The 56,017-nt window shown below is 35.3% G+C and carries 73 protein-coding genes, 1 other RNA gene and 1 riboswitch (1 of these 75 cut by a window edge); of the genes, 14 read left to right on the forward strand and 60 right to left on the reverse strand.

What is annotated here, in order from left to right:
- Positions 1-287: 287 nt before the first annotated feature.
- From BJ095_RS07155 to BJ095_RS07220, 14 genes are all read right to left on the reverse strand, one after another.
- Positions 288-656, reverse strand: a complete 369-nt coding sequence (locus tag BJ095_RS07155) for a VOC family protein (RefSeq protein WP_107934528.1) — start codon at positions 654-656, stop codon at positions 288-290.
- A gap of 166 nt (positions 657-822) precedes the next feature.
- Positions 823-1,449 carry a PH domain-containing protein gene (locus BJ095_RS07160; RefSeq protein ID WP_107934527.1) on the reverse strand — a complete coding sequence of 209 codons (627 nt, stop codon included), beginning with the start codon at positions 1,447-1,449 and terminating at the stop codon, positions 823-825.
- Between the two features lie 95 nt (positions 1,450-1,544).
- The gene (locus BJ095_RS07165; protein WP_107934526.1) at positions 1,545-2,744 is read right to left on the reverse strand and encodes an MFS transporter; all 1,200 of its coding nucleotides are present in this window, start codon (positions 2,742-2,744) and stop codon (positions 1,545-1,547) included.
- Between the two features lie 121 nt (positions 2,745-2,865).
- Entirely contained in the window at positions 2,866-3,393 is a 528-nt protein-coding gene (locus BJ095_RS07170; protein ID WP_107934525.1) for a carbon monoxide dehydrogenase, read from the reverse strand.
- 67 nt (positions 3,394-3,460) lie between these two features.
- Positions 3,461-3,673: a hypothetical protein gene (locus tag BJ095_RS07175; protein WP_107934524.1), complete on the reverse strand. Its 213-nt coding sequence runs from the start codon at positions 3,671-3,673 to the stop codon at positions 3,461-3,463.
- 39 nt (positions 3,674-3,712) lie between these two features.
- Entirely contained in the window at positions 3,713-4,300 is a 588-nt protein-coding gene (locus tag BJ095_RS07180; RefSeq protein ID WP_215534987.1) for a group-specific protein, read from the reverse strand.
- A gap of 197 nt (positions 4,301-4,497) precedes the next feature.
- Positions 4,498-5,037 (reverse strand): VUT family protein, encoded by a 540-nt coding sequence (locus BJ095_RS07185; RefSeq protein ID WP_107934523.1) that lies wholly within the window; start codon positions 5,035-5,037, stop codon positions 4,498-4,500.
- A 35-nt stretch (positions 5,038-5,072) separates the two neighbouring features.
- Positions 5,073-5,801, reverse strand: a complete 729-nt coding sequence (queE, locus tag BJ095_RS07190) for a 7-carboxy-7-deazaguanine synthase QueE (protein ID WP_107934522.1) — start codon at positions 5,799-5,801, stop codon at positions 5,073-5,075.
- Entirely contained in the window at positions 5,794-6,267 is a 474-nt protein-coding gene (queD, locus tag BJ095_RS07195; protein WP_107934521.1) for a 6-carboxytetrahydropterin synthase QueD, read from the reverse strand. Before queD ends, queE begins: the two co-directional genes overlap by 8 nt.
- Positions 6,264-6,929: a 7-cyano-7-deazaguanine synthase QueC gene (gene queC, locus BJ095_RS07200; RefSeq protein ID WP_107934520.1), complete on the reverse strand. Its 666-nt coding sequence runs from the start codon at positions 6,927-6,929 to the stop codon at positions 6,264-6,266. Before queC ends, queD begins: the two co-directional genes overlap by 4 nt.
- 113 nt (positions 6,930-7,042) lie before the next feature.
- Positions 7,043-7,543 carry a preQ(1) synthase gene (gene queF / locus BJ095_RS07205; protein WP_107934519.1) on the reverse strand — a complete coding sequence of 167 codons (501 nt, stop codon included), beginning with the start codon at positions 7,541-7,543 and terminating at the stop codon, positions 7,043-7,045.
- A gap of 126 nt (positions 7,544-7,669) precedes the next feature.
- Positions 7,670-7,716, reverse strand: a riboswitch (PreQ1 riboswitch).
- Positions 7,717-7,789: 73 nt separating this feature from the next.
- Complete coding sequence (locus BJ095_RS07210; RefSeq protein ID WP_107934518.1) at positions 7,790-8,170, reverse strand: hypothetical protein; 381 nt, start codon at positions 8,168-8,170, stop codon at positions 7,790-7,792.
- A 73-nt stretch (positions 8,171-8,243) separates the two neighbouring features.
- The gene (locus BJ095_RS07215; protein WP_107934517.1) at positions 8,244-8,798 is read right to left on the reverse strand and encodes a DUF5412 family protein; all 555 of its coding nucleotides are present in this window, start codon (positions 8,796-8,798) and stop codon (positions 8,244-8,246) included.
- 314 nt (positions 8,799-9,112) lie between these two features.
- Positions 9,113-9,601: a hypothetical protein gene (locus BJ095_RS07220; RefSeq protein ID WP_107934516.1), complete on the reverse strand. Its 489-nt coding sequence runs from the start codon at positions 9,599-9,601 to the stop codon at positions 9,113-9,115.
- A gap of 233 nt (positions 9,602-9,834) precedes the next feature.
- Here BJ095_RS07220 and BJ095_RS07225 point away from each other — a divergent pair, with 233 nt between their 5' ends.
- A complete protein-coding gene (locus BJ095_RS07225) occupies positions 9,835-10,026 on the forward strand; it encodes a hypothetical protein (RefSeq protein ID WP_107934515.1) in 192 nt (63 codons plus the stop codon).
- Complete coding sequence (locus BJ095_RS07230; protein ID WP_107934514.1) at positions 10,026-10,223, forward strand: YwbE family protein; 198 nt, start codon at positions 10,026-10,028, stop codon at positions 10,221-10,223. The genes BJ095_RS07225 and BJ095_RS07230 overlap by 1 nt, the downstream gene beginning before the upstream one ends.
- A gap of 124 nt (positions 10,224-10,347) precedes the next feature.
- Here BJ095_RS07230 and BJ095_RS07235 read toward each other — a convergent pair whose 3' ends face one another.
- The 4 genes from BJ095_RS07235 to BJ095_RS07250 all read right to left on the reverse strand — a co-directional run bounded on the left by BJ095_RS07235 (position 10,348) and on the right by BJ095_RS07250 (position 13,854).
- Positions 10,348-11,055 carry a DNA alkylation repair protein gene (locus BJ095_RS07235; RefSeq protein ID WP_107934513.1) on the reverse strand — a complete coding sequence of 236 codons (708 nt, stop codon included), beginning with the start codon at positions 11,053-11,055 and terminating at the stop codon, positions 10,348-10,350.
- Positions 11,056-11,170: 115 nt separating this feature from the next.
- A complete protein-coding gene (locus BJ095_RS07240; protein WP_107934512.1) occupies positions 11,171-11,593 on the reverse strand; it encodes a VOC family protein in 423 nt (140 codons plus the stop codon).
- 381 nt (positions 11,594-11,974) lie between these two features.
- The gene (locus BJ095_RS07245) at positions 11,975-13,333 is read right to left on the reverse strand and encodes an NAD(P)-binding domain-containing protein (protein ID WP_107934511.1); all 1,359 of its coding nucleotides are present in this window, start codon (positions 13,331-13,333) and stop codon (positions 11,975-11,977) included.
- A gap of 74 nt (positions 13,334-13,407) precedes the next feature.
- Entirely contained in the window at positions 13,408-13,854 is a 447-nt protein-coding gene (locus BJ095_RS07250; protein ID WP_107934510.1) for a MarR family winged helix-turn-helix transcriptional regulator, read from the reverse strand.
- 95 nt (positions 13,855-13,949) lie between these two features.
- Here BJ095_RS07250 and BJ095_RS07255 point away from each other — a divergent pair, with 95 nt between their 5' ends.
- The gene (locus tag BJ095_RS07255) at positions 13,950-14,450 is read left to right on the forward strand and encodes a GNAT family N-acetyltransferase (RefSeq protein ID WP_107934509.1); all 501 of its coding nucleotides are present in this window, start codon (positions 13,950-13,952) and stop codon (positions 14,448-14,450) included.
- 46 nt (positions 14,451-14,496) lie between these two features.
- Here the strand turns inward: BJ095_RS07255 and BJ095_RS07260 are convergent, their stop codons facing one another.
- Positions 14,497-15,081 carry a GNAT family N-acetyltransferase gene (locus BJ095_RS07260; RefSeq protein WP_235867602.1) on the reverse strand — a complete coding sequence of 195 codons (585 nt, stop codon included), beginning with the start codon at positions 15,079-15,081 and terminating at the stop codon, positions 14,497-14,499.
- 93 nt (positions 15,082-15,174) lie between these two features.
- Between BJ095_RS07260 and pdxR the strand changes: the two genes are divergently transcribed.
- Complete coding sequence (gene pdxR, locus BJ095_RS07265; protein WP_181417985.1) at positions 15,175-16,545, forward strand: MocR-like pyridoxine biosynthesis transcription factor PdxR; 1,371 nt, start codon at positions 15,175-15,177, stop codon at positions 16,543-16,545.
- 55 nt (positions 16,546-16,600) lie between these two features.
- Here the strand turns inward: pdxR and BJ095_RS07270 are convergent, their stop codons facing one another.
- Positions 16,601-16,948 carry a DUF3147 family protein gene (locus tag BJ095_RS07270; RefSeq protein ID WP_107934508.1) on the reverse strand — a complete coding sequence of 116 codons (348 nt, stop codon included), beginning with the start codon at positions 16,946-16,948 and terminating at the stop codon, positions 16,601-16,603.
- Positions 16,945-17,337, reverse strand: a complete 393-nt coding sequence (locus BJ095_RS07275; RefSeq protein WP_107934507.1) for a MarR family winged helix-turn-helix transcriptional regulator — start codon at positions 17,335-17,337, stop codon at positions 16,945-16,947. The genes BJ095_RS07270 and BJ095_RS07275 overlap by 4 nt, the downstream gene beginning before the upstream one ends.
- A 153-nt stretch (positions 17,338-17,490) precedes the next feature.
- On the opposite strand from BJ095_RS07275, the gene BJ095_RS07280 reads away from it, so the two are divergent.
- A complete protein-coding gene (locus BJ095_RS07280; protein ID WP_107934506.1) occupies positions 17,491-17,682 on the forward strand; it encodes a hypothetical protein in 192 nt (63 codons plus the stop codon).
- Between the two features lie 62 nt (positions 17,683-17,744).
- On the opposite strand, the gene epsC is transcribed toward BJ095_RS07280, so the two are convergent.
- The 8 genes from epsC to BJ095_RS07320 form a co-directional block, all read right to left on the reverse strand.
- Positions 17,745-18,641 (reverse strand): serine O-acetyltransferase EpsC, encoded by an 897-nt coding sequence (epsC, locus tag BJ095_RS07285; protein ID WP_107934505.1) that lies wholly within the window; start codon positions 18,639-18,641, stop codon positions 17,745-17,747.
- 202 nt (positions 18,642-18,843) lie between these two features.
- Positions 18,844-19,815, reverse strand: coding sequence for a 2-hydroxyacid dehydrogenase (locus BJ095_RS07290; protein WP_107934504.1), 972 nt, complete (start codon positions 19,813-19,815; stop codon positions 18,844-18,846).
- A gap of 343 nt (positions 19,816-20,158) precedes the next feature.
- Complete coding sequence (locus BJ095_RS07295) at positions 20,159-20,386, reverse strand: hypothetical protein (RefSeq protein WP_107934503.1); 228 nt, start codon at positions 20,384-20,386, stop codon at positions 20,159-20,161.
- A gap of 56 nt (positions 20,387-20,442) precedes the next feature.
- Positions 20,443-20,670, reverse strand: coding sequence for a thymidylate synthase (locus tag BJ095_RS07300; RefSeq protein ID WP_107934502.1), 228 nt, complete (start codon positions 20,668-20,670; stop codon positions 20,443-20,445).
- A 16-nt stretch (positions 20,671-20,686) separates the two neighbouring features.
- Positions 20,687-21,217, reverse strand: coding sequence for a tubby C-terminal domain-like protein (locus tag BJ095_RS07305; protein WP_107934501.1), 531 nt, complete (start codon positions 21,215-21,217; stop codon positions 20,687-20,689).
- A 138-nt stretch (positions 21,218-21,355) separates the two neighbouring features.
- Positions 21,356-22,717, reverse strand: a complete 1,362-nt coding sequence (locus BJ095_RS07310) for an aspartate kinase (protein ID WP_107934500.1) — start codon at positions 22,715-22,717, stop codon at positions 21,356-21,358.
- Positions 22,718-23,166: 449 nt separating this feature from the next.
- Positions 23,167-24,198, reverse strand: a complete 1,032-nt coding sequence (locus BJ095_RS07315; RefSeq protein ID WP_107934499.1) for a hypothetical protein — start codon at positions 24,196-24,198, stop codon at positions 23,167-23,169.
- 213 nt (positions 24,199-24,411) lie between these two features.
- Positions 24,412-26,487 (reverse strand): DNA topoisomerase, encoded by a 2,076-nt coding sequence (locus BJ095_RS07320; RefSeq protein WP_181417986.1) that lies wholly within the window; start codon positions 26,485-26,487, stop codon positions 24,412-24,414.
- A gap of 212 nt (positions 26,488-26,699) precedes the next feature.
- On the opposite strand from BJ095_RS07320, the gene BJ095_RS07325 reads away from it, so the two are divergent.
- A complete protein-coding gene (locus tag BJ095_RS07325) occupies positions 26,700-27,242 on the forward strand; it encodes a hypothetical protein (protein WP_235867603.1) in 543 nt (180 codons plus the stop codon).
- A gap of 57 nt (positions 27,243-27,299) precedes the next feature.
- Here the strand turns inward: BJ095_RS07325 and BJ095_RS07330 are convergent, their stop codons facing one another.
- Together BJ095_RS07330 and BJ095_RS07335 are read right to left on the reverse strand one after the other, a co-directional pair.
- Positions 27,300-27,806 (reverse strand): GNAT family N-acetyltransferase, encoded by a 507-nt coding sequence (locus tag BJ095_RS07330; RefSeq protein ID WP_107934531.1) that lies wholly within the window; start codon positions 27,804-27,806, stop codon positions 27,300-27,302.
- Between the two features lie 154 nt (positions 27,807-27,960).
- Positions 27,961-28,356: a hypothetical protein gene (locus BJ095_RS07335; RefSeq protein WP_107934497.1), complete on the reverse strand. Its 396-nt coding sequence runs from the start codon at positions 28,354-28,356 to the stop codon at positions 27,961-27,963.
- Positions 28,357-28,533: 177 nt separating this feature from the next.
- Between BJ095_RS07335 and BJ095_RS07340 the strand changes: the two genes are divergently transcribed.
- Positions 28,534-28,755, forward strand: a complete 222-nt coding sequence (locus BJ095_RS07340) for a hypothetical protein (protein WP_107934496.1) — start codon at positions 28,534-28,536, stop codon at positions 28,753-28,755.
- Between the two features lie 48 nt (positions 28,756-28,803).
- On the opposite strand, the gene BJ095_RS07345 is transcribed toward BJ095_RS07340, so the two are convergent.
- The 4 genes from BJ095_RS07345 to BJ095_RS07360 form a co-directional block, all read right to left on the reverse strand.
- Positions 28,804-29,808, reverse strand: coding sequence for a transglutaminase domain-containing protein (locus tag BJ095_RS07345; protein WP_107934495.1), 1,005 nt, complete (start codon positions 29,806-29,808; stop codon positions 28,804-28,806).
- A 167-nt stretch (positions 29,809-29,975) separates the two neighbouring features.
- Complete coding sequence (locus BJ095_RS07350; RefSeq protein WP_107934494.1) at positions 29,976-30,743, reverse strand: YibE/F family protein; 768 nt, start codon at positions 30,741-30,743, stop codon at positions 29,976-29,978.
- Positions 30,740-31,879 (reverse strand): YibE/F family protein, encoded by a 1,140-nt coding sequence (locus BJ095_RS07355; protein WP_107934493.1) that lies wholly within the window; start codon positions 31,877-31,879, stop codon positions 30,740-30,742. Before BJ095_RS07355 ends, BJ095_RS07350 begins: the two co-directional genes overlap by 4 nt.
- A 153-nt stretch (positions 31,880-32,032) precedes the next feature.
- Positions 32,033-32,599 carry a hypothetical protein gene (locus BJ095_RS07360; protein ID WP_107934492.1) on the reverse strand — a complete coding sequence of 189 codons (567 nt, stop codon included), beginning with the start codon at positions 32,597-32,599 and terminating at the stop codon, positions 32,033-32,035.
- A 134-nt stretch (positions 32,600-32,733) separates the two neighbouring features.
- Between BJ095_RS07360 and BJ095_RS07365 the strand changes: the two genes are divergently transcribed.
- Together BJ095_RS07365 and BJ095_RS07370 are read left to right on the forward strand one after the other, a co-directional pair.
- Positions 32,734-33,123, forward strand: a complete 390-nt coding sequence (locus BJ095_RS07365) for a hypothetical protein (protein ID WP_107934491.1) — start codon at positions 32,734-32,736, stop codon at positions 33,121-33,123.
- 116 nt (positions 33,124-33,239) lie between these two features.
- Positions 33,240-34,166 (forward strand): polysaccharide deacetylase family protein, encoded by a 927-nt coding sequence (locus BJ095_RS07370; RefSeq protein WP_107934490.1) that lies wholly within the window; start codon positions 33,240-33,242, stop codon positions 34,164-34,166.
- A gap of 113 nt (positions 34,167-34,279) precedes the next feature.
- Here the strand turns inward: BJ095_RS07370 and BJ095_RS07375 are convergent, their stop codons facing one another.
- The 3 genes from BJ095_RS07375 to BJ095_RS18990 all read right to left on the reverse strand — a co-directional run bounded on the left by BJ095_RS07375 (position 34,280) and on the right by BJ095_RS18990 (position 35,377).
- Positions 34,280-34,579: an RNA polymerase alpha subunit C-terminal domain-containing protein gene (locus tag BJ095_RS07375; protein ID WP_107934489.1), complete on the reverse strand. Its 300-nt coding sequence runs from the start codon at positions 34,577-34,579 to the stop codon at positions 34,280-34,282.
- 104 nt (positions 34,580-34,683) lie between these two features.
- Entirely contained in the window at positions 34,684-35,118 is a 435-nt protein-coding gene (locus tag BJ095_RS07380; protein ID WP_107934488.1) for an NUDIX domain-containing protein, read from the reverse strand.
- Between the two features lie 103 nt (positions 35,119-35,221).
- Entirely contained in the window at positions 35,222-35,377 is a 156-nt protein-coding gene (locus tag BJ095_RS18990; protein ID WP_181417987.1) for a hypothetical protein, read from the reverse strand.
- 100 nt (positions 35,378-35,477) lie between these two features.
- Between BJ095_RS18990 and BJ095_RS07385 the strand changes: the two genes are divergently transcribed.
- The gene (locus tag BJ095_RS07385) at positions 35,478-35,816 is read left to right on the forward strand and encodes an NIPSNAP family protein (RefSeq protein WP_107934487.1); all 339 of its coding nucleotides are present in this window, start codon (positions 35,478-35,480) and stop codon (positions 35,814-35,816) included.
- Between the two features lie 71 nt (positions 35,817-35,887).
- On the opposite strand, the gene BJ095_RS07390 is transcribed toward BJ095_RS07385, so the two are convergent.
- From BJ095_RS07390 to BJ095_RS07400, 3 genes are all read right to left on the reverse strand, one after another.
- The gene (locus BJ095_RS07390; RefSeq protein ID WP_107934530.1) at positions 35,888-36,517 is read right to left on the reverse strand and encodes a zinc dependent phospholipase C family protein; all 630 of its coding nucleotides are present in this window, start codon (positions 36,515-36,517) and stop codon (positions 35,888-35,890) included.
- 52 nt (positions 36,518-36,569) lie between these two features.
- Positions 36,570-36,986, reverse strand: a complete 417-nt coding sequence (locus BJ095_RS07395; protein WP_107934486.1) for a DUF5412 domain-containing protein — start codon at positions 36,984-36,986, stop codon at positions 36,570-36,572.
- A 76-nt stretch (positions 36,987-37,062) separates the two neighbouring features.
- On the reverse strand, positions 37,063-37,497 hold the full coding sequence (locus tag BJ095_RS07400; RefSeq protein ID WP_107934485.1) for a hypothetical protein: 435 nt from the start codon (positions 37,495-37,497) through the stop codon (positions 37,063-37,065).
- Positions 37,498-37,686: 189 nt separating this feature from the next.
- Between BJ095_RS07400 and BJ095_RS07405 the strand changes: the two genes are divergently transcribed.
- On the forward strand, positions 37,687-38,127 hold the full coding sequence (locus tag BJ095_RS07405; RefSeq protein WP_107934484.1) for a hypothetical protein: 441 nt from the start codon (positions 37,687-37,689) through the stop codon (positions 38,125-38,127).
- Positions 38,128-38,274: 147 nt separating this feature from the next.
- Positions 38,275-38,619 (forward strand): hypothetical protein, encoded by a 345-nt coding sequence (locus tag BJ095_RS07410; protein WP_107934483.1) that lies wholly within the window; start codon positions 38,275-38,277, stop codon positions 38,617-38,619.
- 22 nt (positions 38,620-38,641) lie between these two features.
- Here the strand turns inward: BJ095_RS07410 and BJ095_RS07415 are convergent, their stop codons facing one another.
- The 10 genes from BJ095_RS07415 to BJ095_RS07460 all read right to left on the reverse strand — a co-directional run bounded on the left by BJ095_RS07415 (position 38,642) and on the right by BJ095_RS07460 (position 44,824).
- Entirely contained in the window at positions 38,642-39,214 is a 573-nt protein-coding gene (locus BJ095_RS07415; RefSeq protein WP_181417988.1) for a tetratricopeptide repeat protein, read from the reverse strand.
- A 60-nt stretch (positions 39,215-39,274) separates the two neighbouring features.
- On the reverse strand, positions 39,275-39,733 hold the full coding sequence (locus BJ095_RS07420; RefSeq protein ID WP_107934481.1) for a DMT family transporter: 459 nt from the start codon (positions 39,731-39,733) through the stop codon (positions 39,275-39,277).
- Positions 39,730-40,395, reverse strand: a complete 666-nt coding sequence (locus BJ095_RS07425) for a Crp/Fnr family transcriptional regulator (RefSeq protein ID WP_181417989.1) — start codon at positions 40,393-40,395, stop codon at positions 39,730-39,732. Before BJ095_RS07425 ends, BJ095_RS07420 begins: the two co-directional genes overlap by 4 nt.
- Positions 40,396-40,408: 13 nt before the next feature.
- Positions 40,409-40,831 (reverse strand): DMT family transporter, encoded by a 423-nt coding sequence (locus BJ095_RS07430; protein ID WP_107934479.1) that lies wholly within the window; start codon positions 40,829-40,831, stop codon positions 40,409-40,411.
- Between the two features lie 140 nt (positions 40,832-40,971).
- Positions 40,972-41,445 (reverse strand): 8-oxo-dGTP diphosphatase, encoded by a 474-nt coding sequence (locus BJ095_RS07435; RefSeq protein WP_107934478.1) that lies wholly within the window; start codon positions 41,443-41,445, stop codon positions 40,972-40,974.
- Positions 41,446-41,471: 26 nt separating this feature from the next.
- Positions 41,472-42,149, reverse strand: coding sequence for a GNAT family N-acetyltransferase (locus BJ095_RS07440; RefSeq protein WP_107934477.1), 678 nt, complete (start codon positions 42,147-42,149; stop codon positions 41,472-41,474).
- A gap of 123 nt (positions 42,150-42,272) precedes the next feature.
- A complete protein-coding gene (locus BJ095_RS07445) occupies positions 42,273-43,577 on the reverse strand; it encodes a diguanylate cyclase (RefSeq protein WP_107934475.1) in 1,305 nt (434 codons plus the stop codon).
- Between the two features lie 313 nt (positions 43,578-43,890).
- Positions 43,891-44,081, reverse strand: a non-coding RNA gene (ssrS, locus tag BJ095_RS07450) — 6S RNA.
- 101 nt (positions 44,082-44,182) lie between these two features.
- Complete coding sequence (locus BJ095_RS07455) at positions 44,183-44,365, reverse strand: hypothetical protein (protein ID WP_107934473.1); 183 nt, start codon at positions 44,363-44,365, stop codon at positions 44,183-44,185.
- A gap of 3 nt (positions 44,366-44,368) precedes the next feature.
- Complete coding sequence (locus BJ095_RS07460) at positions 44,369-44,824, reverse strand: GNAT family N-acetyltransferase (protein WP_107934471.1); 456 nt, start codon at positions 44,822-44,824, stop codon at positions 44,369-44,371.
- Between the two features lie 123 nt (positions 44,825-44,947).
- Here BJ095_RS07460 and BJ095_RS07465 point away from each other — a divergent pair, with 123 nt between their 5' ends.
- On the forward strand, positions 44,948-45,346 hold the full coding sequence (locus tag BJ095_RS07465) for a glucosamine 6-phosphate synthetase (RefSeq protein WP_107934469.1): 399 nt from the start codon (positions 44,948-44,950) through the stop codon (positions 45,344-45,346).
- 114 nt (positions 45,347-45,460) lie between these two features.
- Positions 45,461-46,333, forward strand: coding sequence for a DMT family transporter (locus BJ095_RS07470; RefSeq protein WP_107934467.1), 873 nt, complete (start codon positions 45,461-45,463; stop codon positions 46,331-46,333).
- Positions 46,334-46,385: 52 nt separating this feature from the next.
- Here the strand turns inward: BJ095_RS07470 and BJ095_RS07475 are convergent, their stop codons facing one another.
- From BJ095_RS07475 to BJ095_RS07515, 9 genes are all read right to left on the reverse strand, one after another.
- Positions 46,386-47,210: an SAM-dependent methyltransferase gene (locus BJ095_RS07475; protein WP_107934465.1), complete on the reverse strand. Its 825-nt coding sequence runs from the start codon at positions 47,208-47,210 to the stop codon at positions 46,386-46,388.
- A gap of 139 nt (positions 47,211-47,349) precedes the next feature.
- A complete protein-coding gene (locus tag BJ095_RS07480) occupies positions 47,350-47,667 on the reverse strand; it encodes a spore coat protein (RefSeq protein WP_235867604.1) in 318 nt (105 codons plus the stop codon).
- A gap of 21 nt (positions 47,668-47,688) precedes the next feature.
- Positions 47,689-47,892 carry a spore coat protein gene (locus BJ095_RS07485; protein WP_107934464.1) on the reverse strand — a complete coding sequence of 68 codons (204 nt, stop codon included), beginning with the start codon at positions 47,890-47,892 and terminating at the stop codon, positions 47,689-47,691.
- Positions 47,893-48,024: 132 nt separating this feature from the next.
- Entirely contained in the window at positions 48,025-49,140 is a 1,116-nt protein-coding gene (locus BJ095_RS07490) for a conserved virulence factor C family protein (protein ID WP_107934462.1), read from the reverse strand.
- Between the two features lie 10 nt (positions 49,141-49,150).
- On the reverse strand, positions 49,151-51,037 hold the full coding sequence (locus tag BJ095_RS07495; RefSeq protein WP_107934459.1) for an ABC-F family ATP-binding cassette domain-containing protein: 1,887 nt from the start codon (positions 51,035-51,037) through the stop codon (positions 49,151-49,153).
- A 221-nt stretch (positions 51,038-51,258) separates the two neighbouring features.
- Positions 51,259-52,827 carry an S-layer homology domain-containing protein gene (locus tag BJ095_RS07500; RefSeq protein WP_107934457.1) on the reverse strand — a complete coding sequence of 523 codons (1,569 nt, stop codon included), beginning with the start codon at positions 52,825-52,827 and terminating at the stop codon, positions 51,259-51,261.
- Positions 52,828-53,001: 174 nt separating this feature from the next.
- Positions 53,002-54,441 (reverse strand): M20 family metallopeptidase, encoded by a 1,440-nt coding sequence (locus tag BJ095_RS07505; RefSeq protein ID WP_107934455.1) that lies wholly within the window; start codon positions 54,439-54,441, stop codon positions 53,002-53,004.
- On the reverse strand, positions 54,434-55,744 hold the full coding sequence (locus BJ095_RS07510) for an amidohydrolase (protein ID WP_107934453.1): 1,311 nt from the start codon (positions 55,742-55,744) through the stop codon (positions 54,434-54,436). The genes BJ095_RS07505 and BJ095_RS07510 overlap by 8 nt, the downstream gene beginning before the upstream one ends.
- A gap of 12 nt (positions 55,745-55,756) precedes the next feature.
- Positions 55,757-56,017, reverse strand: partial view of an AbgT family transporter gene (locus BJ095_RS07515; RefSeq protein WP_107934451.1) — the end only. Its footprint extends 1,272 nt past the window's final position; only the last 261 of its 1,533 coding nucleotides appear in the window; the start codon falls outside the window, past its right edge — the gene reads right to left on this strand; the stop codon is at positions 55,757-55,759.

Here is a 56,017-nt window from a genome sequence, read left to right on the forward strand (position 1 = left end):
ACTGTAAAATACTAAAATATAAATCTATAAAAAATAATTTTATGAATTGATAAAAACGGGTTAAACCGTTGATATATCAACATTTATAGAGGGAGGGACGAAAAGAGAAAAATAAAATGAAGGCAAGGACTGAAATAATCGTCACTGTAAGAGCTATTTTTTTCTTTTTTCGAAAGATAAACCAAATAATAGCGAGGACAATAATGAGTATAGCGCCGAAAAATAGCATTCCTATAATCTCTACAGGTCTCATCCCTCATCCCCCTACTTTTACATAATAAAAAAATTTAAACCCACTCTAAAATCTCGATTCTATTTCCAAATGGATCAGATACATAGAAACGTTTAGCCCCTGGAAGGTTATCATCCTTGGTGATTGTGATATTGTTTTTTGTTAAGTGCTGTTCGAGTGCCTCGATATTATCTACTTCAAAGGCTGGGTGTGCTTTTTTTGCAGGTGCGAAGGGTTCTTCGATACCAATATGAATTTGCTGATTGCCAAATGCAAACCAAACTCCACCGCGCTTTTTCAGTTGTTCAGGCTTTTCAATTTCAGTAAAGCCTAGTATCTCACTGAAGAATTTTCGAGCCTCCATCTCACTCCCCATTGGTGCCGCTAGTTGAATATGGTCAATTGCTTTAAAATGAAAAGTCATTTAGTTTTCCTCCATTCATTTGTTTTACATCACCTTCTCTTCCAATTTTAAACAAATCCACAACATAAAGAAATGTTATTAAATTTATAATTTTCCATAAATTATAATTATGACCCGAAATTACAAGAAAAGCGTCAATCTCTTTGATCAACGCTTTTTCGCTTATTTAGTTTTGGATATACTTTTGGAAAACATCAGAGAAATCCTTTTTCTCGTTTTGATCGTAGGTTTGCTTCAACCAAGAATTTGTGAGATTAACAATTTTGTTAAATTCGATATTCGTTGGTGTGTCTGTATTTCTTTGACCGTAATTTACATCACGAGCGATTAACACTGCTTCTTTGGCAAACTCATTTAGACGAGCATTCTTTTCTTGAATTTTTGAAATTGCTAGTAAGGATTTGTAAAGATCTGCAATTTCCACACCAAATTTCTTAGCAATATCAATTGAGAATGAATTGTGACCAATTTGGAATTTAATTTCAAGATCAAGGTCAATCGTACCAGCAGTTTCCAGCATTACATTTTCAATATGATGTTTATAAAAATCATAACGCTTTAACACGCGCTTTTTGCTTAAAGCCGAATCTCCATCTAAATGTAATAATGCCATGTTAGTGAAGCAATACTCATCTGATTTAGATTTAATAAGGAAGAAAATCTGTTCTCCATCTTCTGTTAGGATGAAATCGTCTGATTCCGTTTTATTATAGTCCTCAGGCTTAATCACCTGCCCGATATCGCTTAATCCTAAAGCATCTCCAACTGCATTTCCTACTAGGTTTTTAAACATTCCTTTAACCCCTTTCCATACTTACCTCTATTTTAAGAATAAATTGAAAAGTCCAAACTAGCAAGAAGGTATTTCCAACTAATTTACAATTCCCGTCATTCTAAGCCAAGCGCTTTTTTATTAACCAAAATATGAGCATAAAGAATACAAGCCAATAATAGTCCTACAGCTGCAAAACACACTGTTGTAATCTGTAATGAATACCACTCTGCAAGCACACCTATTACAAATGTTAGTGTTACCTGTAGAGCACTTTGCAAAAGATTGATGGCACTACCGAAGCGCCCCATAATTTCTGTTGGAATGGTTTTCTGGTACAGCGTAGCATAGCCTGTATTGCAAAATGCCATGAACAGCCCTAATGTAACGAAACTGACAATAGCCAACCAAAGTGTATTGGAGGCGTAGAAAACTGTATAGCTTAGTAAAGTAAGTGAAAACCCTAGTCCTATATAGGTTTTTAAGGATAGCTTGTTTACTAAAGTAGTCGCAAATATGCCTCCGATAATTGCTCCCACTCCTGCAACGCTAACAATTATTCCATAAACACTATCAGATGCATCCAACACATCCTTTATAAATGTCATTTCCTGAGAATCTAGGGCAAACGCGATGATTAATGCAAAATTGAAAAGTAATAAAAAGTATAATAGGGCTGGTAGCTGCCGAATAAACGACCAAACGACTTTAAAGTCTTCGATAATCGTATGTAACCTAACAATTTCCCGTTTATCAGACGTTACATCATCAAATTTAGGCAATAAATAAATGGCAAGAGCACAAACAAAAAATGTTAAACTATTAATCCACATTGCGACACTTGTATTACTTAGAACAATAATCCCCCCTGCTAAGGCAGGTCCTATCATAAATGAACCGGAATTTATTGTACTAAGAAGCGCATTAAAACGTTGCTTATCATCATCATTTACTAATTTTGTAATTACATATGTACTACTCGGACCAAAAAAACTGCTCGCGATATTCGCTATAAATATAAGACTATAAATCAACCAAATAGAAGTTGAAAACGGCATTATAAATACAAGGATTCCACGGATGATATCTGACCAAATCATTAGCCTTCTTTTATTATTACGGTCAATAATTGAACCAGCTACTAAATTACTTAATATTCGCGCTATGGGACCAACCATATAGATACCAGCAACAGCTGCCGGCGAATGGGTAAGATGCCATACAGATAGGTTTAATGCGATTAGATAAATCCAGTTCCCTAAATTCGAAAAGCCTAGTCCTCCTAATAACAGCCAATATTTCCTCACTACGTTCATTGTCACATCACTCCCTATATAAAAAGCATATGGAAAATATTAGACTTATATAATAATTCGACAAAAAAGAGCATCATCCTTCTTTGGATAAATGCCCTTTTTAAAACCAATATTAATTTAACTAATTAACCGAATTTGCAACATCCATCAGAGCTTTTGAGGGATCTATATCGCTAGCGTTTTTATCAATTCTTACAATGTACTGTAAATTGTTTTTTTCAAAGACAAAAACGTGAAAGATATGGTGTTCCACATAAATACCTTTACTGCCATCCTGAAGCGTATATTCTTTCCCTTCATAGCTCACTTTACTAGGACGAACATCAATCTTAAAAATATTATTTTTCTGTTCTCTATTTACAAAGCGAATTTGCAGCAAATCTTTTTGTCTATCCTTGTGATCCTTATAATATGCTCCAAATTCATGGGTAAACTTAAGGTCAGGAATCATTGCAGGAAGTTTTACTACACAATCACAATTCTTTTCAAACTCACTAACTGCTTCATCTACCGTTTTATACCCAACCCTTACTGAATGGTCTTCATAATAAGGCGTAGTTTCTTTAGAATTTGCAAAAACTTTTTCGTCACCTGTCTCTATAGTAAAACCCATTACGAACAATAATAATAAAGGAAATATTTTTTTCAAGTTATCATACCTCTAGTATTTTTATTACTAAGTTTGTCCAACTTCATATAAATTATCCTCATATAGTTCAATTATTACTATTTCTGATTTTCTCTTTCACAACATAAAACTCGCGAATGAAGGCTCCCAAAACAGCAGCACTACTTATCACAAGAAAAAGATTAATGCCTCTCACAAAAAGGAATGGTGAAGACATTATTTGAATGCTTCCTCCAATAATAAATAGTACAAAAAATAAAGAGCTAATTATCAATTGTTTTTTAGTCTCTTTTACATTCAATTGACTTCCCTCCTCAATCTACTATCATGTTATATATGTTTACTTAAAGGATCCTAAGATTTCCCAATACATTTTCAGCTCATTTTTCCGGTGAAATACTCCAATTACCCTCTCTACATCCTTCACATTGATGCTTCCTAAACTCAAGATGTGGGGAATATAAACAAACATCCCCATCTGGCTGCCATTTTTATGACCTTCTTTAAAGTATTCGTAAGTATCTACCGGTAAGGAAGAACACTCCTCATACGAAATAATATCGATGAGTTCCACTTCATCTTCTGGAATTTCAGAAGCTGGACCGTTATCCTTTTCCTTGCTATACAAAAATACTGCATTTTTATTTTCAAGCAAGCGTTCTGTAGGAATCTTGTAGAACATTAAGTCCTTTTTCACACTGCTTCCGATTGAATTCAACGCTTCGTAGATATAGTACGGATGCAGGGGCAATAAAAAAATGACGTCATTCCACAAACAATTTAGCTTAGGAACGCTTTTAGCTAATAGCTTCGGTCTGTCAGGATGATCAAAATACTTTTTCGCATAGTTTTCATAAAGTGTTGGTTCACTTAATTTCATTTCATTTAAAGAAATAAGATTTTCTCCCACCATGCTTTTAGGTACCATATGATAAACGTATTTCATCTCTCCACCCCGTCCATAATATTATTGGAAATGAATCCCACTTATTTACTTATCATAACCACCAAAAAGGAGAAAATATAGACTGAAATTCTTTGGGAAATTATGCTATAATTGAATTAACTTAAAGCTAGAAAAAAAGCAGCCACCTTCATATTAGAAAGGTGGCTGCTTCTTTAGTTTTATCCTGCCATTACTTCTTTTTCTTTAGTTCCATGAATTTGGCTTAAAATTAATGCACCAAACATTTGGATCACTGTTTTTACAATTACTTGACCTAAAATAGCTGCTGGTACCGCCTCCCATGGCAGGAACCCTGCACCGAGTGGACTTAAACCGACAATTACAAATACAACTGAATCAAAGAAGCCGCCAACAATCCCACTGTAAAATACTCGCCAAGCCATTGGAAGCTTTAGACGTGTATAGATTTCAGTATCTGCTGTTTCAGCGATTAAAAATGAAAGAGCTGAAGCAGCTACTATCATAAGAGTATCTCCTAGAGAATAGGAAACTATCGCAGATAAAAATAAAGCTGTAAAAATAAATAGGTATGTTTTCTTACGACCATATTTATTTTGAACAAGATCTCGGAAAATGAAGGTTGCTCCAACAAAAAGCGTCCCCATTGGAACGATAAACATCCCAAATTCTAATGGAGCAAATCGCGCTGTGACTACATTAGCAATCACAATTGATAATAAATAAAATAATATTCTCATGTCTATCTCCTTAAATTTAAATTTGCACATCAAAGCTAGACGCCTCTTTTATTACCCCAGATCAGCGTATGTAGCTGCGGCAAAACTCTAACATTCCGTAGTTCCTCATCTGCAACAACCTTATCAACTAATACCTCGTATTTTTCAAGTAAACGACTAACCAGCTTCTCATTGTCACTCTCTGAAATATCGTCGTTACCAACTTGAAGGTAAAAAGGGATTTCTGGGTATCTAAGGTGAATATCCTTTGCATATGCATAATCAACTTCGCTAAAGATGACGATTTTTAATGAAATATTTTGATTGCTATTTTTACTATTTAGCTTTTCAATTATTTCAGTTAGCATCGAATAGTTCGTTACCATCCCCGAACTAGGAGGCTTAGGTGAAATAGTTAATTCATCTACCTCATATAACCACTCTTGCCATTTACTCCCCTGTGTCTCGACACCAATTTTAATGTTATTTTCTTTCAATCTATTAACCAGACCCTCTAAATTTCGGAGAAGTACTGGATTGCCTCCTGAAATCGTTACAAAAGAAAAACCGTTTCCGCCAAGTCGTTTTAACTCAGCCCAAATTTCTTCAGCTGTTAGTTGAGAAATCAAATGCTTTCCACTACCATCCCATGTAAAGGCTGAATCACACCAGGAGCAGGAATAGTCACAGCCAGCCGTTCTTACAAACATCGTTTTCTGTCCAACAACCATCCCTTCACCTTGAATGGTCGGACCGAAAATCTCCATAACAGGAATTTTACTCAAGCTCCATCCACTCCCGTCTTGCCTCTGCATAGCTAGTTGGCGTTTCATATAAACGAACGAATTCCACACGAAGCCCGTTATAATCTTGAGTATTCAATAATGCCTCTGCCAGCTTCCCATATATCCAAACCACAATATTTTCTGCCGTTGTATTCATTAATGGGAGTGTTTCATTTAAGTAACGATGGTCTAAATCAATTTCAATTTGCTGCTTCCAGATTTCTTTGATATCACCGAAATCTATTACTAACCCACGTTCATCTGTATAGCCACTTATTCCTAAAACTGCACGATACGTATGGCCATGTAGGTTTTTACATTTACCTTCATAATTATGTAAGTGATGTGCTGCATCAAAGGTAAATTCTTTACTTACGAGAACTCGCTTTGAATGATACTTTAATTGATTTTTTTTGATATCCACATCAAGCTTCTGCAGCTGGTCGACAATTCGAAACTCTCTCATGCCTTAAGACCCTTTTTCAAGGTTAAATATTCATCTAATCCATTTTGACGCAATTTACAAGATGGACATTCACCACACCCATCTGCAATTACACCGTTGTAGCAAGTAAGGGTTCTTTCACGTACAAAATCAAGTGCTCCTAATTTATCAGCTAGCTCCCAGGTTTGTGCTTTGTTCAGCCACATAAGCGGTGTTTCAATCACGAAGGTGTCATCCATAGATAGATTCAGTGTTACGTTTAATGATTTTATAAAAATATCGCGACAATCAGGATAACCGCTGAAATCTGTTTCACAAACACCTGTAACGATATGCTTTGCTCCCACTTGACTTGCTAAAACTCCTGCGAAGGACATGAAAAGTAGATTTCTTCCAGGTACAAATGTAGATGGCAGCTCCCCATCCTCTCCATCTGCTACTTCAATGTCAGTTCTCGTTAATGCATTCGGTGCCAGCTGATTTAAAAGGGACATATCCAAAATATGATGCTTTACGTCAAGCTCCTTTGCAATCTCTTTTGCACATTCAATTTCAAGACAATGCCTTTGACCATAATCAAAAGTCACCGCTTCCACTTCAGCATAACGCTCCTTCGCCCAGAACAGACAAGTGGTACTATCCTGCCCACCACTAAATACTACAATTGCTTTACCTTGTTTCATCCTTAAAACTCCTTTAAACGAAAAAACAGCACTCTAAGAGAAATGCTGTTTCTTCTTAGTTTTTTTAAGAGGGTAGCTAAAACCTCTTCCTTCCAATATGAAGGATTATTTAGTTATCGATTATCGACTTTTTCTGGATTTAAATCATGATTCATTAAACGGTAATTCGCCATTTCTTCATACTTCGTGCCTGGCTTACCATAATTGCACCATGGATCAATCGAGATTCCTCCACGTGGCGTAAATTTACCCCAAACCTCAATATATCTTGGGTCTAGTAAGCTGATAAGATCATTCATAATAATGTTTACACAGTCTTCATGAAAATCACCATGGTTTCTAAAGCTAAATAAATACAGCTTTAATGATTTACTTTCTACAATTTTCTGATCCGGAATATATGAAATGTACATTGTCGCAAAATCAGGCTGACCCGTAATTGGACAAAGACTTGTAAACTCTGGGCAGTTAAATTTTACAAAATAATCACGGTTTGAATGCAGACTATCTACAGCCTCCAGAACCTCAGGAGCATAATCAGATGGATATTGCGTATTTTGGTTTCCTAATAATTTCAAATCATTTAAGCCTTCTTCATTTTTACGGCCAGACATAAAAAAACCTCCTAGAAAATGTATCCCAACACTTTCAAGAGAGGCTGTAGCAATGGCAATATAAAAAAATATGAAACAAGCAAATAAAAAAAGCCACGTCCTGTTATGGACATGGCGAATCGTCATGTTTCCATAGTTTTTTATAGAGGGTATCAGCTATGAACCTCTCCCGACTCGCTCGGGTAATTTATTCTTCATCATATTAAAGAAAATTTTGGAGGAAGTCAATACATTTTTCCAAATTTACTATTTTACAAGTGATCGAGAATTCCTTTTTTCACTCTCAATTAAATATTCAGCATTCATTTTAATCATTTCGATGTATTCTGCATCATTCAATTTGAGCTTATTTATGATCAAGGGGTTGAGTTTAATGGTTTCTACACTTCCGTTTACTTTGATTTCGTGAGTTTTCACATTGTATTGAACTCTCATATATAATTTTTCATTGTATGTAATATAAGCTGTCACTTCATTCTTCTCTATATCAATAACAGGGTATTCAATTTCGATTCCACTAGAAACAAAGAGTGTTTGACCTTGTTTCGATTTTCGTTTTTTGAAAAGCAAAATACACGCGATGACAAATCCCGATAGAGTTATTAAATTACAAGTTTTGCGCTTCATATTTCCTCCTTTTATTTTCTTTATTTGACACTTTAATAGTACCATAAATTTCCAATTCGCAAGTAATCTTTATTCAATTTTGATAGCAATTTTCATATTCATCTTTCATTAAAAGGCTTGTACAAGCGATGCCGGTTTCATCGTAAATATCAGTACTTACATCTAATTCAATACTATCTTCAGCATCTATATGATTTGATGATTCATGAGAAATCGAAATTGTCTCCTCATCAATCCAATACATAAAAAAGTTACTGCTAGCTTCACCATAATAGACAGTTTTAATTTGATCATTATCTTCATGATTAGTGATATTCACCCAGATTTTAACGCCACCAACAGCGCCTCCATAGTTTTGCAGATAAGCATTTGCAGTATATTTTTTTGTTGGCGAGCTCACAGGTTCTTTAAAAGTTTCCCCTATAAGCTGATCGAAGGTAAAAAAATAATTGAGATAAACGAAAATGCAAAAAAACATACCTATTCCTACTAATGAAGCAATTAAAAGCTTTTTAGGAAATCTATTTTTCTTAAAGAAGAAGATAATTAATCTAATAAAAAATATTAGTAACAACAACCCAGTGATGAAAAATATAAAAGATCCTAGTACATTTAGTTGTATAATCATAGCATTACCTCCTTATGAACTCCATTGAATTTCCTGAATAAATAATGCAAATAAGAAGCTACCAAAAATGACAAATAAAATTATTGAAATAATTAACAGCAGCCAGCAAAATGCTAAAAAAGCTTCATCAAAAATTTTCAAATTTTTCATAAAATCTCCTTAATTTCAGCTATATTTTATAAACGAATAAAATGGGATAAAGTTACAGATTGTGTAGTTTTTTGTTAAAACACTTGGCTAAGCTTAGTTGAACTTATACGTTTTAGCGAGTTTTATACCTTCTAATCCATAAAAAAGAAACCTATATAAGGTTTCTACTGTTTTGTGATATTAAGTGCAGCTACATAAGTTGCTCTGCTTTCTTCCCAGTTTCCTACTACTTCAACAATATAGTTTCCTCTTTCCTTGATCTCTTCAAATGAATTATAGGTTGCAATCACTTCTTCACTGTTCCACAACCTCAATTCGTAACTAGATGGTTCAATAGAAAATCGTACATCTATATGTTCGGTTAGGTTCACAGTGGTACCTTCTTCGATATTGACCATTTCGTATGGAGGTGCATGATCTGTTTGAACTTGAATCACCTCCCCTGTACTCTTCTTTATATAATGCCAAGAATAAGCTCCAGTATAAGTTTTTATAACCTCTTCCCCAATCATTATTATTAACGTTGGTGGTTTTTCTTCGTGTATATCAGATATGGCAGGAATTTTTGTCGATGCTATCTGAGCTGATTCGTCCATATTACATCCTATCAAGAAACATATCATTAACAGGCACACTATGATTTGGATTTTCATCAAAACCCTCCTTTTAAGATTAGATTGTTTTTTTTTAAAAATATTACAAAAGAAAGGACAAATTTACCGATTATTATCTCCAATTGTCCAAAACACCATTTTTTATAGCAAAAACTTTAACTATAAAATGTTCCCTAAATTTAACTTTAAATTGAACCAACCTCCTTTCTTTCCAAAGCCGCGAAAATAGATTATACTTGATTCAACATGTATTCCATAAGGAGGAATTTCCTATGACAGAGAACAACCAAAACGAAGCACCAAAAAAGAAAAGCCTGCAAGAGCTAGTAAAGCAGCAGCTTGAGAACAAAAAAAACAATGCGAACAATGGTAACGGGAAGAAGAAAACTGATCTTTCTGGCCAAAAAATGAAGAGCCAGCAGACTAAGAAGGCTAGCAATACTCGTAGAAAAATGGGTGTTTAATGAACGGGCAAAATCGTAAGGATGTAATACCTGGTATTACGGTAGATATTGTTTTAAAGAAGGATCAAAGAACTGGTACGCTTACACGAGGTATTATAAAAGATATTTTAACTAAATCGCCTAACCATCCTCACGGGATTAAAGTAAGGCTAACTGATGGGCAAATTGGACGGGTACAGCAAATTCATTCAACATAAAGATAAACAAAAGCATTCAAGAGCTACATCACTCTTGAATGCTTTTGTTTAATTACTGATCATATATAGAAGAGACTCATATAATCTAAATTCAGTTTACATAATAATATTATATATATATATTTTAACATCTTACATATTTTCGTTTAAAACCTAGGCGTCCTTTATCAAGATCCTTTTGAATTGATTCAGCTGAATTCACAATCGAACTTTTCTTGTTAGGACGTTTGATTTCAACTGAACCAATAGCATGAGCAATTTCAAGAGCCTTCTCGTGTTTTGGAATATATGAAATGCCTGCGGTATATACAAAATTATTCATTGAGGCTTTCGTTCTTTCTGGAGCATCATGAATTGTTTTTTCAATTTGGTCTAACATAATTGAGACTTTTTCTGGATCAAATTCATGATCTGGTCGATTCCCAAATAGCCAGCAATAACAGCTCCAGCCAGCCGACATTTTAAGCTCTTCCCCACTTGCAATCCATTTGTCAGCAACCTGCTGTGCAATACTTGCTTCTGCTAAAGTTACTGCAACTACATAATCCGATAGCATATAAAAATACGCACCATCAATCCAGCGCTCAAAATCTTCTTCAGTCATATACATTGGATCCGCTATAACCCCTGCAAAGTACATCGCATCGTAGTTTCCAGTAGCATATAATTGTTCTGCTAATGCTTGATCTATTTTTATTTTCTTAGCAATAGGCTTCATAGCTCCTGTTGCCACTCCAAAAATTGGTTCATGTGCTCCATTACTTATATACATCTTTTTCATGCGTTCTTTTCCAAGAGCCTCTAGCTCCTGCATAACCGTTTCGAAATTCATTTAGCTACACTCCCTCTCAATTTAAATAACAATTCACTTTAAACCCATTTAAAAAAGAGCTGCAAGGAGATACAACTCTTCGTTTTCAAGTACTTATTATAAGGATAGACTGGCACTAATCTAAATTGGTCGAAAGCTGCCAAATCACTCCGAATTTATCTTTAACTTGTCCATATGAAGGACTCCAAGGTGTTTCTTGTAAAGGCATAAGCACTTCTCCACCGACTAGTAACTTTCCATAGACCTCTCTCGACTTTTCTACGTCATCAAAAAGGATCGCTATATCTACCTGTGAGCCAGTTTGATATGGTTGGCCCGGGAATATATCAGAAAGCATAAGAAATGTATTATTAATTCTCAATTGTGCGTGGATTACACGGTCTTTTGCTTCTTCAGGAAGTGGAAATTCCGGATTTTCAGGTAATTCTCCGTAGGTTTGAACCCCTAAATTCTCAGCCTGTAACGCATCTTCATAAAATTTTACCGCTTCTTTACCGTTGCCATTCATTCTTATATAAGCATGTATACCTAAAGTCATCAAATACACCTCTTTTGTAGTTTGTGGTTTAAAACATTTATTTCAAATATTGCTACTTCTTACATGTAGATTACCATAAATATCATGCCCACTTTCAATTTATTTAACGATTTTTATAAAAAAATGTATAACAATTGATGTGTGAGCTATACTATTAAAGATTTCACTTCGACTCCAACGAATTGGGAGGGTTAACCCGATGGATGGGATTCATTGTTTTCATTGAAGAACATTTTCTGAACAGCTAAAGCGGTTTTCTTAGGTTAAAATCTTAAGAATCAATGCGAAAAGCGAGGCAGCGTATCGTGGATAACTTAATGCAAGTGTAATCAAAACCCGGAATTTATTCCGGGTTTTTAATTATGCCAATTTTTGGACTCTCTAATTACAGCAGCTTTCTTGGCTAACTATATTCACACTACAAACTCCAGTTTCAGGAAGCTCAAGTTCCACTTTTTTTGATGCTTCAATATCACCTCTTAAATAGGAAACAATTGAACGAACTTGTTCATAGCCTGTTGCCATTAAAAATGTTGGTGCTCGGCCATAGCTTTTCATACCTACAATATAAAAGTTCTTTTCCGGTTGTCTTAAGATTGCTTCACCATGTGGTCTTACTGTACCGCAGCTATGAAGATTTGGATCGATTAAAGGAGACAGCGCCTCAACACTTTCAGTTGATGAGTCAACACTTAATCTGATTTCACTCAAAAATGAGAAGTCAGGTCGGCTACCCGTGTTCGTTATAATTTCATCAATTTCTGAAATAGCAAATTCTTCACCGAAATATTCCCCTCTTAGCTCAATCCCGTTACTTTTCCGAGCTAGCTGATTTATCATGAATGGTGTATAGACCTTCACTTTACCACTCTCAACTAACTGATGAATTCGAATTCCAAGCTCACCCCTTGCTTTAAGGGCATCTTTTTCCTTCCCACCATACACATTTTCGACATTCAGCTTTCTCATCACCCAATAAATTTCCACGTTTTCGCCTAAAGTAGAAAGTTCAAGAATTGTATTAATCGCGGAATGACCGCCTCCAATCACTGCAACTTTTTTCCCAATATAACGCTTACGTTGTTTCCCAGATACATCTGGTATGCCATAGAAAATTCGATCTTCAAGCTCTCTTTCTTCAGTAGTCCAAATATTATCAGCATTTACTGGATTAGGCTGTGCCCATGTACCTGTTGCATCAATAACAGCTTTTGCCTCTATTCTTTCTGTAACACCCTGCTGCTCAACATAAATAACAAAAGAACTTTGCTCTCTCCCCGAATTTTTCATCTTATCTAGACTCTTTTTGCTTACAGATAAAACTTTTGCATTCAGCTGAAGATTCTTTTTAATTTGAGGTAAGCTTGCTAATGGCTCTAAATAGTTTTCTACAAGCTCTTTTCCCGTTGGAAGCTCTTCAGCTTGTGGCTCCATCCAACCACTTTCTTTCAGTAATTTTCTCGCTATCTTATCAATATTATACTGCCAAGGAGAAAACAGTCGAACATGAGCCCACTCAAGAATATTGTGGCCTACTCTACTGCCTGATTCTAAAACAATGAAATTTTGTTGCTTATCAGCTAAATGAGCAGCAGCTGCTAAACCTACCGGACCGGCGCCGATAATTGCTATTGGTAAGTGGTTATTTTTATTTAATTCAGAGTTCATCATATTTTTCTTTTCATTCACTGCCCCACAAAAGCTATTTTCAACTCCACTACCTTTTACACAATTACTCATTACATAACCTCCCAATTTAAAATTAGTTGCATAATACAAGTATTTTTTATAAATAAAAGCAAGATTTCTCTTGCCTAATACAAAGGTTTACAACATACAGAGGATTTTGACATAGCTTCGTTTAATAAATTAAGTGAACGAATAACTGTTTCCCGTTCAAATTCATTCATATGAGAAAAGACCTCTTCTAAATAGGTATTCATAGAGTGATCAATATTGGCTGCTACAAATTTACCTTGCACTGTTAAACTTAAAATCGAAACACGTTTATCATGTGGTGAAGGTGTTTTCTTTACTAGATCCATTTGGACTAAGGTTTGTATTTGTCTGCTAAATGTAGTTATATCCATTGCTAAGGATTCAGCTATTTGCTGCATGGAGGGCTCATTTCGCTTATCGATTTCATAAATAATATGGCTTTGAACAAGTGATATCTCAAAGTTTCCAACAGTACAGCAATTTTTATCTAATAAGCCAAATCTTCTCGTTAGTACATGGAAAATTTCACGTTTGTTTTCCATAAATTCACCTCTTGATTTATTTATACTCTACATACTTGTAATTTGCAACTATTTTATTTAAAATTTTATTAATCTTAATTTGGAGGCTATTAATTATGACAATTGAAATACGATTAACGGCTAAATCGGATTGGCATCAAGTAAAATTCATTTACGAAGCAGGTATTGCTACTAAGAATGCAACCTTCGAAACCGAGGCCCCCTCGTCATTTGATCAGTGGTTCGGAAATGCTATTCCATCATGTACTTTAGTAGCAGAAGAAGATTCAACTATTCTAGGCTGGTGTAAGCTTACTCCTGTTTCTTATCGGAAAGTGTACGAAGGTGTTGGTGAATTAAGTATCTATATACACCCAGACGCTAAGGGAAGAGGTGTTGGGACGTTGCTACTAAGCAATCTAATAAATGCCTCTGAAACAGGAGGATTTTGGACATTGGAAGCAAAAATTTTCTCAGAAAATGAAGCAAGCATTCATTTACATAAGAAACAAGGCTTCAAAATAGTGGGCATTCGGGAGAAAATTGCAAAAAGAGATGGAGTTTGGAGAGATGTTTTGCTGCTTGAGAGAAGAAGTCAGATGGTTGGAGTAAATTAAGAAAGATAAAAATCTCTACTTTACCTTTAAAGCAGAGATTTTTCTATTACTTATTCAACAGTTCTCCTAAAAATCGCGCTTTGATTTCTGGCCACTCTTCAAAGATGATGCTATACATTACAGTATGGCGAATGGTACCTTCCTTACGTATCATGTGATTTCTTAAAACCCCTTCTTTCGTTGCTCCGAGTCGTTCGATTGCTTTTTGAGAGCGTACATTTTCGTGACCTGTCTTAATTTGTACTCGATTTAGCTTTAATTCTTCAAAGCAATATTTTAATAATAAAAACTTACAATTTGTGTTAATGCTTGTTCGCCAATAGCCCGGTTGTATCCAGGTTGAACCAATCTCTACCCTTTTATGATTCTCAGCTATATCTAGAAAAGAAGTACTTCCGATGATTTGATTTGTCGCCTTATCGATAATAACAAATGAATATGATATATTTGCTTCCCTTTCCTTAATAGCATTTTCAATATAAAGTTCTACCGCTTCTTTTGTTAATAATGAAACCGATAAATGCTCCCAAATTTCAGGATACATACCTGCTCTCAATATCCCCTCAGCATCCTCCAACTGGATCGGTCTTAATTCTACTATTTCATTTTCAAGATTAATTATTTTTTCCAATTTACTTCCCCCCTATTTCTAGTTAACTGGAAATTTGATATGATTAAAAGTATCAAAAGTGAATATATTTACCATACCAGAGGATGTGAATAATTGGACATTTCAATCATTTTTTCGAACAAACAACCGAAATATATGGATATCTATGATCAAATGAAAACGATGATTATAAATAAAACATTGAGTGCAGATGAAAAGCTTCCCTCAAAAAGAAGCCTTGCAGTTAATTTAAATGTCAGTATTCATACCGTCAAAGAAGCCTACGAGCAACTAGCAAGTGAGGGCTATATATATGGAATCGAGCGTTCTGGCTATTTTATTTCTCATTATGACATGGAATGGGAGCAGCCTGCCATATTACGAGAAAGCAAAGTGCTAAAGGAAGCGCCGAAAGTTCAATATAACTTTAAAAATGGACAGGTCGATTCTGAAACATTTCCCCTTAATGCGTGGCTAAAAATTTATAAAAAGCATTTAAATGCTGATAATATAGCTAACTGTTCTTGGCAAGGAGACTTGGCATTAAGAGAGCAAATTTCTTTATATATAAAGAAATCCAAAGGCTTTAGTTGTGAGGCCGATCAAATATTCATTTATAGTGGTACGCAGCATCAGCTCAATGAATTGTGTCGTTATTTTGGCATTGTAAATGTGGCAATTGAAGAACCCGGTTTTAAAAGAGCAACGGCTATTTTCCAACAAAATGGATTGCCTATTGAATATGTTCCCATTGATGAAAAAGGAGCATCTATCCCTACAAAACCATGTCAGTATTACTACATAACACCTGCTCACCAATTCCCGCTAGGAGGTGTTATGCCTATTGAGAGAAGGATTGAATTATTAAAATGGGCAGGAGAAGCTGATTCCTATTTAATTGAGGATGATTATGATTCAGAATTTCGCTATAAAGGTAGCCCGATTCCACCATTAGCTCAAATCGACCAGCTTGAGCGTGTAATCTATTTTGGAACTTTCTCGAAAACCTTAATGCCTTCGCTCCGTATCAGCTATATGATTTTGCCAAAAACCTTATTAGAAAATTTCAATGCCTTTTACACTGATCAAAAGACAACTGTATCTAAAATCGATCAGCAGGTGATTGCTGAATTTATGGAGAGTGGCTTATACACAAAGCATATCTCGAAGATGAGGACCTTGTACCGAAAGAAAAGATTGAAGTTAATTGAAAGTTTACAGTCTTACCTAGGTTCAGAATTCGAAATTATTGGGGACGCTGCGGGGCTACATATTGTCGTAAAGCTACCGAATTGGCTGAATGAAACCGTTGCAATTCAACTTGCTAACAAGGTCGGAATTGCAATCGATCCTATCTCAACCTCCTACCAGCTCAACAAAAAAGAGAATTTCGTAATGATTGGATATGGCGCAATTTCCTATGAAGAAATTGAACATGCTACCTCACTACTTGCTTCACAATGGAAAAGTCACCATCCAGTTTAATCTTAATGGTGACTTTTTAGAGCTTGTTTAAATTAACATTCAGGTCATTGTTTTTTCATAAATGAATATTAAAATGATTCAATACAAATTTTTGAATTCCTAAAGATAAACCCCAAGCGATTGCTCCTGCAACTAGCGCTACTAATAATGGAAACGAATGTTTTAACATCACATAGACAACTAATAATAAAATAATGGTTGCCGGTAAACCAATAATAACACCTATTGTAAAGGTTTGAATTTGTTTGACTGTTTCTCCTTGTACAGTTAACCAAAAAATACTTAGTAAGCTTATCAAAGGCAGTGCAGCAATAATTCCACCATATAGAGGAAATTTTTTAGCAAGCTCTGTTACACAGGCAATAATTAAAGCTGAAGTCAAAAGCTTTACCCAAATCATCATTTTGCCGCCTCACTCAATAAACGAAAGGCTTGTATTACTTGAGTTTTTTCGTCTTCTTTTAACTTATTTAGAGCTTTTTGTAGTTTAAGCTCGTCCAATTCTGTGTTTTCTTTAAGTACTGCTATGCCAGCTGATGTTAACTCTAAATATACTTTTCTTTGATCTTGTTCACTTCGATTTTTAATAATCCAGCCATTCTTAACAAGTTTTTTAATATGTTCAGACGCTGTATTATGGGAAATTTTTAATGCTACCGATACAAAACTTACAGTAACATCGTCTTCCTTCTGTATCATTTGTAAAATTCGTACGCTTTGATGTGAAATTGTCTGCTCATGTGTTGGGTGGAGATAATAGTATATATCTGTAAAGTATGAATTCAGTTCCATATTGCACCTCTCAATAATATCGTCTCAATAGATTATATCGTATTTTACGACATAATTAAAGTCCATTAATTTTTAACTGCTCGAGAATCTGAATTGAGGGTACATAAACCAAAATGAAAATACTCATATTAGTCTTTGAAGGGAGCTGAAATTATGACTAATAACAAAGAATTCAATTCAAAAAGTAAAAATCCATTAGACCTTTCAAACGAAGAGGTTCGTTTTAGTAAAGATGAAGAGTTTGGGTTGATTACGGTTGAACACCCAGAAAAAAACAACTCTAAAAAGCTACCGATGAAGGATGTTATTAAGAAGATGGATAACAATCAAGGCGGCATGGCTTAACAACTATAAAAAATAGCCTGTTAGGAATATTATCCCCAACAGGCTTTTTCGTATGAGATTTATTAGCTTTTAATGTTTGGGAGAGGCTGTGTTTGGTAAACTCTTGAATTATCAGGCACAGATTGAGTTAACCAAATATTCCCTCCAATTACTGAATTCTGTCCAATCGTTGTGTCTCCACCCAGAATTGTTGCACCAGCATAGATGACTACATTATCTTCTATATTAGGATGGCGTTTAATTCCTTTGATTGGATTACCGTGTTCATCAAGCGGGAAGCTCTTCGCTCCTAAAGTAACCCCTTGATAAATCTTCACATTTTTTCCAATTGTACAAGTTTCACCGATTACAACACCAGTTCCATGATCTATAAAGAAGTACTCGCCAATAGATGCACCTGGGTGAATATCGATACCTGTAAGCTGATGTGCGTATTCTGACATAATTCTTGGAATTACTGGTACGCCCTCTTTATAAAGCTCATGTGCAATACGGTGAATCGTCATTGTTTGAATTGAAGGATAGCTTAGCAAGATTTCTTCAGTTGAAGTTGTTGCTGGGTCTCCATTATAGGCAGCTTGTATATCTGTTTGTAGGACTCTGCGAAGTTTCGGAAATTTATTGATTAAATTCATCACGACTTCTTCAGAATGTTTGGTAATTTCACCTAGCGGGATATTGCTATCATTTAAAAGAACCTTTTCAATTAAATCCTTCAAATTTAATGCAGAGATTCTTAAATTATTACCTATTGTAATATTCAGCCTTGTATCATCATGTGTGACCTTATCACATAAACATGGGAAAAGTGCTGAACGAAAATTACGCAGTATTTTATAAATCGTTTCCTGCCCTTCAAAACCAATTGTCTTATCTATTGAAAAATAATCCTTATGTATCTCTTCAAGTGATTTCGAAATATTTGGCACTTCATTATTCAGCCATTCATTCAATTTCATCGTACTTTTCCCCCTTAATACGAATTTTTTAGCAAATGTATTTTTCTCGCCTGTCTATTATTCTATGACACTCTTAGCTTTAAGTAAATAACTTCGGTTTGAAAGAATTTTAAATATTCCAAATCAATTGCTCGACTTACAAAATTTTGTTTAAAAAAGAGCAATCTCCTTTATAAATGCAAATTGCTTTGTATTAAAAATACTATTTATACACTTCTTCATTCACCGTATGCAGCAAGCGCTCACCTTGTAAGCCCTTTAAAATATTTATCACTCCAATTTCAACCATTTTATCCCTAGTCTCTTTAGTAGCACTTCCAATATGGGGTACAGCTATTACATTGTCTAGAGTAAGTAGTGGGTGATTGTGTCGAATCGGTTCTACTTCAAAAACATCCAGACCCGCAGCGAAAATCTTGTTTTCACTTAAAATCTTATATAAACCCTCCTCGTCTACTGTAGAGCCTCTAGAAACATTAACGAAAATACTTGTTGGTTTCATTTGCGAAAATTGTCCGTAGCCCATCATATGGTAAGTTTCTGCTGAAGCAGGAGCTAACATGACTACATAATCTGACTCATTTAAAAGAGCTTCTAAATTACGATATTCAACATTAAGTTCATCTTCAATTTTTGGGTTAGGTCGTCGGTTCGTATAAATTACCTCCATATTCAAAGCCTTTGCCTGCTTAGCGAGGATTTTACCAATTCGCCCCATCCCGATGATTCCTAATTTAGCCCCAGAAATTTTTTGACCGGCAAATAAAAACGGTCCCCAGCTTTCCCACTTATTATCTTTAATAAATTGTATACTTTCCCCAACTCGTCTTGCACAGGCAAGCATCAGTGTTAATGCAAGTTCAGCAACGGCTTCAGACAGTACATCCGGCGTGTGACCAACCGGAATCCCGCGCTTTGTTGCCTCTTTTATATCAATATTGTCAAAGCCAACTGCCATCGTACTAACAATTTTCAACTTTTTGGCATGCTCAAAAAACTCGGAGTCTAGCTGATCCGTAACATTTGTGAAGATTGCATCTGCATCAGCAACTTCTTTAAGCAGCGCTTCTTTTGGCATAACTCTATTTTCTTCTGTCCACATGAACACTTCATAATCTTCTGGAATCAGCTTTAAGAGAGGAGATTGAATCGAACGAGTAAATAATATTTTCATACTTTCACTACCTTTTAGTATAATTTTACAGCATTTTCCTAACTGAGACTACGGTTGATTTAATTAGAAACTCTTTTTATAAGTGATTTTATGATGATTTTGAAATGTGGTGGGGATGATAGTGGGGATTTTGCTATTTGAATGCTTTTCATTTTCGCTATGAAAAGCATCCGGGGCTGCTTCTTCCTGTGGTATGCGTTTCATTTTCACTATGAAACGCATCCGGGGCTGCTTTTTCTTGTGTTATTCGTTTCATCCACTCTATGAAACGCATCTCACTCTCTTTCTCCCCTCACTACACTTTTCTTTTCTACTATCAAACGCATCCGACACAGCTCCTACTCTAAAAAATCAATTCCATAAACTCGCTCAAGCGGATTAATAGAAAACTTAAGAAAGCTGCGATTGATCGAAGTAATCCGGTTTTCACTAATACAAAAAGTGTGAAACCTACTACGATTACTGTATTTACGACTGCTAATATACGAGTTAAACCATTAAATACTCTTGCTTTTGCCAATAAAAATAGCAATGCGTATAGAATTATTCCGATGAAAAATAGCTGAAACACAGTCTGTCCTCACTTTCACTTATATTCCAAACATTCAAAAAACAACGCTGTATTAGTTACAGCGTTGTGACTTGGCTATTATCTACTTTTAAGTAAATGACTAATTCCTGACGATAGACCGAGTTCTCTAGATAGTGATCTAAGGTATGGAAATCGTATTTAAAGCTACCGAATGGAAATGTTACATTTTCACCTTGAACTGCAGCAAGTAACCCCGATACGTCATTCGATACCATTTCCAAAACTTCTTCTCCTGTCGCTGTTATAACAAAGATAACGTTCATTAAAATCTCTCCTTCATTAAGCGCCAACAAATAATGTTGCTTGGCATATCCCTACAAAAAATTCAGGCTGTTGAATTGGGCTGTTTTCATGAATCTGCAATGTCATATGAAATTCCCCCAACTCTTCGCTAAATTCTGCTTTCCATTTTGCAATCTCTACTTCATCTAGTAGGAAATTTGACCAATCTTCGAATTCTTTTTCGAGTTGGATTTTAAGCTTCCTATCTGTGATAAAAAGTGTTGGAAGTCCGATTCGCCAGTTTTCGTACGAGATAATGTACTTTTTCTTAGAGGCTACTTCCACAGCTTCAAACCAAAGCTTTCCTCTTCTACTGATTTTTTTTACTGTGAAAAGCATTTCTCTTTGACTATCGAGCACCTCATATTTTAAAAAATATCGAAAATCAAACATTTTATCAAAGGTTCTTTTCAAATAGTTTTCATAAACTCGCTGCGAATATAAAATCACTTGCCCTTGCTCATCCATTACAGGAACCTCTCCTGTATGCTCAATAGCTTCTGGATGACGATATGTATAAGTCTTCATGTAATCTCCACCAAAATAATATTTAACAATCATAATAGTAGTAGATAAATTACATTTTAGAAAGCTTGAGGGACTAAAATACAAAAAAAGATTCTACAGCTGTTAACTGTAGAACCTTTTAAAGGAACTAGATGTTGCCTAGCCCACTGTTATGGGAGCAAAAAATTCGTCGTAAAGGGCACGCAGGATTTGGTTTTCTGTTTGTGAAAGAACGCCAAATACTAGGCTTACTTCTGAGGAACCTTGGTTGATCATTTCGATATTCGCACCAGTTCTAGAAATTGCTGCTGCTGCACGAGCTGCTAGGCCAGTATTATTACGCATACCTTCGCCTACAATTACAATCATAGAAATACCATGACGGAAATATACATCATCAGCATGCAACTCTTCTTTTACACGAGTAACAATTCGTTGTTCTTTTTCTTCCGTCAATTGGTTTGAACGGATAATTACAGAAATATCGTCTAAACCTGATGGTGTATGTTCATATGAAATTTGCTCTTCTTCAATAATTTGAAGAAGCTTTCGTCCAAAACCAATTTCACGATTCATCAGATATTTAGAAACATAAAGAATTGAAAAACCATTATCTGCTGAAATCCCCGTTACAGGACGACCTGTTAAAGTACGAGTTGGAAGAATTTTCGTTCCTGGTGCAGATGGATTGTTTGTATTTTTAACGTTTACAGGAATGCTTAATTTATATACTGGCATTAATGCTTCGTCATGGAATACTGAAAACCCAGAATACGAAAGCTCTCTCATTTCACGATAAGTGATTTCTGAGATACCAACAGGATCATTTACAACCTTAGGATTTGCCGAGAATACACAGTCAACATCAGTAAAGTTTTCATACAGATCTGCTTTCACGCTAGCCGCTAAAATAGAGCCTGTGATATCAGAGCCTCCACGGTCAAATGTGCGTAGGATACCCTCTTTTGTATAGCCAAAGAAACCTGGGAACACAACGATTTCATCGCCGCTACCTAAGTTCTTAAGATTTTCATATGATTCAGCAAGAGCATACGTACGCTCTGGGAAATCATTTAGTACTAATCCATCTTTAGGACTCACATATTTTGCAGGCATACCAATAGAAGTGAAGTATTCCGCAATCAATTTTGCGTTATTGTCTTCCCCACTAGCTTTTATATTGTCAATGAATATAAATTCATTTGTTTTATCATAAGCGATACGTTCTTGCAAATCCTTTGCAATCACTTCGCAAATTGAATTATCTAAACCAAGATCCTCTGCAATCTCTTTAAATCGATTCACAACAGCTTGTAACTTTTTTGTTACGTCCCCATTATTAAGAGCTGCATCAGCTAATTCGATTAACATATCCGTTACTTTAATATCGTCTCCGAAACGTTTACCTGGAGCTGATACTGCAATAATCTTTCTTGCAGGATTGGATTTTATAATATTTGCTACTTTTCTAATTTGTTCAGCGTTAGCAACGGATGTACCACCAAATTTACATACAATCATTTCACCAAATCCTTACTATTCAAAATTGTATTTCCCGAAAAAACATTTGATTGTTCACAGTGTACAAACTTTATATCCTGACGTCAAGACTATTTAGAGAAATCAGTAAGTTTTGTACTAAAAGTGAACTTAAATTTAGAGCGGGATATTCATGATATTTAAAATTACTTATACAGCTTTTTAGATAAGTCAGTATATAATATGTAATTTCTCGATTTAGGAAAGCATAATTGCCTAAATCCAGGAGAAATCAGCATTAAATTTTAGACTAGATTAGTTCCATAGTAATCAGAAATCTAAGAAAAGAAAACCGTGTACATCGTTTGCACACGATGCACACGATTGATTAACAATACGGTTACATAAATCTCAAATTTTTGATACGTCAATTTATTATATAACATCTTGACTGTTTCGCAAGACACAATAATTGTAATTTGTATACAAATTTATATCATAAGGATAATTGAAGGTAAATTTGACTGTAAGTTTAGGGTCACAAAGCTTGCGATAAAGATGGTTAAAATGAGAAGCAACATAAATTCAAGCTTAAATATTGTGATTAAATCTGCAACTACTTTCCCTTTTTTCCGCCTTTTCCAAATTACAGCTCTTAAAAATAACAAAATAATTATGACAAAGGCATTTACAAGTAATGCAATTCCCCAAGTTGTGCCTATGAAATCTATATTGGGAGAAAGCAAATACACTCTTCCACTGCAAAGAATTATTAATAAAAGAATGCTTAAAAAAGCAGCTTTGTTGAAAAAACGTAAAAAGTATTTTATATAAAGTCTTTGCTTTCGCCAAAATAATAGGATAAATACAATGCCTGCTGCCCAAAAGGATACTACAAAAAGCTGGATAATATTTAATCCCACTAAAATATAATTTGCTGAATTCATTTCATCTATATATCCACTTATACCTTTTATGATGCCTATTAAGATAACCCAAAAATAATTAAATAATTGATTTTTAAATAAAAATATTAATCCAATTATGGAAATAAGGAAGGAAGCAAATAATAACTTTCCGATATTCGTTCCAATTAGCAAAACTAATTTATCAAGTATCTCGTAGAAAGAAGAAGCTTCCAAATAGATAAAAAGTATAGTTAGTATGCCTAACAAGTGAAGAATCTGAAAAAACCTACCATAAAGTACATATTTTTTTCTAAGTTCAAAGGAATACGTCCGAACAATTTGCCAGAGAAGTGCCCAGCCTATCATCAAAAATAATCCTAGAAAATAAATGCTTTTCGAAGTTATTGACAAAAGCTGTTCTGTCAGTTGTCGTTTCTCCCCATCTTGCACTACCATTGTCCCAGGGGCATCTTCCAGATGATCTATACTTCCTGTAATAGCAACTGACGAATCCAGCGCTGCTACCTGGCTCCCTTCTACCTGAAAGCCCATTGTAACAAATAACAAGCCAATTAATAATAAGCAACTAGATAGTCTAAAAATTTTGTGAGTCAATTTTCATTCCCCTTTATTACTACTTATTTTATTCACGAATTTTATTTTGGGGAGCAAAAATCCAATTGATTGCTTATAAATTAGCATTTTAAAAAGAATTTCTCTAAAAGAGGAAAAATGAGGTCGAGAGATACAAATAATCTCATATTCGGGGCGATTTCACATAAACACTTAAATAAAAAAGCAAAAGGATAGGTCGAGTTTAATACCCACCTATCCTTTCGTTTGTTTTGTAGGAGCCGAGAATACAAATTCTAGTTTTTCGTTCACTAGCTTCAGCTTGGCTTTTCCTTTTTTCCCGCTTTTCCATGTAAATCGAATTTCTCTTGTTTCTTTTCCTGTTAATAATTTTTTTGCATCAGTTGGGGTAATTTTCCCCTTCATGATCATCTTGCTGATAAAGAATTTACAAGCTTTATTGGAACAAGTATAGCCCTTGAAGCCTTCTACAACTGGTTGTCCACACTTTAGACATTTGCCTACTACGACAACTTGTTTTTCTGCCACACTCATATCTAAGCAGATAAAACCATCAGTCGTTTGCTTCACGTATGTGAGCATTTCTTTATAAAATTGGCTTGAGCTTAGCTGTCCATCCACTATATCCTTAAGCTTTTTACTCCAAATGGCTGTTAGTTCTGGGGAAACAATATCATGCTTTCCAATGCTCTGTATAACATCGATACCAAATTGAGTTGCTTTAAAGGACTTTCCTTCTCGAGCAATCATCCCTATTGATATTAGCTTTTCAATAATTTCCGCGCGGGTTGCAGAGGTACCAATTCCCTCAGCATCCTTGAGAACTTTCTGAAGCTCCTTGTCTTCGATAAACCGTCCTGCATGGAACATAGCATCCAATAGTGTGCTATCTGTATACCTTGCAGGTGGCTCTGTCATTTTTGACAAGATTTTTGCATCCCTTATAGGAAGCTCCATATTTACCTGAAGCGTTGGTAAAGGTGTCTCCTGTTTCTTTTTGAAAGCATCATATAAAACAGTATAGCCCTTTTCAATGACCATATTGCCATTTGCTTTGAAAAACACATCATTCGATTGCAAAACAACCGCCGTTTTATCGATTACGTAAGCAGGCATAAAGATTGCTAATAATCTTCTCGCAATTAAATGATAGATTTTTGATTCTTGTGGTGATAGCTTTTTCCTTCCAATCGCTACCTCTGTGACGGTAATGGCATGGTGATCTGTTAATTTTTTATCATCAACATACTTTTTCGAACGGATTGTCTTTTGAATATTATCTGGGCGACTTATTAAATTTTGAACAGTTGAACCGTACTCTTCTAAAGTTGCAAGAGACTGTAGATTTTCCCTAATATTTTGGGCAAAGGCTGTTGGCAAATGCTTGGACTCCGTACGAGGATAAGTAATTAGTTTTTTCTCATACAAGCTTTGAGCAATTTTTAAGGTTTCAGAGGAAGTAAAGCCAAAAAACTTATTTGCCTCCTTTTGCAGTTCTAGCAAGGAATGTAATGGTGGTGCACTTATTGTTTTTCGTTCTGTTTTAATATCTCGAACTACAGCACCTTGTCCAATTCTTGAAATTACCGCACGTGCTTCTTCTAAATTCTTCAGCTTATTTTCATTAGTTTCTGGATTAAACCACATAGCTTTGAACTGGCCTAAATCCAGCTCAATTTGGAAATAAGGTTCAGGCTTAAATTGTAAAATCTCTAGTTCTCTTTTCACTACAATTGCTAGAGTCGGGGTCATCACTCGACCAATTTTAATGATGCGTCCACCCTTAACAGTCGCAGCTCTTGTAAGATTTAGACCAATCAGCCAATCAAAAATCGAACGATACATTGCCGCATTTCGCAAATTACGAATTAATAGATCCTGTTCATCTATTAAATTTAATAGTGCCTTTGAAATCGCACCATCTGTCGTTTGTGATGTCCAAAACCGTTTCACTGGTAGCTTACAACCAGCCCGCTTATAGAAGGAATAAAAAATATTTTCTCCTTCCATTCCAGCATCACAGGCGTTAATGATAAAATCATATCGATTCGTTTTTAAAATTTGTTCAATCTCTTTATATACCTTATAGGCTGATTTTTTCACTCGAAATTCATAGCGTTCTGGAATCATCGGTAATACGTTCAAATCCCACTTTTTCCACTCCGACTTATATTCATGTGGCTCCTTCAATTCTACGACGTGACCGACAAAGGACGTAAAATCAATTTCAAAAGGAAGCTGCATCTTTTTATATACTTTCTGGATATCACGCATGAGAGACGGTTTTTCTGCGATAAGTAATCCTTTCATTAGCAGATCCCCCCTTTCACTTAATAATATAAAAAATAGCTCCATTTTTTAAGTGTAATTGCGAAAATAATTTTTTGGGCACTTTTTGCCAGTTTAACGCGACTTAATCATATGATAGACTTTCATTATCAGCATTTTCCAAAAAAGAAGTAATTTTGGTAAAATCAATCGCTGGTTAGAAGGTGAAGAGAATTAAGAAATTTGGTTTTTTATTGATTATTTTAACAGTTGTATTATTAGCTGGTTGTGTGAAAGAAGAAACCTTGGAGGAATACTTTCATAAAGAAATGACGAAAAATTTGGATGCCGAAGTAGTTAAAGAAACAAATTATTCTTATGCTCTTGTGCATCAGGAACTAAATGTAGTTCATGAAAACGATGGGATTGCTATTTTCACTCAAAACTCTACAGACGGAGAACAAATATATATAGCTTATATGGAGAAAGAAAAGGGAATCTGGAATTGGAGGCAATCAAGGGGAGCTGAGTGGGATACTCCTGTAAAGTGGTCTGCAATGCACCAATCTCCTTACATTTATTCTGGTGCAATAAGCGACAACGCCATAAAAAAAGTGTATGCCGGTGATATCCAAGCGAAAATCATTCAAATTGAAGGCGATAAAAGGTTTTGGTACGCCAATAGCAGTGAAAAAGATGTTGAAGTCAAAATGGAAATGCTAGATGGAACTCAGCAGGTGGTTGATAAAGTTGACGTAGAGATGCTGAAGAATTGGAATTTCGAAGACAGCGAATAGATGCTCAGCATTTTTTTTACAAAGTATGGGGACCTTTAAAGTAATAGGCTCCCCATTTTAATGTAATCTGTATTGGATTAGTTGGCTGTTCTTCCCACAATATTCCTCACTACCATTTCTACTAATTTCCTGGAAGCCTAGCTTTTCCAGCATTTTTCTGGAACGGATATTCGCTTCATGTGTTTCTGCACTAAATGTTGATATCCTCATATTCGTTGTAGCATAATCCATCAAAAGTTTTGCAGCAGCGAAGCCAATCCCTTTCCCCCATAACCTACTTTCACCAATTGCAAGACCAAGCTCAGCAGATTTACCCTTTATACAAGCCAAGTCTGCATAACCTACCAAGTCCCCATTGACCTCTATACCCAATCTTATAAATTCATCAGTAGCATTATTTACGCATCGAAGCCACCAACTATAAAGCTCTTCTGGACTTCGATTTAACTCCCAACCATTTGCTAGACAAAAAGATGTATCCTTACTCCATTTCAAAACAGCTTCAAAATCTTCATCGGTTATCTGCCGCAGCTTTATGCTATAGGGTGAACTATACGTATCCATATCTTGCCTCCCATCTAATTTAATATGAAGCTCTATGACTATCATCCGCTCACCCTCATTACGGAAAGTTAACTTTCCATAAAAGTTATAGACAAAAAAGTGAATGATCTCAATCTCCTAGATCATCCTCTATTTCTATGACGATAAAAACTTATCAAATCTTACCTTGTTCAATATGGTTCGCAAATTCGTTTAGAAAAGTGCGAAGTCCTTTTCTAAATTCAATTACCACCGCTCTATCTTTAAATAGTAAAAGATTTTCTTTTTTTCTTAAAATGTCCTCTAAGCTCCAGGACAGGAATTTAGGGTTTATTTTTTTGTCTGTTTTTTGCTCTAAGTAATACAAATAATTCGTTTTAAAAATCCATCTCATTGTAAACGGTGCTGGTCGACCAGTGAATTGAACCTGATCCCTATTAGCTACCTTAATAAGCTTTTCATAAAACTCTGAGTCCCCTATATAATTAACGTAAACTCGATACGGTAATTCAGCGTTTTGATCCTCTTCTACCATTACTTTAAATTCATATGCTGCTGTATTATTTTTCAATTTGTCCCTTCCTTTTCAATAACTAGGTTAGATACATAAAATATATCATAAACAAGAGGGGACTTAACGGCTTTTGTCGCATTATCTTTCTTTTGAAAACGCTTCATTTTTCTTACTATTCAGAATTACAAATGGTATAATAAGGTAAGAACTTTTTCTGAAACGGAGATGGTTAGGGTGAAGTATTTTAAATATGCAATTTCTGGTATATTAGTAGGAATATTCATCGTTCCAATAGTTTTTAATTGGTTAGCAATTCCACTGTTCGACCAAGTGCTTTACATGTTATTTGGAGAGCCAGATAACCCATTAAGCATAAGTTTAGCCATCATTTTCACTTTAGGGATTATTACATTAGCCATCCTCTTACCTATATCAAGAAAAAAAGCGGATACTTAAGTCTTCTACCTCACTGACGAAGTGAGGTATTTATTTTGAATTCTAATTTCACTCCGCTTCAGGGTAGAATTTCTTATCCCAAAAATAGTATTGGCTAGCCACTTCGTCTGTAAGCTTGTAGAAATATAGACTGACTTGTTCGTCATTTGCAGCACCGAGATCGTTGCTTGTAGCATCAATATGTCGCCAGCCCTCATCCGTTTTTACTAGATTCCATGCATGGGCTGTATTATTATCAGACTCAGTAAGATAACCGACTACAAACTGACTTTCTATTCCCGCTTTTTCCAATAGCATTTGCATAGCAATTGCATAGGCCTGACATACCCCTTCCCCCAACACAAAGAATCCATAAGGAGAATGGTAACGGAAATCTCCTCCATCCACATATTCTATCTGCTCAATGACCGCTCGATGAATAATTGAGATTTTCTCATCATTTGTTTTCCCATCTAATTCAAGACCAGTGTAAAACTCTTCTAATTTTGGTTTAATCGTTGCCATTTCAATATTATTCGTTGTATAGAGTACGTTAAAGTGTATAAAATATTTGCCTTCCACTGCTTCTACCATTCCATATTGTAGATAAGGGACTGTTGCTAAAATCATCGGACTGCTATAATACGCATCCGCTACCATTTGTTCTAAATTTTCCAACGCAGTTCCAGAATAGGCTATAAGAAAACGAAGATCATAATCTAGCATAGCTGATTGAATCGTTTCCTTAAGTGTTGCTTCATCCTTTGCTTCCATGATTGAGCCATATGTATTCCGGACATACCTCTCATCATCAAATAACTCTATAAGTGTTTTCCCTTCCGTTTCACTAGCCAACCTATTTACGGGTATATCAATAAAATCAGAAGTCATATGAAACCATTCATAATTATCCGGATCCTGTTTCACTACCGCCTCATCAGCTACCACAGGGATTACTTCGTTTTCATCCTCTGTACATCCTACTAGTAGCACAGCTCCTAAAATAAAAAATAGCTTTTTAACTTTGTCTAATATCTTAAGCCCACCTTCCCTTAATTGAGTAAGATCAATCAATTATAGCTATTTAAATCATACTATCATTTTCAAGTTTTTTCCTTATTTTTTATAATTTTAGTGATAATTCTCTTTATGCGTTTTGATTGTGGATGTATTTAGGTGAATTAGGAATTGAGCTAAAAAAAAACGCTTGAAATAAGCGTTTTTTCTCGGGAGGAGCTATCTTAGCAATCCTTGCTATTATTTTTCACTAAAAAATAGGCCGTGATCCAGGAGGTAACAGGTATTACAGCTGTTACTCCAATTGCAGCACACAGAATTGTTATCATTTCCGAGCTAAAAATTTTTGAATTGACGATTTCACCAAGTGAGTAAGATAAATCTTTAAACCATATCAGGAGTGCTAGGTAGGCACCGAAAAAGGCAAAGAATAATGTATTTGTACTTGTACCTAAGATGTCTCTGCCGATACTAAGTCCAAAGGCGAATAATTCTTTTCGACTTATGTCGGGATGATGATACTGCATTTCGCGCATGGGCGATGCAATAGCCATGGCCGCATCAGTAATGGCACCAATTGTACTCATGATTATTACTGAAACAGCAATTTTCACAAAATCAATTCCGATTAAAAAGGAAAACATGCCCATTTCTTCGGTTTCCTCTTCACCAAAGCCCTGAATCATTGCATTGTTCGTAATGATGCTTATAAAAACGACTAGAATCAAGGTAGTGATCATCGTTGAGATAAAGGCAGTCTTTGTTTTTTTGTTCACTTCATTAATATAAAAAAGATTGATGCAGCTAATGGCTACACATGCAATCATGGTTAAAATGATAGAGTTAATATCAGGAACATTCATAAAAAAGAGTGTTACGATAATAACCCCAAAATTAAGAAATAAAGCGATAAATGACCTTACGCCTTTTCTTCCTCCAATCAGACTCATTAATAGGAATAATATTCCTGCTAACAATACTAATACATTCATTGTCTTGCCCTCTTTCTATTTACAAAAAATATCGTCGTATAGAGTCCAATTGGGATAGTGAGTACAATCCCAATTCCTCCTGCCAATGCTCGAGCCAATTCTAAAGATAGATTTAAGGAAAGAGTATAGCCAAATGGAGACGCATTTTTAAAATAGAGAATAAGCATAGGAATTGAACCACTCACATAAGCAAAAAATAAAATATTGGTCATCGTTCCCATAATATCTTTTCCAATTTCCATTCCCGAATGAATCAGTGCCTTAACGGAAATATTATTATCCTTCTCATACAGCCCAAAAATAGAGGAGGACATTGTAATAGCTACATCCATCACTGCACCAAGAGACCCTATGAATAGTCCTGCCATAAATACCGTTTTATAGGGTCGAGTTATAAATTGTAATTCCTCATATCGAAGACCATGCTCTCCGGTTACCAATAATGCTAGATAAGTAATGAGAAGTGAACTAAAGGTTCCGAGTAATGTGGCTATAATGGCTGCATATGTCTTCTCATTCAAGCCATTTACGAGTAATAAAGAAATTACAGTAAATAAAATAATACTTATACTGCAAATCAATATCAGACTCCGCTCAGAATTATTGATATATAAATCCAATGCGTAAGATAAAATCACAGCATTCACAACTAAGCTAATAATCGACAATAGCCCCTGCCGTCTACCAACAAGCAGTAAAACAAAAATGAAGACCCATGCAATCATGACCAAATATTTATCACGCTTGACACCCGTAATAGTTCCCGTTCGCTCCGAACCTGCTGCAATTTTTTCATCGATTTTGATAAATAACTCATTGCCAGCTTCAAACTTATGGTCAAGTGCTTTGGAATCCGAAAATTCATTAACTAATTGAATCTCTGTACCTTTGTCTTTCCCATTCATCAATTCTGCTACGAGATGTTGGACATGTACAGCATCTGTATTATTATTTAAATCCTCTATTTCTGTTGATTCTACTATATTTGTTTTAACAACCTTAGCTATTGGTTCTTCATAAAATGAATAGTTATTATGTACAAAAATAAGCGAGCCTACAAAGGAGCATAGTAGTAGGATGATAAAAATTTTATGTTTGTAAGTCATCTTGTCATAGATGTTTTTAAATGTATGCATGCTTAAAACCTCCTACAAAATCATATCTCAACAAAGTAAATGATGTATAGCTTAAAGTCCTGTTTACATGAAAACGTAGAAGCAAATGAAAATAGCCCAAGGAATTCTCCAGGGGCTTGGCTTTTCAATATTTTCTTATCCTCCTAAAATTGTTCAGCCTTCACCTACCTTGTAGTCAATTGTATTTGCAATTTGCACAAGTACATCGGCTGTAACTATATTTGCCACGTCCTTATCTATGCTAAAGATATATTGCCAATTTTCTCTTTCAAATATTAAGAGGTTAAATCCAAGAGCTGCCTTCTCAGAATAAAATGCATCCTTCCCATTCTCTAGCTTCAATGACTTTAAACCATGTTCTTCTCTAAATGGTATCTTATACTTAATAGGTCTAACTTCGATTTTGAAATGGTGCTGAGGATTTTGATCACTAATCATGGTCAATTCAAAATGATCATTCATTTCCCCATCCGCATCAGTAAACCTACCAAAGTGGTGTGTGAATTGAATTGGAGGAATTCTAAGTGGAAGCTTTAGCTCCTCTTTAAAATGCTTTTCAAACTCTCTTGCTGCTGCCTCTGCTGACTTATAACCGAAACTAGGAAGAATTTCTTCTAAAGGCTGAGGAGAATCACTTGAATTAGCTAAAGTAGTTTTATAACTTAGCCCACCTAGAATAGCTACGAGCAATAATACGATAAGCGGAAACTTGAGTCTCAATATAAACGCTCCTAATTGTATTTAGGATTATTTTCTACTATTTAAAAGGAAATATTCACTTTATGAATATCAATTTAATACATAAATTTCCAAAATCGATTATAATGAGCTAAAAGGCTTAAATAGGTGATCGAATGAAAAATATCAAATCCTCAAATTTTTTATTTATCTTAGGTGTATTTATTTTGGTTTCTGCTTATTTGATTCAATTAGTAATTACTTCTGATATACCTGTCATTTTCTCAATTTCTGAAGCGATTTTTTTACAGCTAGTTTTATTTATTTCTACTGTCTTATTTATTTTCGCTTCAATTTTACTTTCTAAAAAAAGTACACGCTATGTTGTTATAGCTATGTTCACTCTCATATTCGTGGTTACCTTATCAAGCTTCTTAACCGATACTGATGCAGAGTACTTTACTGTTTCATATGCACTCCTTACACTTCCCTTTGTGCTACAGCCTCTACTGCTTGTATTATTAAATGGATTTTTAATAATTAAATTTAGAAAAGTCACGGAGTAATCGAATCAGATCTTTTTTTCTATTCCAGAGATTTTTTCATTTCAAGCAAACATAATTCCTTTACAAATTGGGAAACTTAATATCGTTAAAATTATATGATTTTAAAGGGAGAACTAATGAAAAGAAACTACTTTAGATACCTTTTACTGCTTTCAAGTGTTTTGCTGGTGTTAGGTTTATTTGCTGATGCTTCAAAGGCGCGTTCTTCAAAAATGACGAAGGATGAGCTATTTAGAGCCATTGAAAAATACAGTGAAGAAAATAATCGAGAGCCAGTCGATGCAAAAGTCGATTCAATCTGGAAGGCAATACCTGGTTATAATGGGCGTACAGTAGACATTACAGCCAGTTATAAGAAAATGAAGTCAAAAGGTAAGTTTGACGAAAAAAAAATCGTTTATAAGGTAATTCCACCGAAATTCCATTTAGATGATATAGAAAACCAGCCCATCTATAGAGGAAATTCTCAAAAGCCGATGATTGCTTTCTTGATTAATGTAGCCTGGGGGAACGAATATATTCCAGGGATTCTCGAAGCATTAGAAAAACATGATACGAAGGCTACCTTTTTCTTTGATGGTAGCTGGGTGAAGAAGAATCCTGATGTAGCTAAACAGATTAATGACGCAGGACATGAGATTGGAAATCATGCTTATAGTCACCCAGACCTCCAGCAGCGTTCTTTGGAAGAAACAAAAATGGAATTAGTGAAAACAAGTAAGGTAATCGAAGAAACTATTGGAATTAGACCGAAATGGTTTGCTCCCCCTAGTGGAAGCTTTAACGATACAACGGTAAAGGTTGCAGAGCAATTAGAGATGAAAACAATTCTATGGACAGTCGATACGGTGGATTGGAAAAAGCCGGCTGCTGCTGAAATGGTTAATCGAGTAGTATCTAAAGTAGACAATGGCTCCATGATTCTCATGCATCCTACACAGCCTGTTGCTGAAGGGATGGAATCAATGATTAAACAAATTAAAGAAAAAGGCTATAAACTAGGTACTGTTAGTGAGCTTATGAGTGAGGAACGAATCGATTAGAAGCTGAAAGCGTTAGATAAAGCCTAAAGCTAGTTGGAGTTTACTTTTTAAAGTAAACTCCTCTTTTTAATGGACCACAAAAGCGCGGTTTATTAAATAAAGTAACTCGAACATTACAGAGTATTTTCTTTAAATGATAGCCCTAATTCTTTTAATGAGCTTCTTAAAATAGGCAAGGATGCTGGTCCAATTCCATGGATTTTTAATATTTCTTTTTCAGAGTACTTCGATAGTTCCTGCAAGGTCTCAATCCCATCGTGGAGCAATGCATTTCTGGCAGGTGAACTAAGTTTTGAAAGAAACCCAAATTCAGGCCTATTCTCATCATTACATTTTGGACAGCTTTGACACTCGCTACTTTTGTAAAACTTATGTCCCTTTACACAAACCCTTAAGCTTTTTTCTGCTTTCAAAATAATTCCTCCAAACCGATCCTTTATTCAATTCTAACCTACAGTGATAAATGAATTGTATTATCTCTAGCAAACCTCCAAAATAGTTCAGAACAATTATAGGTTTATTGAGTACCTTCAAATTCATAAAATGCAGGTATTTTGTGAGTTTCTGGATTGATTCTTAGCATGTCAAATAAATGTGCCATGAGTTCTCTAGCAGTTTCAATATCAACCCACTTCACTTCTTCAATCTCACCATCAGGGTCATTAATATTTATTTCTCCTCCAATGATTTTGGCAAAGAAAGTGACGATTAAAGCATGGTGATTTTTTTTATCAAAAAACACCTCTCTTAATGAACTTAAACCAGCAACCTCTATAGTAAAACCAGTTTCCTCACTTACCTCTCGAACGACAGCCTCCTCTAACGTCTCTCCGCTTTCAACTGCGCCTCCTGGAAGTCCCCAATAAAATGAATCCCCTTTTCGATTTTTTACCAACAAAATATTTCCTTGAACATCGTAGATTAAAGCTGATACAACATCTATACGTTTCAAATGAACTCCCCCAAATAATTTAAATTATTCACTCTTATTTAAACGAAGCAACTCTTCAATTAGAACCCCATTAATTTTCAAACCCTTGATATTACAATTATTATTAGTCACCAGGTCCATTACTTAGTGAATCAGATGTCCAGCCGCCCCATTTTTTAGCGTGATCATCAAAAGCTCGTTTTTGTATATCTGTTAAAAGTTCTATATCAGATAATTCAGCTCTTACTAGATTAACTTCATTAACTATATTGTTAAGCATATTTATTTTGTCTCCTTTAACTTAAATAAAATTTTCATTAGATTCTTAATGGAAATCTATGTAACATATATTTAATGACATTAGAAAGGATGTTTTCAAAATGTTTTATCGAAGAAAGTTTTATATTGTTAAGAGTGAATTTGTTGAAATATTTAACGATCATTTTAACAATACAAATCTACCTAATCAGTTAAATCATGGCTCGCGACTAGTAGGTAGATGGATGAAAGACAACAAAAACAATACTGTTGAAATTTTTGCTATTTGGGAATATGACAGTTACGAAGATTATGAGCAAATTGAGCACAAAATAAGAAATGATATAGCTCATGTCCAAATGGTTAAAGACTGGTATGAAAGCAATGGTGGTAGAGATTATGTACTTAGCAATTTCATACTTGAAGTTAAAAATGAAGTTCTTATGTCTACTATTAAATAATTTCAATTTATATAAGATACTCTCTATTTTTAGTAATCTAATTTCAAAGAGAGTATCTTATCTTGTTTTACCTACAATTTTGCTCCTTCACCTTTTAGTAAATTCAAATGCATTAAGCCCTTATCGACCGAAGTCTCAATATAGCCAACTATCTGCTGCAAGGCAAAAACATTTAAGGGCTCATTAATCATTTCCTCGTTATAATCCATGTCACTGAATATATAAGGAATGAAATGCTTAATTTCGTTCGATTTGACCTCTACTATGTCAATAATGGCAGGAAACTCATTTAAGCCTGATTTTAATTCATCTGTAAAATCGTAATAGTCAAGTAATTTACCATTCAATAATCGAAAATCGTTATGATATTGTGTGAATATTTCTTTATCAGCTTCCATTCTGTTTCTCAGCCATGGCAAAAAGAATCCTTTCAGCCATATGTCATCGGCTATTAAATGAGTATAGTAGCCTAAAATATAATAGTTTTCATTATGCAAATAATACTTACGCAGGAATCCTTCAAAATCCACAAATCTTGTATAATCCTTTACTTCTCCATTAAAGCAATGTGACAAATCTTTATTTGACACAGCATCCGGTGCAATGCTACCCAGTAGAAATGCTTTTTTGTAATCGCCGTTTATCGCTAATTGTTCAGCAATCTTATTTCCAATGATTAAGTGCATGATTCTTGAACCCATATTTTCACCATCCTTCTCCATATACTTTTCACTCGATTTTTAAGACCAGAAACTACTCATGCCTAAAATCAAACTTTTCGTTCGGTACTTTCAACTTATGGCCATTAATCTCGACTTCGTTATTAGAGATCCAATTGATATGAGCTGTATCCTCGCGGTAATTCCAATAGATATTTTTGGATTTATGCTCTTTTTCATTAAATACAAGCTCTCCGCGGACAGCATAAGCTACTGTAGCACCACCGTTTGTCACGTATGCCTTTACTGTATATTTACCATCGGGAGAGGTTTCTCCAGTCAGAAATTCCCCTGTTGCTAATCGATCCATATCATAGAACGCCCAGTAAATTGCATAGCCTATTAAAGAGATAAATAGTAAGAAAACAATTAGAAATCCTAGAAGTATTTTTTTATAAACTCGCTTTTTCTTATTCACAAGAGCTATCTCGCTTATTGTCAACTCACTCATCCTCTAAAAAATATTGTCATATTTGCGGCCGCTCGGTATTACATATATATAATTTATCAAACAGATTCGAATCTATTTATTTAATCGTTATATCAAAAATATAAGTAAGCTTCCCTTCAGCCCACCCAGCAGTGACCTCATAAATATATGTCCCCGCTTCGGCAGGGATAGGAATTTCATTTCCTGTCATTTCGATTGCCTCAAATTCCCCTTCTTCATCCCATTGGTCAACAATGATAGATGAAGGGTTTTGATCAATTTCAATTGTCAAACTATCCTCTTTATCAACCTCAATCGTATCGAACTCTTCTGCTAATTCATTAATATCCGGTGAGTCCAATTTTCTAATTTCAAAATCCTCTTCCACCCATTCAAACTCACTAACCAGCATTGGATATTCATTATCATTCATCACTACTTTGCCCTGTGGCTGTTCATATGTATTAGCCGGCGTAAGCTTATTACAACCAGAGAGAATAATAGCTAGAATAAGAATCATCATTTTTTTCATTACTTTTCGCTCCTTAACCCATAAACAATGCACTCGAGTTCTTTCCAACTACATTTTTAAAGTTAATATTTTACAATTCAATTATATAATATCCAACGCTATAAATGTTTAAATGTTGCGTAAAATCTAACAATTCAACCAGAAATAGGTTATTCTTGTATTGTGCAAAAAACTGGAAGGGGTTATGTGATGGCAAGCAATATTAACCTTAGAATTATCATTATTGTTCTCGCATTTCTAAATGTGTCCTATATTGGTATCGAAGTAATTAAAAATAATATACGTGTACCTTTTTTAACTGTAGGCGAATTGCCTCAGGCTATCTATTTTAAGCTAGAACGACTAAATCTAGTGACGAGTTTTCTAGAGTTTTGTATAGCGAGTTGTTTAATTTGCGGGATTTTATTTGTGGTTTATCAACAAAGGGGAAATATTAAACTGTTCATTGGTGGAATTGTTGCAATTTTGTTCGTTCTGATTATAGCAAGTTTTTTAGTTTCAATGTTTTTCAATGCTCCATTAGGAAATTTAATGCAACAGTTTTTAAGCCAAATAGCGATTCTAATACTTTTCGGATTCTATGTTTTACTGGCTCCTATCTTTAAAAAGAAAACCGTATTTGAAAGCTGAAGTAAGGATAGCTTAGATAGAATCACTTGTATTCTCCCGATAGAATTGCAACAAGAGCTTGGAGTACTTGGCAATGGAGAAATATTGTCTAATGGGCTATTGGTGATATGAGGCTCTTTTAGCATTGAATAATAAAGCAGGTGAATTATGAAGAAATATCAAACAACTATATTAATAATAATTATGGCGATTGTGTCAATTGGAATAAATGTTTGGCCGAACTATGAAAGAATTTCAAAAGAAGAAGCTGAAGAAATTGCATTGGCTGAAGCTAAATCCTCAGGATATGATTCTGCTACCCTATGGACAGAATTTGAACAGGAAACTTATAAGGCGTACGTATATTCAAGTAAATATAATAAAGACATAAAAATTTGGAAAGTATCAATAGATACAGATGAGCATCCCGACATTTTAAACACACCTGCTTTAGTTTATTTTATAAGTAGGGATACGGGTGAAGTGATTGCATTAATTAATGCAGTAGAGTAGCGTGGAGGAAATTTAAAATATATTACTTTTCTTTTAAATTTTTTATAAAATCTAAGGCAAGTTGAGTCGACTTAATAAGTTCTTCATTACCTTTATATTCTCTCAATTTCAAAGCCTCTTTAAAACATTTTTCAGCTTCAATCACTTTATTAAGTTCCAATAAACATTTCCCTTTATGTTGTAGCACATAGTCTAAATATAAGGAATCGTGAGCTAGACTCAACTCTAATGCTCCGTCGAAAAATTCCAATGCTTTTAGATGATTATTATTATACTTTAACGCTTCACCTAAACGGATTTTGCATACGATTTCTCGTTTAAAATTCAGTTCTGTAGATGCAATCTTTAAACACCTCTCTAGTATATTGATTGCTTTCTGAGTTTCCCCAAGGATTCTATAAAGATTACCTAATGTTCCCATGATAAAATACTTTTCCTCTAAGATATTAGTAGATTTTAGTAATCCTTCAGCACTTTGAATGTACTGTTTTAGCTTTGAAGAATTAGAAGTCTTTTCTCGCAGAAAATGCTCTCTATCAAAATAGATAAGTTCATTTATCTTTGAAAGAGATTTCTTGAAATCAGCAAAATTCAACCTTACCCCTCCATCAAAAAAAGAGCATCTATCTAATAGATAAACACTCTCCTGCATTTATTACTTCACTCGTACTAATGGAACTTTCTTTTTTAGGTTAAAGATTAATACACCTGAGATGATTAGCAATACACCCACAATGTCCTGCCATTTCAGATCGACTTGAGGTAATGTTAAAAATCCTGTGACGTCAAATAATAGCGAAAAGGCTAGCTGTGCAATGATACTTATTAAAACCGTTTTCGTTGGGCCAAGTCGTCTCATTGCCTGAATCATCGTGTAAATGACACCGACTCCTACTAATCCAAAAAACCAGTAGCTCGGTTTCATGCCACTTACGTCAAAAATCTTTGTTCCCTGAAGTAGTAATCCGATTATCAAAGCAGCAACGCTACCTGTTAATAAAACAAATGTTGTAGCGAACCATGAGCTTACATGTTCATTTAAATGCCGATTAAAAATATTTTGCAAACCGACAAACGCCCCTGCTACCAATGCTAAAAGTATACCTATAATCAACGTATTCTCTCCTCGTATATGTTATGTTTCGCTAGTTCAATAAGTCGGTCGTGCTGGATGATTAGAATTGAATCCTTTCGCCGTTCAATAATGTTTTCATTAACCAAGTCCACAAGTACCCGATTCATATGGCGCTTACTAGTCCCTATTAAATCTGCTGCATCCTTTAGCTCCTTATTGGAAACGGTTCTATCATTTAAGGCTACCGATAGAAGATAACTGCACAAACGCACTTCCACTGGATACATTAGATTAAAAGCTAAGGCATTGGAGTTCACATACAGCTTCTCTGTGATTCTTTCCAATACAAATTGAACAAATGGTAAATGATTCATGCCAACGCTTTGTGCAATGTGCACCGGTATAGTGAGTATTAGTACATCCGTCATCGCCTCTACTGTGTTGATATATGGAGCCTGCTGAACAAATTCAATATCACCTAAAATATCAAATTTCTCTTTAAAGGATAAAATCAGCCTTTTTCCTTCGTCAGAGGTTTTATAGGTTTTGATTTTCCCTTTTACTAAAAAGAATACGTATTCCGGCTCTTCACCCTGCTGAATGATAATATTCCCCTTGCTATAGCGATTAAGTGCCAATGAGCTGATTAACTCATCATTTAGAACACGATCCAACGAAAACTTTTGTATGTAATTTTGCAAGTAGTCGTCACTCCTATAAGCTGATGAAAATTGCACCAAGCATCATTAATGCTAGACCTACCCATTGTTTACCAGCAATTTTTTGTTTTTTAAGATCGAATAATCCGTAAGCTTCAATCATAATTACGATTCCTAATTGGGCCAATAATATTAATGCATTTGATATTGTTGCTCCGACATATGAAACGGCTATGACACTTGAAGCAACTACGATTGCTCCAAATGAACCACCAAACAAGTATAATGGCTTTACTTTATTTAACCCTAAAGTTTGATTTTTCTTGGAAAATAAGTAAATGATAAATGCACCTGTTGCCCCAGCTGCCTGTGTTATCATAGCTGTTGTCCAAGTGCTGAGCTCTGAACCGATAGTTGCGTTAGTTACATTTTGGAGTGCTATAAAAAATCCTGAAAGTATAGCCAAAATTATTCCCATGCTTAAAATCCTCTTCTCGATGTAAGTATACTCTTATTACACCATTTGCCATTCAATTATAAAAGGACATATGTCTCGTTTTCAGAAAAAGATAAAAGCCTATCCCAAAATTCCTGGAATAAGCTCTTAGAATGTTAATCTTATGTATTCCTTACTGTAACTCTTTCCACCCTATTCTCCTTGTTGTTCCATTCTACTTGTATTTCAAATGTACCTTCTTCAAAGAAAAGAGGAAATCTTCTACGTATCGATTCCTGCATCGGCAAATTGAGCGCATCCTCTAGATTTACCCAAACTAATTTACCTTCTGGTGGATTTTCAAGAAGCTCTCCCTCAAAATCCTTTGTTATGTAATTGAAAATCATATATCTAGCCATAGAATCGGGATTTACATATTCATATAGTCCTTTATATACGAGATTTCTAACCTTTAGCCCGGTTTCCTCCTTCACCTCACGAATAGCACTTTCCACAATGCTTTCAGGAAATTCAACTTTACCTCCAGGTGGAATAAACCCCTTGAAATCATCATGCTGCCTATCTAAAAGCAACACCTTACCTTCCTTTTGAATCATACAAACTGTCCAAAGCTTATAATTTATCGAATTATTCATGACTTCCTCCTGTGTAATTAGCAATTTTAGCCCATATGAATGTCAGTGCCAAATTGAATCAAATCTAATTTTCTAGCTAAAGCTTGAGAGGCAAAATTGTCCCAAGATGTACTATATAAAGCGACTCTTCCTTGTCTTTGAACCTCAGCTGCCCATGCATTCGTCACTTCAATTCCATATCCTTTTCCTCGGTAATTTTCATTTGTAAAGACACTTGCTTCAGCAGCCTCTTCTGTTTGTCTTGCGCTACAGCAAATTGAAATCGGTTTGTTGTCTTTCATAACGACAAAGCAAGGCTTCTTATATTCAAAATCCTCAAACGTATATGGGAAGTAAGGCTTCAACAGCGCTTTGTTTTCGTGTTTCACTTGAATGATATTTGAAGAATTGCTTTCTTTGATGTCTGGAAAAACAAATGCAGGTCCCATCCAGAAATCATTAACTTGTCCAACTTCATTTAAAATCTTAATAACTTCTGCTAAATCAGTCCCTGCATTTTCCTCAAACACTTTTTCTAGCCTTTCAACAATGTTCTCATCAAGTAAACTGGAAAATCTTACTATATTTCTCAACCTAGTTGCCCCGATAAAAACTTTAGGCGCTAAATCAAATGGCGGTTCATTTATCCTAGTTATACGATTTTCAATATCATGCTGAAAAAGCACCTTGGCATGAATATCCATCACTATGTCATCAGTTAGCATTTTCAAACCTCCGAAAGTATCAATAAACTTATTATTCGTGGTGACACGTCCCGTCCCCTGCTTAAAATTTCTTAGCACGAAAAAAGCGTCATCCTCTTTGTAAGGACAACGCTCGCAATCTTTTTATAGCTGAATACTACTCACTTTATTTTTCCCATTAACCTTTGAATTGTATAATGCTTTATCAGCCTGGTCGATAAAGCATTTAGGTTCCATATTATTATTAGGTATAACAGAAGAAACCCCAATACTAATCGTCACAAAATCAGAGATTTCTGACCCGCTATGATCGATGTTCAAATTTTCTACTGCTCTACGTAATACTTCAGCTTTGGCAATTACTTTAGCAATATCTTGCTCTAATGTGATAATGACAAATTCTTCTCCTCCATATCGTGCTGGAAGTTCTGCAGGATTTTCAAACAAGTCTAATACCGTTTTCGATATTAAAATCAAGCATTCGTCACCTAAAACATGGCCATACAAATCATTATATCTTTTAAAATAATCAATATCGAAAATGATAAGATTTATGTTGTTTCTAGCATTTAACTGGCGCTTCCACTCTTCCTCAAACTTTTGGTTAAAGTAACGCCGATTATAAAGACCAGTCAAACCATCTTTGTTGGCCAAATTATCCATATACATACGATTTACTTCTAATTGCATTCTCATTGAATTGACATTCGAGATTAGATCAGCAATTTCATCGTTCTTAATATACTTTGGTGGTTCTTTTATAAAAATATTATTGGAATAATCTTTAACACATTCACTTAGCTCTACGATTGGACGTGTAATAGAGTTGAATTTCTTAAATAGAGTACTCCACAAAACACCAATGGTTAAAATAGTAAGTAAGGAACTGCCAATGATGAAAACAATCACTTTATGTATAAAGACCTCTTGTATATGTTTACTTTCTGTTTCAACGTGATTATGTGCAGCTGTATAGGATAATCGAAAAGAATCAAAAGCTGTTTTTCCGATTTTTAGTTCCTGTTCAGTAAGGTGTTCATTCACCTTACTTGACTGCACATGTGGAATCCCAAATTGATTTGTCCAGATTTCGCCATTTTTAATTGTATCTAATACATATAAGTTAAAGCTTGGATACTTATTTATTTGCTTCTGCAAATCTGCTTTTTTAGTTTTAAATACTATTATCCCATTATAAAATGGTTGTAAAAACTCAATATTCCCTGTTAAGTTATATCCCCTTTGACCAGTTTCTTGATCAATTACAGCGATATAAAGAGCAGTTAAATTTTCGTCAATCTCAATTAGTTCCTTTTGTCTCGCTCCATGCTTATCGACCTCTTTTACTAAATAAACCAAAGAAAGAAGTATCAAAATTATAAACAATATTGCCGTTAAACCTGTCCTAAACAATAGTCTTTGTCCAAGAGTATGATGTGTATTCTTCATATGATTTATCACCCTTAATTACTATAAAAACACCTACTAAATTTTATCTTATCAAGTTTTAGTAAGCAATAATAAAAAATACCCGAGAATAGTATTTAGAGACTGATACTTCAAGAATAATAGGCGACTATTCAAAAAAATATAAAAATATATAAAACTCAATAACACAATTAGCCAGTCTACCTATAGAGGATAGGAATACTTCTTTTTAACGATTCTTTCTTAGAATCCGTGTACAAAAAAGCGTAAACAAAATCTTTATGAGATTGTTTACGCTTTGATAGAGTTATTGTGATTACTTAAATCTTATGTAAGAGTAGCCGCCCTGCCGTAATTATTATAGAAAGTTTTTAACCACCACTCCTCAAAGTGGGTGTTTGCAAAAGATTTTCTGTGTATCATCATTCACCGCAGTGTGATGCTCGCCATGCCATCTTCGATCTAAAACTCCCTTTTACAGCTTAAAGGTTAAAACTTAATATTCTACGTACAACGCAGCTTTAATATTATATTAAGATAAACTTTTCGCCTGCACAAGTAAGTATATTAGAATAATTTTTTCAAGTTAAACTTTATAGAAAGAGAGGTTTTATTTGCTAATAGTTTTATTTATTCCTTTGAGCTCTTTTCCCGTATTCAATTCCCACATTAAAGATTGCCGAAACCATTGCTATAAAGAAAATTGCTTGAACAACTAAGTTAGCAGTCCATATTTCTAAATAGTTCATAAAAACAAAAAGCATTAATAATATCGCAGTTAGTATATTTATCAAGAAACGAGCCTTCATAATCTACTCCTCTTCCATAAAGGTTTGTAAGTTTTTTTCTAAAACAATTTTATGCAAACCATTTTCATCAGTATACGTCTCAATAATGTCAAAGCCATTCTTAATATTTAGAATCAACATACCTCTCCATTTATTCATCGTTTTTGTCTGGACAATGTTATAACCACTGTTTTTTAAATATCGATGCTGCATTTCCATTAAACTAGCGGCTATACCTTGATTTCTATATAGGAGATTCACTCCACCTAACCAGCTATAAAACTTATCATTAGTAATCTCATAGCCCATTTTGTAGCCCACTACCCTTTCCCCATCCCGAGCAGTTATGATTAATAGCTTTGATTTACTCGACATTTTAGTAATCAAATCATCTGAATCTCCGAAAATCGCAACATGTAGGTTTAATATTTCATTTAATATATTGGTATCTGGTATTGAATCAAAAATATTATATTCCATTAGTTATTCCCTTCTTTAAATGAGATTGAAATTATTACTTAAGAAAGAAATTATCAACCTTTTGTAGAAAAACAATACATAGATTGATATAATACTTTTACAAAGGTAAGGGAGAGAGCTACTATGCAAAACGTATCCAAACGCACTATTCTGTGGATTGTCCCAATAGCTATTATAGCAATTTTTTGGTATTTTTATGGCCCACAGGAGGAAATTACAGATAATGAGTACATTACATATATAAAGGAATCGCCAATTCAGGAATCTGGTGCATCATTTGATAGCGCGTTAGCCACTACCTGTACCGATAATAAATGGGTGTATTTTAAAACTCAAAAGAATCATAATGTCGTTGAGTTTAAAGGAAAATGTGACATTGATAGTCAAGTGAATGATGTGAATTTGCAATTTGTCGTTGAAGATGACCAAAAAGGATTTGAAACCGGAGTTTTACTTCTAGATGGTAAACAGCAAACTGAAGATCAGCGTGATGAAGTTTTAAAATTAATAGTTTCTAAGTAAATGGTCGTTACCTTAAAGGCATAAAGCTTTTGAGGTAACTTTTTTATTCTCTTAAAATTCGGGTAAAAATTTGATATATTTTAATAAGATAAACATGTGAAAGTAGGAAATTTTATGAATGTTGCTTCTGTTGCGAAGATGTCTATCGCAATGGCGATTTTTGGATCTATTGGCTTTTTTACAATTCATACAGGGATTCCTGCTGTTGAACTTGTATTTGTACGCTGTATTTTTGCAACTATATTTTTAAGTGGAATGTGGTATTTTACTGGTGGACACAAAACCGAAGCTTGGAGTAGACGCGAGGTGCTCCGAACCTGTCTTTGCGGCATTTTTCTTGTACTGAATTGGGTATTCTTATTTAAAGCGTTCGAGGAAATGTCCATCTCGATAACAATATCCATTTATAATTTAGCACCGATTTTTGTGTTAATCTTAGGAACTTTATTCTTAAAAGAAAAAATGACGCTTCAAGGAATTCTAGCTACAATTGTATGTTTCATCGGAAGTATTCTTATTGTAGGAATTGATAGCTTCCAATCTGTTGATCAGCTATTGAATTCAGGGTTTATTTGGGCATTACTTTCAGCTCTTTGCTATGCATTAACAATGATTACGAGTAAAACTATACAAAATCTATCACCCTATTCTATGACCTTTATTCAAACTGCTATTGGGATCGTGATGCTGTTACCATTTTGCGATTTTGCTGTGTTTAACGGTTTAACAACATCTAATTGGATTTACATTATTGGCACAGGCTTGATACATACAGGTTTTGTCTACTATTTATTCTTTGATAGTGTTCGAAGTTTACCTACATTTTTAGTATCTGTACTAACATTTGTCGATCCTGTTGTTGCGATTTTACTGGATATAATTATTCTGTCATTTAATCCAACAGTGCTTCAAGCATTAGGTATTTTGTTAATCTTTGGTGGTATTTTATATACCATAAAACCAAGGAAAGAAAAGGCTCAGATATAGATTTAGCGACAAAGTCCTTTGATTTATGAAGGACTTTGTTTTCACATGTAATTTACATACCACTTAAAACAAAACTGTTTAATGACAAATCTTCTTCACTTGTTACATTCATCTGCTCATAGAAGCTTGTAACAAGGGTCTGTATCATAGGCGGTGCACTAATAAAATCACTACGAATACTATTGGCATAGTTCTTCTCCCACAGTCCATCCTGTAAATAAGTTGCATCTACATTACCTTCTTTTATACTTTGAAAACCTGCCTTTTCAAGTAACTTTTGAATTTGCTTTTTATGAAACAGATTTTGTATATTGCCATCATTTTGTACAAAATTTGCGTGCAAGGCCAGAATGGAGGCTGCAAAAAAATGAGGACGCTGTGATAGATAAATAAAATCAAGATCCCACTCAGCAAGGCGAATGTTTTTTGCTATTTTACGTAGCTTGTGAAAATAAGCTAGTAAATCTTCTGGTCTTTTAAAATACCAGGAACAATGAGATAGCACAGCTACATCAAATATTTCACTTGATTCAAAGGTTTCTAAATCCGTTTCAAAATGGAATGTTATCCGTTCTCCCAATGCAGACTTCTTAATTGTATCTGTCGCTTCTCCTAATGTCCAAGGTGCCCCATAGTCTCTGCTTGCAATATCTATGGCGACAACTTTCCCTTCATTCCCTACTGCGTCAGCTAATGCTACGGAAGTATCCCCCTGTCCACAGCCAATTTCTAGAACTCTCATACCTTTTATAATCCCAAAGGCTTCTACTAATTCTAAACGGTGTTGTAATTGAACCTGCTGTACCTCATCTGTTTCAAAGAGCTTATATTTAGATAAAAAGTTATTTGTATTACTACTTAATGCAACAATTGCCATAGTCCACCTCCAGAGTATTTAAGTCTCTTACTTTGTATTCTACTTAAAAGAGGTATTTCCCTTTACTTAAGAAAAGCCTAATTTCTCACTTGAAAAAGAGAAATTAGGCTTTAAACTTAAGATTTAAAATAGAAATTTTTTAATTATTCTTTACTGAATCTAAAACAAAATCTGCTTTTTCTAAATCATGCTTCATTTGTTCATCTAAATCATATGCATGGTACATTTCGTTTTTAATCATATATTGAGCAATCTTATCATGCGTATCAATTGCAATATCCAATTCACGGCGCAACAGCTTTTTTAATGAAGGAGTTGCTGTTTCTGTAATAGCTACAGAAAGATTTCTTACTCCTGCTTTAGCCGATACAAGTAAATCAGTTGCAATTGCTAGGTCATCAATCATTGGCATTTCAAGCTGTTCGTTATTGGTTTCATCTGATTTTTTTGCTGCCATTTTATATTTCCTCCATTCTTTTTAGGCACTTGCATCAGCAAGTACTTTTCTTAATTCTTTAACCGCCTTTGTTGATAGTTCTAGGTCTTCCTGGATAATGTCTTTAAGCTCCTCATCTTGAACCATATCCACAAATAATTTACTTTTTGTTACACAGGCAGTTTTAAAAATTAAAACTTCATGTGCCTCTAATTGCTCGTGTAGTGCAAGTTTCTCAGTTGCCATTTCATTACCTCCTAGTTCGATTATGTACTACAATTACCCTGTAAAACTATTTTCAATCATAGATTTAGTAGTATCCACACAAAAAAACAGACAAAGAAAAGTCTCCTTTTCTTCGTCTGCTACACCTACATATTATCTCTCCGTCATTTGCTTCCAAACTGAGCCTTTTGCTTCTTCGCCTTGTTCGATACGGGCGATGGCCATTTTAACTTGGAGCTTTACTTCAAATTCTTTGTCATCTTCAGCATCGTGTAATGCTGGTAGACAGCTTTCTGTCCCTGTTTCAAATAGATACATTGCCGCACGCCAGCGAACAAGCTTATTTTTATCCTTTAGGGCTTCAATCATATATGGTTCAAATTCAACTAATCCTAAGTCACTCATGCAATCTCCTGCTGTACGGCGAACCGCGGAGCTTTTGTCCTTTAATGCACGAGCTAAATATGGAACAACCGCTACATCGTCAATCATGCCTAGGTATACTGTTGCTAAACGACGAATAGACATTTGATCGTCTTCTAATGCTTTTTCAAATAATGGCAGATCGTCTACCTCTGGATCTGGTAGCTGGTCTAATAATTGATAGCGTTTTTGCCAATCCTCTGCGGCTAAGTATTGCTCTAACGTTACTTTTTCTCTTTCTAGTGTAACTGTGTTTTTCTTACTGGCACCTTCTACAATTTGAGCGACGCGTTGTTCTGGATATGTCGCATTGAGTTCTTCAATAATCTCATTAGCGATATCTTCTTTTTCACCATATCGAACACCGAAATCTACCCACTTACGTTCAAGAAGGTAATTATCATCGAATTTGTCGACTTCGATTGATTGAAAGGCTTGTACGAAACGCTCCCCTGCTGAAACACGATGCTCAATCGCTGAATCAAATACTTTTACCTGAAGAGGCAGACCTCTAAACATTTGTACATGAACAAACACTTCTCCAAAATGATCGTCAGCTTGTACGTCTTCTTGGCTAGCAGCTTCACCTTTTTCGCCTAATGCTACTCGTACACTCGCTAAGATTGGCTCCCACTGAAACTTGGCATTTCGTTCAACTGCTAAAAAGTCAGCTACATGGTAAACTCCTTTAACTCCTTCGATTTCTAGGATAGCTTTGATTTGCTCAGAGGCACCCTCTGTTTTTTCCTTTGTGAAGTTAAAGGCCTTTCCAAATGGAAGCTCCTCGTCTACCACAATTTTCATCGAATTCGGACTTGGTGTTGGCTCGATTGTTACAATTTTCATAGTATCTCTCCTATCCATTGACGATGTCGTCTAAATACGTCCATCTTTCTATTAATTCTTCATAGTTTTTGTTTAGCTCATCTAGTTTTTCAGTTAACTGTTGAAGCTTTGTATAGTCTGCTCCTGCTGTAGCTATCCCTGCCTCAGTGGCTTCAATTTCCTCCTCCACTTTGGCGATCGTATCAGAAATTGTTTCCCATTCCTTTTGCTCTTTAAAGCTAAGCTTTTTCTTTTCTGTTTTAGCCTTTTGTGCTTTTGGCTTCTCCACTTTTACTTCTTTTGCTTCCTCTTTTTGAGACTGCTGTTGTTTCTCTAGATAATCGCTATATACATCAAGGCTCTCATTCACATTTCCTTGGCCATCTAATATCCATAGCTTTTTTGCGATTCGATCCAGGAAGAAACGATCATGGGAAATGGTCAGGATAACACCAGGGAAGTGCTCTATAAAGTCTTCCAGTACTCCTAATGTTTCAATATCTAAATCATTTGTTGGCTCATCCAATAATAAAACGTTTGGCTGCTCCATCAGTAAACGCAATAAGTGAAGTCTTTTTCGCTCCCCACCGGATAATTTTCCAATCGGTGTACCATGACTATGTAGTGGGAATAAAAATCTCTCAAGCATCTGTGCAGCAGAATAGCGAACCCCTTCTGCATCTGTTATGTCATTTGAAGCCTCGCGGATATATTCAATGATACGTTCGTTTTCATTCATCGCAGGAATCACTTGCTTGAAATGTGCTCTTTTTACGGTAGAACCAACAATCACTTCGCCTGAATCTGGCTCCAGCTCCCCAGCAAGTATGTTTAATAATGTAGACTTACCGTAACCATTGGCACCAATTATTCCAATACGGTCGCCCTGCTGTAATAAGAAGTTAAAGTCTTTTAGAATAACACGCTCGCTATAAGCTTTTGACAGTTGTTCGCCTTCAATAACCTTTTTCCCAAGTCTTGATGTGGCAAGAGACAATTCTAGGTTAGCATCTTTTGAGCCGCGCTCGATTTTGGAATCTAACTCATCAAAGCGATCGATTCTAGCTTTTTGCTTTGTTGTACGAGCTTTAGCACCACGACGGATCCATTTCAGCTCAGAACGATAACGATTTCGCAATTTGTCTTGCGTAGCTGCTTTCATTTCTTCACGCATTGCACGTGACTCAAGATAATCTGCGTAATTCCCTGTATGACGATAGAGCGTTTGATCGGCAAGCTCAAAGATATGTGTTGAAAGCTCGTCTAAGAAATAACGATCATGGGTAATGAAAATAACTGCCCCTTTTAAGCGCATCACCATTTCCTGTAGCCATTCAGTAGATTGCACATCCAAGTGGTTCGTAGGTTCATCCAGTAGGTAAAGATCTGCAGGTTCTATTAATACCTTGGCTAGTGCAACTCTTTTTTGCTGGCCACCTGATAGGCTTGTCACTTGGCGATCAAACATATCTATTCCTAATTTTGTCAGGGCTTGCTTTGCAAGAGCATTGACATCCCAAGCCTTATCATTATCCATTTGCTGCTGCAGACGGAATAATTTATTTTGCAATTCCTCTGACTCAGGATTTCTTGCTAGCTCTGTTAATGTATCTTCGTATTGTCTGTTTAGCTGAAGAATCGGTGAATCTCCCGAGAACACTGCCTGTAAAACAGTTTCTCCTTCGTTGAACTTAGGTTCCTGGGGCAGATGGGATATACGATATTTGTTTGGATGATCCATTTCCACTGTATCTGCATCCTGTAGACCAGCTAAAATAGATAGCAATGTCGATTTCCCTGTTCCATTTATGCCGATTAAACCAGCACGTTCACCCTCATAAATAGTAAACTCAATTTTTTCAAATAGCGTTTTATCGCCAACGGTTTTAGTTAAATTTGATACGATTAAATGACTCATAAAGTTCCTTCACTTTCCTTTTTTAGCTGCTGTAAATCTGGTATCTTGCAAAGATAAACCCTACATTTCACAACATCAACAATACCAAGCGTTTTATATAATTCTAATTATAAAGGATAATGAAAAATAAAGCATTAAAGCGGATTGGGTTTGATAAGTTCGAAGTAAAACATTAGCACAAGAAAAGAACTATCCGATAGTGGATAGTCCTTTCCCGCAATCTATTGTTCGCATGCCCAACCATCGTTATCACGATCATGTCTGCTTGCATATGCCGGGTGAGTGGATTTGACCCCACTCGGATAAAATTGGCGAAGCGTAGTACAGTTATCAAAGCTTGTTGGTGCTCCCGGTATTATATATGTCCCAGAGTTCGCATCTCCAACTGGAGGCTTAGGTGTTGGTGTTTGACTTGTATTAGCACCTTTAAACTCACTAGCATCAACATTATAGGTTTCACCGTTTGTTTTAACCGAGATTGTTCCATCTTGAGCTGTTGAATAAACCCTAGAACCAACTGATCTCAGGTTATTAAGTACCGTTGCATGAGGATGACCGTAACTGTTCTCTTTTCCATAGCTTAACATTGTTGCTTCCGGCTTTACTTCTTGCAGGAAGCTTAGAGCACTGCTCGTATTTGAACCGTGATGCCCCGCCTTTAGGATAGTAGAAGAAAGGTCAAATTGTGTTGCCATTTGAGATTCTACTTCAGTATCTGCATCTCCCGTTAGTAAAAACGAAACCTTATTATATGTTAGCTTCAATACAATCGATGCATCATTATTGTCTATTGCATTTGGGTTACTATATAGCACTTCTACCTTTAGCGAAGGGTCTAGATTGATTGTTTGACCTTTCACCGGTTCAAGATAAGCTGATCCCTCATTATTAGCTGCTGTTAATAATTCTTCATACGTTACAGTAGTATGGTTCTTACCACTATTTACAAAATTATTAACATTAAATGAGGCAAACACATCAATCAATCCACCAATATGGTCTGCATCAGGATGAGTTGCCACAACATAATCTAAATCCAGAAGTTTTTGCGATTTCAAAAATAAAACAACAGCATTACCAGCGGCTTTCGTCCCACCATCAATCAGCATAGTTTTTCCATTTGGAGACTCGATTAATATTGAATCCCCTTGACCAACATCAATAAAGTGAACCTCCATACTGTTGCCTTTCGTTCCGATTGCACTATACAGGAAAACAGCAAAATGAGACCGCGTTATATTGGCATTTGGTTTAAAGGTTCCGTCTGTATATCCGGAAGTGACATTATTATTGGCCAGTGCTTGAACGTATTTGTAAGCCCAATGACCGCTTGCTACATCCTTGAATTGTTTAGCAGAAATACCCGTTAATTTGTACGCGTTCGTTAATATAACAGCCATCTGTGTCCTTGTCACAAAGCCATTCGGGTCAAATTTATTATTTCCCTTTCCACTCATGATTCCGGCATTTGCAATACTAGCTATTTGCTTATAGTAAGGGTGAGAGGTTGGTACATCTGAAAAGTGAGGATTCGGCACATCAGTATTCTTATCTAACTCCATGACGTTTGCAATAATCAAAGCTGCATGTGCTCGTGTCAGTTTATTTTCTGGCATAAAGGTGCCGTTGGGATAGCCACTAATAAATCCATTATCAACTAAATAAGAAATTTGTTTTTTATATGAGTGAAACATAGGAACATCACTAAATTTCACAGCTGCATTTGTAATAGTAGGAATGATTCCGATAGTTAACAGCATGATAATAATTATTGAGGATGTTTTTCTCATTTAACTCTCCTTGCCTAACTGTCATTTTGTTTACAGTAAGTAGTATACTAACTACTTAAAAAATAATGATTGTTGTATTTTTAACAAAAAGAGAAAAAATGGAAACTCTTTAGGAAATAAAAAAGGTTGAAGCGAGTAAAATACTCGTTCAACCATTTTATAGCGTACAATAAATCAGCCATACATATTCGGTAATACCTCTTTAGGTATAGGATTCACGTATTGTCCCTTTGTTTGCTCACGTAATTCATTTTTAGCCTGAACAATTAAATCAGGATTATCTAAAAGTTCGATAGCCGTTAATGCAAGCACTTTACTAGCATAGAGCATTCCCTTATGAGCCAGTCCAGTTCTTCCTTGCGATACAAGCTGCCAAGTATGAAGAGGTGTTCCTAGCACAAAGCATGTAGTAAAGAATTGTGATGTCGGTACAACCCAGCTCACATCAGCAACATCTGTTGATCCAGCCATTGTGATAGTTGATTTTTGATAAGGTATTACCTTGGGATAGAAGGTAGAGTCTTTTTCGATTAAATCCTCTACATGGCTATCTTCATTGATCGATTTGATTTCCTGCAGCGCACTTGTAAGCTCAGACGGCGTAATGGTTTTAGCCATTTTCTTTGCATAATCAAGCTCTTCCTCGCTATACGTTGGTAGTCCCACTAACTGTAATTTATCATATACAATTTTGTTGATTGTATCGTTTGCAATATAGTTGGAGCAGGCTTTGTCAAATTTCACTTTTACTTTTGTTTCTGTCATTAATGCAGCGCCCTCTGCAATTTTCAGAACACGTTTGTAGATATCATCAACCTCTTGAATCGTATTAGCTCTAATTAGATATAAAACCTCAGCATTTGCTTGCACGACATTCGGTGAAATCCCACCTGAATTCGTTACGGCATAATGCACTCTCGCATTACTTGAGATATGCTCTCGCAAGTAATTGACCCCAACATTCATTAATTCCACAGCGTCCAAAGCACTTCTTCCAAGATGAGGCGAATTAGCTGCATGGGAAGCAGTACCTTCAAATTCAAAATAAACTTGATAATTTGCTAGTGAAGAATAATTAAACACACTTGTGAAGGAATTGGGATGCCAGGTTAACGCAACATCTACATTATTAAAAACACCTTCTCGAACCATGAATGTTTTGCCTGATCCACCCTCTTCAGCTGGGCAACCAAAGTAATGAATCCTTCCCTCTACTTCACCCTTATCTATTAAATCCTTTAGAAGTCGAACTGCCCCAATGCCTGCAGTTCCTAATAGATTATGACCACAGCCATGACCATTGCCACCTTCAACATGAGCTTCTCGAACATCGCTACCTGCTTTTTGACTTAGTCCAGGAAGAGCGTCAAATTCTCCTAAAATTCCAATGATTGGACCCGTACTACCATATTTAGCAACAAAGGCAGTATCGATTCCACCAATGCCCATTTCAATTTCAAATCCATTTGCCACTAAATACGTCTTTAAAATTTTTGCTGACTCAACCTCTTGATATCTCGTCTCAGGAACATCCCAAATTCGATCAGCAAGATGAATAATCTCATCCTCATACTGCTTATATAAACTATCAATTTGTTCTAACTTACTAGCCATTTACTTTCAACTCCTCATATAGCTTGAAGGGAACATTCACCCATATCTCTAGAGCTGAAAGCATATCCTCTTCTTCAATATCAAACTCCTCGTGATGATGTCCTGCTGCTAAATTTGTTCCAATAATAGAGTAGCAGGCTAAACCACCCTGCTTTTGTACTTTTTGCATTAAGAAGGTTGCATCCTCTGAGCCAGCTTTAAAGTCTCTATATTCAATAACTTCCTTTACTGAAGGCTGTTGTATAGCTGTTTCCTTTAGAATTTTCGCTAATTGTTGATCTGATGGAATATTCAATGCATATCCAACCTTTTCTAGTTGAACTTCGACATCGTACATTGCTGCAACCCCATTGAATATTTGTTCAACCCGCTCTTCATAGAAGCTGTTGATAGCTGTTGTTTCACCACGTATTTCCAGCTGCATTTTGGCCAATGAAGGAATGATATTACGACCACTTCCGGCTTCTAATGTTCCAACATTTACACGGGCTACTCCTTCACTATGCGGAGGTAAGCTGTGTAGGGCAAGAGCAGCTTGGGCACTTGCTAAAAGCGCATTTTTTCCTTGTTCAGCATTAATGCCAGAATGGGCGGCAACCCCTTTAATCGTTACATCAAATTTAGTTGTGGCCAAGAATCCATCAACCCCTGCGACAAAGGTTCCTTTTGGAATACCAGTACCGATATGAAGGGCGCATAAGTAATCTATCTTGTCTAATAAAGGAGATGCAACAATGGCACTCCCTCCCCTTACGCCTTCTTCTGCTGGCTGGAAGATGATTATAATCTTTCCACAGAGCTTATCTTTTACTTTCATGAGCTGCTGTGCTAACCCTAATCCGATCGTAGCGTGACTATCATGACCACATGCATGCATAAAACCATCATTTTGAGAACGGAAATTTAATTGCTGAGGAACATGTTTTTCTTCGGACGATTCTAGTATTGGTAGTGCATCAATATCAACTCGATAAGCAATGGTTGGTCCTTGAATACCTGTATCCAAAACAGCAATTACGCCTGTTTTTCCTGCTTCCATTTTCTCTAACCATTTGCTTGATACATCACTCTCAATTGCTTTTTTATAGAAAGCATCTGCTAAGACTTTATCCGGAACACCCATTGAGTCGCCATGCACAATTTCTTTGCCTACATATACCTCATAACCCCAAGCTTCAAGGTTTTCAGCTATAATAGCAGAGGTACGAAACTCAAGCCAGCCTGGTTCTGGAAATTTATGAAAATCTCTTCTCCATTCTCTTAAAACCTGTAAATAATCCTTTTCTACAGTTAAAAAGTTCATCTAAGACATCTCCTATTTTAATAAGTAGTGAATACCTGGACCAATCGGAATATTAAATAGTACAAACACAAGCATTAATAGAATCCAAGAAATTAAGAATACAATTGTATATGGAATCATCAATGACATCAGTGTCCCAATGCCTGCTTTTTTGTTGTAAACAAGCATGAAGCCCAGGATGATGGCGAAATATTGATTTAACGGCGTAACCATATTTGTTGAAGATTCCCCAACACGATATGCTAATTGAATAAATGCCGGATGGTACCCTAG

Origin of the sequence: Ureibacillus chungkukjangi (assembly GCF_003217295.1) — a bacterium.
In the GTDB taxonomy this organism is placed as follows: Bacteria; Bacillota; Bacilli; order Bacillales_A; family Planococcaceae; genus Ureibacillus; species Ureibacillus chungkukjangi.

Excerpts from the sequence above, each read along its gene's own strand:
- BJ095_RS07475 (WP_107934465.1), bottom strand. The coding sequence starts at position 47,210 with ATGGCAATTGTTGCATTAAGTAGTAATACAAATAACTTTTTATCTAAA.
- BJ095_RS07395 (WP_107934486.1), bottom strand. The coding sequence starts at position 36,986 with ATGAGTGAGTTGACAATAAGCGAGATAGCTCTTGTGAATAAGAAAAAG.
- BJ095_RS07410 (WP_107934483.1), top strand. The coding sequence starts at position 38,275 with ATGAAGAAATATCAAACAACTATATTAATAATAATTATGGCGATTGTG.
- queC (WP_107934520.1), bottom strand. The coding sequence starts at position 6,929 with ATGAAACAAGGTAAAGCAATTGTAGTATTTAGTGGTGGGCAGGATAGT.
- BJ095_RS07385 (WP_107934487.1), top strand. The coding sequence starts at position 35,478 with ATGTTTTATCGAAGAAAGTTTTATATTGTTAAGAGTGAATTTGTTGAA.
- BJ095_RS07280 (WP_107934506.1), top strand. The coding sequence starts at position 17,491 with ATGACTAATAACAAAGAATTCAATTCAAAAAGTAAAAATCCATTAGAC.
- BJ095_RS07480 (WP_235867604.1), bottom strand. The coding sequence starts at position 47,667 with ATGGCAGCAAAAAAATCAGATGAAACCAATAACGAACAGCTTGAAATG.
- BJ095_RS07290 (WP_107934504.1), bottom strand. The coding sequence starts at position 19,815 with ATGAAAATATTATTTACTCGTTCGATTCAATCTCCTCTCTTAAAGCTG.
- BJ095_RS07160 (WP_107934527.1), bottom strand. The coding sequence starts at position 1,449 with ATGTTTAAAAACCTAGTAGGAAATGCAGTTGGAGATGCTTTAGGATTA.
- queD (WP_107934521.1), bottom strand. The coding sequence starts at position 6,267 with ATGAGAGAGTTTCGAATTGTCGACCAGCTGCAGAAGCTTGATGTGGAT.
- BJ095_RS07235 (WP_107934513.1), bottom strand. The coding sequence starts at position 11,055 with ATGAATTTCGAAACGGTTATGCAGGAGCTAGAGGCTCTTGGAAAAGAA.
- BJ095_RS07155 (WP_107934528.1), bottom strand. The coding sequence starts at position 656 with ATGACTTTTCATTTTAAAGCAATTGACCATATTCAACTAGCGGCACCA.
- BJ095_RS07370 (WP_107934490.1), top strand. The coding sequence starts at position 33,240 with ATGAAAAGAAACTACTTTAGATACCTTTTACTGCTTTCAAGTGTTTTG.
- BJ095_RS07275 (WP_107934507.1), bottom strand. The coding sequence starts at position 17,337 with ATGGAACTGAATTCATACTTTACAGATATATACTATTATCTCCACCCA.
- BJ095_RS07355 (WP_107934493.1), bottom strand. The coding sequence starts at position 31,879 with ATGCATACATTTAAAAACATCTATGACAAGATGACTTACAAACATAAA.
- BJ095_RS07215 (WP_107934517.1), bottom strand. The coding sequence starts at position 8,798 with ATGATTATACAACTAAATGTACTAGGATCTTTTATATTTTTCATCACT.
- BJ095_RS07180 (WP_215534987.1), bottom strand. The coding sequence starts at position 4,300 with ATGGTACCTAAAAGCATGGTGGGAGAAAATCTTATTTCTTTAAATGAA.
- BJ095_RS07505 (WP_107934455.1), bottom strand. The coding sequence starts at position 54,441 with ATGGCTAGTAAGTTAGAACAAATTGATAGTTTATATAAGCAGTATGAG.
- BJ095_RS07330 (WP_107934531.1), bottom strand. The coding sequence starts at position 27,806 with ATGGATACGTATAGTTCACCCTATAGCATAAAGCTGCGGCAGATAACC.
- BJ095_RS07365 (WP_107934491.1), top strand. The coding sequence starts at position 32,734 with ATGAAAAATATCAAATCCTCAAATTTTTTATTTATCTTAGGTGTATTT.
- BJ095_RS07300 (WP_107934502.1), bottom strand. The coding sequence starts at position 20,670 with ATGAACGTTATCTTTGTTATAACAGCGACAGGAGAAGAAGTTTTGGAA.
- BJ095_RS07460 (WP_107934471.1), bottom strand. The coding sequence starts at position 44,824 with ATGGAATATAATATTTTTGATTCAATACCAGATACCAATATATTAAAT.
- BJ095_RS07500 (WP_107934457.1), bottom strand. The coding sequence starts at position 52,827 with ATGAGAAAAACATCCTCAATAATTATTATCATGCTGTTAACTATCGGA.
- BJ095_RS07350 (WP_107934494.1), bottom strand. The coding sequence starts at position 30,743 with ATGAATGTATTAGTATTGTTAGCAGGAATATTATTCCTATTAATGAGT.
- BJ095_RS07455 (WP_107934473.1), bottom strand. The coding sequence starts at position 44,365 with ATGAAGGCTCGTTTCTTGATAAATATACTAACTGCGATATTATTAATG.
- BJ095_RS07320 (WP_181417986.1), bottom strand. The coding sequence starts at position 26,487 with ATGAAAGGATTACTTATCGCAGAAAAACCGTCTCTCATGCGTGATATC.
- BJ095_RS07210 (WP_107934518.1), bottom strand. The coding sequence starts at position 8,170 with ATGAAGCGCAAAACTTGTAATTTAATAACTCTATCGGGATTTGTCATC.
- BJ095_RS07400 (WP_107934485.1), bottom strand. The coding sequence starts at position 37,497 with ATGAAAAAAATGATGATTCTTATTCTAGCTATTATTCTCTCTGGTTGT.
- BJ095_RS07470 (WP_107934467.1), top strand. The coding sequence starts at position 45,461 with ATGAATGTTGCTTCTGTTGCGAAGATGTCTATCGCAATGGCGATTTTT.
- BJ095_RS07490 (WP_107934462.1), bottom strand. The coding sequence starts at position 49,140 with ATGAAAATTGTAACAATCGAGCCAACACCAAGTCCGAATTCGATGAAA.
- BJ095_RS07270 (WP_107934508.1), bottom strand. The coding sequence starts at position 16,948 with ATGATGATTTGGGTAAAGCTTTTGACTTCAGCTTTAATTATTGCCTGT.
- BJ095_RS07165 (WP_107934526.1), bottom strand. The coding sequence starts at position 2,744 with ATGAACGTAGTGAGGAAATATTGGCTGTTATTAGGAGGACTAGGCTTT.
- BJ095_RS07230 (WP_107934514.1), top strand. The coding sequence starts at position 10,026 with ATGAACGGGCAAAATCGTAAGGATGTAATACCTGGTATTACGGTAGAT.
- BJ095_RS07305 (WP_107934501.1), bottom strand. The coding sequence starts at position 21,217 with ATGAAGACTTATACATATCGTCATCCAGAAGCTATTGAGCATACAGGA.
- BJ095_RS07245 (WP_107934511.1), bottom strand. The coding sequence starts at position 13,333 with ATGAGTAATTGTGTAAAAGGTAGTGGAGTTGAAAATAGCTTTTGTGGG.
- BJ095_RS07240 (WP_107934512.1), bottom strand. The coding sequence starts at position 11,593 with ATGACTTTAGGTATACATGCTTATATAAGAATGAATGGCAACGGTAAA.
- epsC (WP_107934505.1), bottom strand. The coding sequence starts at position 18,641 with ATGAAATTGAATGAATGGCTGAATAATGAAGTGCCAAATATTTCGAAA.
- BJ095_RS07495 (WP_107934459.1), bottom strand. The coding sequence starts at position 51,037 with ATGAGTCATTTAATCGTATCAAATTTAACTAAAACCGTTGGCGATAAA.
- BJ095_RS07445 (WP_107934475.1), bottom strand. The coding sequence starts at position 43,577 with ATGAAGAATACACATCATACTCTTGGACAAAGACTATTGTTTAGGACA.
- BJ095_RS07390 (WP_107934530.1), bottom strand. The coding sequence starts at position 36,517 with ATGGGTTCAAGAATCATGCACTTAATCATTGGAAATAAGATTGCTGAA.
- BJ095_RS07255 (WP_107934509.1), top strand. The coding sequence starts at position 13,950 with ATGACAATTGAAATACGATTAACGGCTAAATCGGATTGGCATCAAGTA.
- BJ095_RS07485 (WP_107934464.1), bottom strand. The coding sequence starts at position 47,892 with ATGGCAACTGAGAAACTTGCACTACACGAGCAATTAGAGGCACATGAA.
- BJ095_RS07430 (WP_107934479.1), bottom strand. The coding sequence starts at position 40,831 with ATGGGAATAATTTTGGCTATACTTTCAGGATTTTTTATAGCACTCCAA.
- BJ095_RS07435 (WP_107934478.1), bottom strand. The coding sequence starts at position 41,445 with ATGAATAATTCGATAAATTATAAGCTTTGGACAGTTTGTATGATTCAA.
- BJ095_RS07250 (WP_107934510.1), bottom strand. The coding sequence starts at position 13,854 with ATGGAAAACAAACGTGAAATTTTCCATGTACTAACGAGAAGATTTGGC.
- BJ095_RS07510 (WP_107934453.1), bottom strand. The coding sequence starts at position 55,744 with ATGAACTTTTTAACTGTAGAAAAGGATTATTTACAGGTTTTAAGAGAA.
- BJ095_RS07310 (WP_107934500.1), bottom strand. The coding sequence starts at position 22,717 with ATGATTGTATGTAAATTTGGTGGTACATCCGTTGCTAACGCTGAACAA.
- BJ095_RS18990 (WP_181417987.1), bottom strand. The coding sequence starts at position 35,377 with ATGCTTAACAATATAGTTAATGAAGTTAATCTAGTAAGAGCTGAATTA.
- BJ095_RS07440 (WP_107934477.1), bottom strand. The coding sequence starts at position 42,149 with ATGCTAACTGATGACATAGTGATGGATATTCATGCCAAGGTGCTTTTT.
- BJ095_RS07225 (WP_107934515.1), top strand. The coding sequence starts at position 9,835 with ATGACAGAGAACAACCAAAACGAAGCACCAAAAAAGAAAAGCCTGCAA.
- BJ095_RS07185 (WP_107934523.1), bottom strand. The coding sequence starts at position 5,037 with ATGAGAATATTATTTTATTTATTATCAATTGTGATTGCTAATGTAGTC.
- BJ095_RS07405 (WP_107934484.1), top strand. The coding sequence starts at position 37,687 with ATGGCAAGCAATATTAACCTTAGAATTATCATTATTGTTCTCGCATTT.
- BJ095_RS07220 (WP_107934516.1), bottom strand. The coding sequence starts at position 9,601 with ATGAAAATCCAAATCATAGTGTGCCTGTTAATGATATGTTTCTTGATA.
- BJ095_RS07465 (WP_107934469.1), top strand. The coding sequence starts at position 44,948 with ATGCAAAACGTATCCAAACGCACTATTCTGTGGATTGTCCCAATAGCT.
- queF (WP_107934519.1), bottom strand. The coding sequence starts at position 7,543 with ATGTCTGGCCGTAAAAATGAAGAAGGCTTAAATGATTTGAAATTATTA.